Genomic DNA, 57,671 nt, shown 5'->3' with positions numbered 1-57,671 from the left:
GAGCGGTATTTGCTGCTGGAGGAAGTGTAACTGCTGGAAACTCATCGCAAATGAGTGATGGTGCTGCCTTTGTTATGGTTATGAGTGAGGATATGGTTAAAGAATTAGGTTTAGAACCCATTGCGCGTTTAGTAAACTATGCTGCTGCTGGTGTTGAGCCTCGTATTATGGGTATTGGTCCTGTAAAAGCTATTCCAAAAGCATTAAAACAAGCTGGTTTACAACAGTCAGATTTGGAGCTCATAGAATTGAATGAAGCCTTTGCTTCTCAATCATTAGCCGTAATTAGAGAATTAGACTTAAATCCAGATATCATTAATGTAAATGGAGGCGCCATTGCTTTAGGTCATCCACTAGGTTGTACTGGTGCCAAATTATCAGTTCAGTTATTTGATGAAATGCGCAAACGCAACATGGCCGGTAAATATGGCGCTGTAACCATGTGCGTAGGAACAGGACAAGGTGCTTGTGGAATTTTTGAATTCCTGAAATAAACACGTTATAAAACCCAGTCTAAAAAATTAGACGTAACCAGAAATTAAATCAACAAAATACAGTTTAGAATTTAGTTACTAGCTGTTTAGAATCAACAAAAAAATGGAAGCAAAAAAAGATAAAGACATCCTAAGAGGTGGCCAATTTCTTGTAAAAGAAACGAATTGCGAAGATGTGTTCACACCTGAAGATTTTTCAGAAGAACAAACAATGATGAAAGAATCGGTTAAAGAATTTAATGACCGAGAAATTATTCCTCATAAAAACCGCTTTGAAGCAAAAGATTTTGCCTTAACGGAAGAGGTTATGAAAAAAGCTGGTGATATGGGCTTTTTAAGTGTAGCTGTTCCCGAAGAATACGGTGGAATGGGTATGGGCTTTGTATCTACTGTTTTAACTTGCGACTATATTTCAAGTGGAACCGGATCTTTTAGTACCGCATTTGGCGCACATACTGGAATTGGAACAATGCCAATTACACTTTACGGAACTGAAGAACAAAAACAAAAATACGTACCAAAATTAGCCTCGGGTGAATGGTTTGGTGCCTATTGCTTAACAGAACCAGGTGCTGGATCGGATGCCAATTCTGGAAAAACAACCGCTACCCTATCTAATGATGGAAAATCGTATAAAATTAACGGTCAGAAAATGTGGATTTCAAACGCAGGCTTTTGTCACTTAATGATTGTTTTTGCCCGAATAGAGGATGATAAAAATATTACAGGTTTCATTGTAGAATATGACAAAGAAAACCCAAATGGCATTACTCTAGGTGAAGAAGAACATAAATTAGGAATTCGCGCCAGTTCTACACGTCAAGTTTTCTTTAGTGATACAGTTGTATCAGCTGAAAATATGTTAGCAGGTCGTGGTGAAGGTTTCAAAATTGCTATGAATGCTCTTAACGTTGGTCGTATAAAATTAGCGGCTGCTTGTTTAGATTCGCAACGTCGAATTTTAACAACGGCTGTAAATTATGCCAATGAACGTAAACAATTCAATACACGCATTTCAGATTTTGGTGCTATTAAAGTAAAACTAGCTGAAATGGCTGCAAGCGCTTATGCTGGAGAATCGGCAACATATAGAGCGTCTAAAAACATTGAAGATCGTATTGCTTTGCGTCAAGCCGCTGGAAATTCGCATCAAGAAGCAGAATTAAAAGGTGTTGAAGAGTATGCTATTGAATGTTCTATTTTAAAAGTAGCTGTTTCTGAAGATGTTCAGAATGCTGCTGATGAAGGCATTCAAATTTTTGGTGGTATGGGATTCTCGGAAGAGACACCTATGGAAGCCGCCTGGAGAGATGCACGTATTGCTCGTATTTACGAAGGTACAAACGAAATCAACCGGATGTTAGCTGTTGGTATGCTTGTTAAAAAAGCCATGAAAGGTCATGTTGATTTATTAGGCCCTGCTCAAAAGGTACAGGATGAATTAATGGGAATTCCTTCATTTGATACACCAGATTATTCTGAATTATTTTCTGAAGAAAAAGAAATGATTAAGAAACTGAAGAAAACATTCTTAATGGTTGCTGGTGGAGCTGTTCAAAAATTTGGTCCAGATTTAGAAGCACATCAACAATTATTAATTGCTGCTGCTGATATTTTAATCGAAATTTATATGGCAGAATCGGCTATTTTAAGAACCGAAAAGAATGCGAAACGCTTTGGTGAAGACGCCCAATCTGCGCAAATTGCTATGGCCAAATTATATTTATATCACGCCGTGGATATCGTAGAAGAAAAAGGAAAAGAAAGTATTATTTCTTTTGCTGAAGGTGATGAACAACGTATGATGCTTATGGGCTTAAAACGTTTTACTAAATATGCAAATTATCCAGATATTGTAGATTTACGTAAAGAAATTGCTGAAAAAGTAAAAGAAGAAGAGAAATATTGTTTTTAAGTATAGATTAAGTTTAGTTAGAAGCGAAAAGCCGTTCCGAAATTCGGAACGGCTTTTCTTTTTATGTATTTTTATTGAAAATTTTTCATAATGAAAACATCCATATACTTTTTAGCCATAGTATTAATCCCATTTACATTATTCAGTCAAGGTTTACTCCAAGAAAAAAACACCTTTACGCATCAAGACACGCTTCGTGGTTCCATTACACCAGAACGCGAATGGTGGGATTTAACCTATTATCATTTAGATATTTCTGTAGATCCAGACACCAAATTTATTAAAGGAAAAAACACGGTTAAATACACCGTTTTAAAACCGTATGCCGTTATTCAAATCGATTTACAAGAACCTTTATATATAACCAAGGTCACACAAAATGGTAAAGAATTGAAAGCATCACGTGATGGCAATGCCTATTTTATCGGATTGATTGATAAACAAATTCTTGGTTCCAACAATGCTATTGAAATACACTACGAAGGCCATCCGAAAGAAGCCATTCGTGCACCGTGGGATGGTGGTTTTTCATGGAAAAAAGATACTAACGGCAATCATTTTGTAGCCACATCTTGTCAAGGTCTAGGCGCTAGTATTTGGTGGCCGAACAAGGACCACATGTATGACGAGGTGGATAGCATGGATATTAGTGTAACTGTACCAAAAGGACTAATGAATGTCTCTAACGGTCGTTTACAGAGTATTGTTCAAAATAAATCAACTACAACATATAATTGGGCTGTAAAAAATCCGATTAATAATTATGGTGTGAATGTAAATATTGGTGATTATGTACATTTTTCCGAAGTTTATTCAGGTGAAAATGGGCCTTTGGATATGGATTATTATGTACTCCGTGATAATTTAGAAAAAGCAAAAACACATTTTAAAGATGCACCACGCATGATGGAAGCCTTTGAACATTGGTTTGGACCATATCCATTTTATGAGGATGGTTTTAAATTAGTGGAAGTTCCGTATTTAGGCATGGAGCACCAAAGTTCTGTAACCTATGGGAATCACTATAAAATGGGTTATTTAGGAAACGATTTATCGGAATCCGGTTGGGGCTTAAAATTCGATTTTATCATTATTCATGAGGCTGGACACGAATGGTTCGCTAATAATATCACGAATAAAGATATTGCTGATATGTGGATTCACGAGGGGTTTACCTCCTATTCTGAAAATTTATTTGTCGATTATTTTTATGGCAAAGAAGCCTCTGCCGATTATGTTATTGGTACCCGAAAACGTATTCAAAATGATAGACCTTTAATTGGAACTTACAATATAAATAAAGAAGGCTCTGGTGATATGTATTACAAAGGAGCCAATATGTTGCACACCTTGCGACAATTAGTTGCTGATGACGAAAAATGGCGCCATATTTTACGTGGATTAAACAAAACGTTTTACCATCAAACCGTTACTACAAAACAGATTGAAGATTATATTTCAGAACAATCTGGAATAGATTTAACTGCATTTTTTAATCAATATTTACGTCAGTCACATATTCCTAACTTGGAATATAGTATTAGCAATGGTAGTTTAAAATACCGATGGAACCATGTTGTTGCTGATTTTGATATGCCTATCCAAGTAACTTTTAATAATAAAGATCAGTGGCTTTATCCAACTACCGAATGGAAAACAACGCCTATTTCAGATGAAAAATTGATAGTTGATAACGATTTTTACGTGCAAGTTTCTAAATTATAGAATTTTGTTGAATTTGCGTTAACATAGCTTTAAGAGAAAGAAGCAAACAATAACTTATTTTCGCATGTCCCATAACTGCTAAACTTGAAAGAAAAACGTAAAAAATTAGCAAAACAATCACGATGGTATCGTAAAATGCACCGCTTTATTGCTATGCCTTTGGTTGTATTTATGTTTATTCTTGGAGCTACAGGCCTACTCCTTACTTGGAAAGATGAGTTACAACTAAAACCAAAGTCTCAAAAAGCTATTAATCAACAATTGGAATTGATTAGTTTGGATAGTATTCAAGCTATTGCCATCAATTATGTAAACTTACAGAACTTACCATCTGAAATAAACCGGATTGATTACAGACCCTCTAAAGGCATTGCCAAAATACGCTTTGAAACCCATTTCACTGAAATTCAAATTGATTGTTATTCGGGTGCTATTCTTTCAGACAAAACTCGAACGGCTGATATTATTGAAATGATTCATGATGGTTCCATTCTTGATTATCTTTTTGGAAATCAGTCCAAACCTATAAAATTATTTTATTCAACCATTAGCTCATTTGGCTTGATGTTATTAGCTTTTACGGGATTTTGGTTGTGGCTAAAACCGAAACAGATTAAAATGAAAAAACGATCAAATTGACCGCTTTTTCATTTTAGTATAATTGCTATGTTTATAAATCACTAATGAAACTACCATAGGGATCTTTAAACTGTAGTCCTTCTGTAAAGCGGTATTTGCTCAATAATTTATGTTCCACTAAAGCCCAAAGCACAAATTCTTTCACGAAATAACTTTCTTTTTTGGAAAGTTTTGGTTGGTGTTCACCTAATAAATCATCTAAAGGCGATACGGATTCTAATAATGATTTATACGCCTTATCCCGTAAATCGTCTAGCAATTCAAATTCATCCGTGTTATTAAAAAACCAAGATACAATAGGATCATACGGGCTTTCTTCATTTTGTTTTCGGAGTTTTTCTATCTTCGGAAAAAACTCGGGAAATAAACTTTTAACGGCGTCACCAATTAAATTATAAGCCACTTGGGCTGCGCCTTCCTGTTCGCCTTCGTAAACCAATTCTACTTTTCCTGTAATGGCAGGAATAATGCCAAGAAAATCAGATAAACGTACCGTTGTTTTAGCATCGCCTGCTTTCAAGGCACGCAATTCGGCAGTACTCAATAAATTCTCAAAAGCGGTGATGCTTAATCTGGCACTTACGCCACTTTTTTCATCAATAAAATCGCTTTCACGGGCTTCAAAAACTATTTGTTCTAATAAATCTTTAGCCAATTCTGGTACATGAATATTTTCTTTTTGGCGATAATCGGATTTAGCTTCTTGCTGTGTAATCCGTTTAGCCGTTTCAATATCATCTGGATAGTGTGTTAATATTTGAGAACCAATTCTATCTTTCAATGGTGTAATAATGCTACCCCGATTGGTATAATCTTCAGGATTTGCGGTAAAAACGAACTGCATATCTAAAGGTAATCGCAATTTAAATCCACGAATTTGAATATCGCCTTCCTGCAAAATATTAAATAAGGCTACTTGTATTCTAGCTTGTAAATCTGGCAACTCATTAATAACAAAAATACAGCGATTTGCACGTGGAATCATCCCATAATGAATGACACGATCATCAGCATAACTCAACTTTAAATTGGCTGCTTTTATAGGATCTACATCACCAATAATATCGGCTACCGTAACATCAGGTGTCGCTAATTTTTCGGCAAAACGCTCACTTCTATGCATCCAAGAAATTGGGGTGTTATCACCTTTTTCATTAATTAATTCTTTGGCGTATCGGGAAATTGGATTCAACGGATCATCATTTATTTCAGAACCTTCAACAACGGGAATATATTCATCTAACAAAGTGAGCATTAAACGCGCTAAACGGGTTTTTGCTTGTCCACGGAGTCCTAATAGGTTAATATTGTGTCGTGATAAAATAGCACGTTGTAATTCGGGGATAACTGTATTTTCATACCCATGAATTCCTGTAAAAATGGGCTTCTTACGTTTAATTTTTTCAATTAAATTGTCTCGTAATTCATCTTTTATGGATCGCGATGTATAACCTGATTTTTTTAATGCGCCTAATGTACTTATGTTTTCTATTTTCATATTTCTTTGTTTAGATTAGAGAAAGAAGACACTATTTAAATTTAATAATGCTTTCTCTTTTCGTTTTTTGTCTTTTAATTATCCCTTAATTCGTTTCTTTCTATTACTTTCATAATCTTCAAAAATCATTTCGCCTAAACCTTTTAAGCCTGTATAAAATGCTTTCCCTTGATTTGCTTTTGTAAATTCTTCAACAAACTGCATTAAATAGGGATCTTGAGCAATCATAAACGTAGTAATGGGAATATGTAATTTTCTGGCTTGTTGCGCCATAGCATAACATTTATTAGTAATGTGTGGATTTAAACCATTACTATCTTTATAATAAGTGCCATCTGGTAACTTTAAGCAACTGGGTTTGCCGTCTGTAATCATAAATATTTGCTTGTTCGTATTTCGTTTTCGTCGTAATAAATCCATAGCCAATTGCAATCCTGCCACTGTATTGGTATGATAAGGTCCCACAGTTAAATACGGTAAATCCTTAATTTTAATTGGCCACGCATCGTTTCCAAAAACCAAAATATCAAGTGTATCTTTTGGATAGCGTGTGGTAATTAATTCTGCCAATGCCATGGCAACTTTTTTGGCTGGCGTAATCCGATCCTCACCATACAGAATCATACTATGGCTAATGTCTATCATTAAAATAGTACTCATTTGCGATTTATGTGTGGTTTCTTCAACCACTAAATCTTCTTCTGTTAAATTAAAATTTCCTAACCCATTATTAATTTGGGCATTCCGAAGACTTTCCGTAATATTCACTTTATCCACGCCATCACCAAACTGGTAATTTCTAAAATCTCCTGTATGCTCATCTCCTATTCCAAGACCTTTACTTTTATGATTACCGCTTCCACTCTTTTTTAAATTACCAAAAATTTGGGCTAAAGCAGATTGCCGAATGGCGCGTTCCGTTTTTGCGGTAATGGCAGTCCCTTTTTTACCATCCGGACGAATTTCCTCACGAATGTAGCCTTTCGCTTTTAAATCTTCAATAAAGTCTTCAATGGTGTAATCGGGCGTTGTTAACTTGTATTCTTCATCCAATTGTTTTAACCAATCTATTGCTTCATCAAAATCACCCGATGTATGGGTAATCAGCTCTTTAAAAATATCAAAAAGTTTCTCAAACGGACTTTGTGAAGGCGATTCATATTGTGTAAATACGAAGCCTTTTCTGTGTGTATTTTCTTTTTTCATGCATCATAAAATTACGACAATTTTCACTCAAAAATTAGGGCCTTAACATCTATTTAAGTTTTCTTGCTTAACTTTAAGGCAAACTAAACCACCACTTATGAAAAAACGATTTCTTCTATTATTCCTATTTATATCAATTTCAGGGTTTACGCAAGATTTCAACCTCGATTTAGTAAAAAACATGAAACCCAGAAATATTGGTCCTGGTGGCATGTCTGGCCGTGTAACTGCTATTGATGTTGTTCATTCCAATCCAAACATAATGTTTGTTGGTACGGCCTCCGGCGGTTTATGGAAATCGACTTCAGGTGGCATAAAGTGGGATCCTATTTTCGATCATGAAGTTACAGCATCTATTGGTGCGGTTGCTATTCAGCAATCAAACCCGAGTGTTATTTGGGTTGGTACTGGTGAAGGGAATCCTAGAAACAGTTTAAATGGTGGGTATGGAATTTACAAATCTTTGGATGGTGGCAAAAACTGGCAAGCTATGGGTTTAGAGAAAACACGACATATTCATCGTGTGGTTATTGACCCAACAAATCCGAATGTGGTTTATGCCGCTGCCATTGGCTCACCTTGGGGTGAACATCCAGAACGCGGAGTTTATAAAACGACGGATGGTGGAAAAACATGGAAAAACATTCTCTTTGCCAATAATAAAACGGGTGCTGCCGATTTAATTATGGATCCAACCAATCCTAACAAATTAATTGCTGCCATGTGGGAACACAAACGCGATCCTTGGTTTTTTAATTCAGGAGGTGAAGGTTCGGGCATGCACATTACCTTTGATGGTGGTGATACGTGGAAAAAAATAACCGAAGATGAAGGATTTCCTTCCGGGAATTTAGGAAGGATAGGTGTTGCCATTGCGCCAAGTAAACCAGATGTTATTTATGCTTTGGTTGAGGCCAAAAAAAATGCACTTTACAAAAGTGAAGATGGCGGCTTTACATGGCGCAAAATTAATGACAAAAATGATATTGGCGATAGACCATTCTATTATTCTGAAATATATGTGGATCCGCAGAATGAAAATCGCGTGTATTCGGTTTTTACCTATGTAAATGTCAGTCAGGATGGTGGAAAAAGCTTTCAAAGACTCATGCCTACGTATGGTGTAGATAATGGAGTTCATCCAGATCATCATGCTTGGTGGATGCACCCTGAAGATGGTAGTTTTATGATTGATGGTAACGACGGTGGCTTGAATATTACCCATGATGGTGGTGACACTTGGCGTTTTATAGGAAATCTTCCCGTTGCTCAATTTTATCATATAAATGTTGATAATGATTTTCCTTATAACGTATATGGAGGGATGCAAGACAATGGTTCTTGGCGTGGACCAGCTTATGTTTGGCGTGCACAAGGCATTAGAAATAGTTATTGGCAAGAAATTAGTTTTGGTGATGGTTTTGATGTGGTGCCAGACAAAGACGATTCGCGTTACGGTTGGACTATGAGTCAAGAAGGTTCCGTAAGTCGGTATGATTGGGAAACTGGAAGTAATTACACGGTAAAACCCATCCATCCAGATCCGAATGTAAAATTACGTTTCAATTGGAATTCAGCAATTAACATAGATCCCTTTAATAATAGCACCATTTATTTTGGCAGTCAATTTGTCCATAAATCAACTGACAAAGGCGAAACTTGGACTATTATTTCAGACGATTTAACAACCAACGATCCTGAAAAACTCAAACAAAATGAAAGTGGTGGTTTAACCATGGATGCTACTGGAGCTGAAAACCATTGTACCATTTTGGTAATAGAACCCTCACCTATTGAAAGCAACATGCTTTGGGTTAGCACCGATGATGGTCGTGTTCACATAACCCAAAATGGTGGCGAAACCTGGTCTGACGTATCCAAAAACATCAAAGGGTTACCAGCTGGTAGCTGGATTCCACAAATTAAAGCATCGAATAAGAATAAAGGTGAAGCGTTATTGATTGCGAATGATTACAGACGTTTTAACTATGAGCCTTATGCTTATAGAACTACTAATTACGGGAAAACGTGGACGCGTATTGTTAATGCAGACGATGTAGAAAGCTACACACTGTCAATTATTGAAGATTTAGAAGAACCCAATTTACTATTTTTAGGAACAGATGATGGTTTATATATATCTATAGACGCTGGAAACAAATGGACAAAATGGACCGAAGGTTTCCCAACAGTATCGGTTAAGGATTTAGTGATTCAACCAAGAGAACACGATTTAGTAATTGGTACCTTTGGTCGTGCAGCATGGGTTTTGGATGATATTAGACCCTTACGAGCCATGGCAAAAAACAAGCAAATGCTCAACGCAGATTTAGAATTGTTTAGTCCTCCAATTGCCTATCAAGCCACTTACCAACAACCAACCGGAAGTCGTTTTGGAGCAGATGCTACGTATCATGGTGTAAATCGCAGTTATGGTGCTGAACTCTCCTATTTCGTGAAAGTAGATTCAATTAAAGCGAAAGAACATAAAGAACAAAAACTAAAAGAATCATCTGAAGCAGAAGATCAGACAGAAGTTACACTTGATGACGAAGATACTTCAGAAGTCGAAGAGAAATCTATGGCCACCAAGGACACCATCACCTTACAGTTATATGATGGTGACAGGCTGATTAGAACCTTAAAACGTAAAACACCTAAAGAAACAGGAGTTCATAAATGGACGTGGTATATGGATGAAGCTGGTGTTCCGCGTGCATCCAGATCCATTAGAAAACAAACAAGCGAATCGGGTGGTGTTTCGGTTAAGCCTGGAACATACCGTGTGGTCATGACTTATGGAACGGAAACGTCTGAAAAAAATATTGAAGTTAAATCAGATCCGCGATTAAATGCAACACAAGCTAATATAGATGCCATTTATAATACAGCCAAACGTTTAGAAGTGCTCCAAGAGAAAATGGCAAATGCTGTAAAACAGCTTGTTGAAAGCAAGCAGATTGCCGATAAATATGCATCAGATTTAAAAAAATTAAATAAAGAAAAATACAAGGATGCCATAAAAGAGTCTAAAGAGGTTTCTGAACAGGCAGATGAACTTATTAACCTATATTTAGGAAAACCAGATAAGCGTCAAGGTATTACGAATTCAGATGATATTCCCGTAAGTAGTAGATTAGGAACAGCAGGTTGGTATTCTAGATCTCGTAAAAATGGGATAACAACTACTGAAGACACCTTGATAAAACACGCAGAAGATGCCTTTAACGAAGCTATTAATAAAACAAATGCTTTCTATAAAGAATCTTGGAGAACCTATCAATCTGAAATGGAAAAACTACAACTCAATCCTTTTAAACCTGTTAAAATGTTTTAAAGAAATTAATATAATGAAGGTAAGAATGCTAAAAATGCTTTAATCTAAAACGATTGAAGCATTTTTTTAATCCACACGTTTTAAGCCTTCAATATCTGTAATCGTTATATGTTTACCAGATGTGGCAATCAATTTTTCCTTTTTAAACTGTGATAAAATTCGAATGGCAGATTCCGTTGCTGTACCTACAATACTAGCATAATCTTCACGTGATAATATAACATTTAATGCTCCAGACGAATCCACACCAAAAACATGTTGAATATAAATTAATGTTTCCGCCATACGTTGCTTCACGGATTTTTGAGCCATATTAATTAGGTCGTCTTCTGCACTTCGCAAATCTTTTGCTAAATTCTGCAATACATCAAATGAAAAATTTTGATTTTCGTGTAAAGGCGTAATTATTTGATCTTTCGGCACAAAACACAGTTCAATATCATTTAAAGCCACAGCACTTAAATTGGTCCGCTCATCACTAATAATAGAACGTTGCCCTAGAAGTTCCCCTTTTCCGAGTAGTTTTACGGTATGATCTTTACCATTAGCACTTAATTTGGTTAGCTTGCAAACACCACTACGAACACAATAAACGCCATGAAGGGATTCGCCTTCATCAAAAATAATATCACCTTTTTTGTAAAAACGTGTTGTTTTACAAGCTGATACTTTTCGCAATTCTTCAGTAGTCATAGCATTTAAAGAATTTAATTGTTTTGCAATACAGGATTCACATTTACTCATATCAGCCTAAAATAAGTTAACATCAAAAATACACAATACATGACAAAAATCATATTAAATCAATGCTTATATTTTACCTTTGCAAAAGGTATAAATGGGCAAATTTTATGGAACAACACAAATGTTTCCACTGTGGTGATATATGCGATTCAGAACAAATCACTTACGACGAAAAATTATTTTGTTGTAATGGCTGTAAAACGGTTTATGAAATTTTTTCAGAAAACGACTTAACCTGTTATTACGACTTACAAGCATCACCAGGTTCTGCACCGAAAGAAATTCAGGGCAAATATGACTTTTTATCAAAAGAAAACATTATTGAAAAACTCACGGAATTTAATGATGGACGTATTCAAATTGTCACCTTGTATATTCCGCATATACATTGTAGTTCGTGTATTTGGATATTAGAAAACCTAAACAAACTCAATAATAACATTACAGCTTCTCAAGTTAATTTTGGCAAAAAGAATGTTCGTATAACATATAATACCGAAAATTTTTCTTTAAAAGAGGTGGTTTTGCTTTTAAGTGCTATTGGGTACGAACCCTATATTTCCTTAAATGATTTCAAAACGGGTAAGGAAAATATTAATCGTTCGCTAATTTACAAGCTCGGTATTGCGGGGTTTTCTTTTGGAAACGTTATGTTTTTATCATTTCCAGAGTATTTTGAAGTGGGCGAATTTTGGCTAGAGCAATATAAACACGTTTTTAGGTGGCTTATGTTTGCGTTTTCATTGCCTGTTGTTTTTTATGCTGGGCGCGATTATTTTACATCAGCTTATAAAGGACTGCGCTCTGTACTTTTAAATATTGATGTTCCCATAGCACTAGGTCTGGCGGTATTATTCATAAGAAGTACCGTTGAAATTATATTAGATATCGGTTCTGGATTTTTTGACAGCTTAACAGGATTGGTATTTTTCCTATTGCTAGGCCGGTTTTTTCAACAAAAAACTTATTCATTTCTTTCTTTTGAAAGAGATTACAAATCCTATTTTCCTATTGCAATTACAAAAATTTTGGATGGTATAGAAACACCAATTCAAGTTTATGATATTGAGAAAGGAGATCGCCTTCTTATTAGGAATCAAGAATTAATTCCGGTTGATGGCATTTTAATAAATGGCAAAGCAAAAATTGATTATAGTTTTGTTACAGGAGAGTCTGATGCCATAACTAAAAATTCTGGCGATAAACTTTTCGCTGGAGGGAAACAAACCACTGGTGTTATTGAAATGGAAGCTTTAAAATCTGTGGAGCAAAGTTATTTAACACAGTTATGGAGTAATGATGTTTTTAATAAAAATAAACAAGACAGCTTTACAAACTTAACTAATACTATTAGTAAGCGTTTTACAATTGCAGTTTTAAGTATTGCATTTATAGCAACCACCTATTGGTTACTTGTAGATTCATCCAAAGCCATGAATGTCTTTACAGCTGTTTTAATTATTGCTTGTCCATGTGCTATTGCCCTTTCCGCGCCTTTTACCTTAGGAAATTTATTACGGATTTTTGGCAAGTTGAAATTCTACCTCAAAAACGCATCTGTTATTGAACAATTAGTAGCTATAAATACCATTATTTTCGATAAAACAGGAACTATTACTTCCAATAAGCAAAGTTCCGCCACCTATGATGGTGATGCATTATCCACGTCAGAGGAAATCCTTTTAAAGAATACCTTGCGAGGTTCAAACCATCCGTTGAGCCGTACACTTTATGATATTTTAGATGAGCATGATATCATAACATTAAACCATTTTGAAGAACATTTAGGTCAAGGTATTGAAAGTACACATCAAAATGATACGATGAAAATTGGTTCCGCCAGTTTTGTTGGCTTCAAACAAGATAAATCCATACTGAATACCACAGTTCATATTAACAGTAACAACCAATACAAAGGAAAATACACCTTTTATAATAGTTATAGAAAAGGATTATCCAAATTGTTTAATAGCTTAAAACATGAGTATGATTTAGTTATCCTTTCGGGGGATAATGCCGGTGAATTGGAAAACTTAAAAAAATTATTACCCACTAAAACTAAATTGATATTTAATCAAAAACCAGATGATAAATTGGATTATATTAAATATCATCAATCTGAAGGCGCTAAAGTGCTCATGATTGGCGACGGGTTAAATGATGCTGGTGCATTGGCACAAAGCGAAGTTGGCATAGCTATTTCAGAGAATGTGAATGTCTTTTCGCCTGCTTGTGACGCCATTTTAGACGCATCCAAATTCAATCAATTACACCAATATATAAAAGCATCCAAACAAGCTATAAAAATTATTAAGTGGAGTTTTGCCCTCTCATTTGTATATAATATAATAGGGTTGTACTTTGCGGTTACTGGACAATTAGAGCCTGTTATTGCCGCTATTTTAATGCCATTAAGTTCTATAAGTATTGTGGTTTTTACTACGGTTGCAACCAATGTTATTGGTAGGAAATTAGAATGATTAAAAATAAACAAATATGATTTTTATCATATTTTTGAGTATATTAAGACAGTATTTTTGAACCATAACTTCTATCAGGTATGAGTGTTATATACATATTATTGAGTATCAGCATCGTAGTGGCCATTGGCTTTTTTATTGCTTTTGTTTTGGCAGTAAGAAGCGGTCAATTTGATGATGATTATACACCATCTGTCAGAATGCTATTTGAAGATGAACTCGTAAAAGAAAACCAAAAACAAACTATTAAAACCAAAAAGACTAATTAAAAATTATGGAAGTACAACAATTCTATTACGACAACAAGGTCGTTAAAAATTTCCTCTATGCCACCATGTTTTGGGGAGTTGTAGGTATGCTTGTAGGCTTACTTTTAGCATTTATGTTTTTATTTCCCAACTTAACCGATGGAATTTCGTGGTTAAGTTTTGGTAGATTAAGACCGTTACACACCAATGCAGTAATTTTCGCTTTTGTTGGTAATGCCATTTTTGCCGGTGTTTACTACTCAACACAACGACTTTTAAAAGCGAGAATGTATAGCGATGTTTTAAGTAAAATTAACTTTTGGGGTTGGCAACTTATTATTGTTGGTGCGGCCATAACATTACCATTAGGCTTTTCAACATCTAAAGAATATGCCGAGCTTGAATGGCCCTTTGATATTGCCATTGCTGTAGTTTGGGTTGTGTTTGGTGCCAATTTAATTGGAACTATGATTAAGCGTAGACAACGACATTTATATGTTGCTATTTGGTTTTATATAGCGACGTTTGTAACAGTTGCCGTACTTCATATTTTTAACAGTTTAGAAGTGCCTGTTAGTGCTTTTAAAAGTTACTCTGTATACGCAGGTGTTCAGGATGCATTGGTGCAATGGTGGTATGGACATAATGCTGTAGCATTTTTCTTGACAACACCATTTTTAGGTTTAATGTATTATTTTGTTCCTAAAGCGGCTAACAGACCTGTATATTCTTATCGTTTGTCCATTATTCACTTCTGGTCATTAATTTTTATATATATCTGGGCTGGACCCCACCACTTATTATACACAGCACTTCCAGAATGGGCACAAAATTTAGGTGTGGCGTTTTCTGTTATGTTATTAATGCCATCTTGGGGTGGAATGATTAACGGACTATTAACGCTTCGTGGTGCTTGGGATAAAGTACGTACAGATCCTGTTTTAAAATTTATGGTGGTGGCTATTACGGGTTACGGTATGGCAACTTTTGAAGGCCCCATGCTGTCTTTAAAAAATGTAAACGCCATTGGCCATTTTACCGACTGGATTATTGCGCACGTTCACGTAGGCGCATTAGCTTGGAACGGATTCTTGGCTTTCGGTATGATTTATTGGTTAATACCTCGCTTATTTAAAACAAAATTACACTCCATTGGTTTAGCTAATTTCCATTTCTGGATTGGTACTTTAGGTATCATTATGTATGCCTTACCATTATATGTTGCTGGATTTACACAAGCAAGTATGTGGAAGCAATTTAACCCAGATGGGACTTTAGTTTATGGTAACTTTTTAGAAACCGTTACTGAAATAATGCCTATGTATTGGATGCGTGCCATTGGAGGTACACTTTACCTAACAGGTATGTTAGTATTAGTCTATAACGTTATTATTACTGCTAAAAATGGTAGTAAAGTTACGGATGAATTAGCTGAAGCTCCAGCTTTGCAAAATGTTTCTAAAAGCCGTGTGGGTGGCGAAGGATGGCACTCTTGGTTAGAAAGAAAACCAGTTAGATTAACAATTTATGCAACCATTGCTATATTAATTGGTGGTATTGTCCAAATAGTACCGACCATTATGGTTAAATCCAATATACCTACAATTAGTAGCGTGAAACCATATACTCCTTTGGAATTAGAAGGTCGTGATATATACATCCGTGAAGGTTGTGTAGGTTGTCACTCTCAAATGGTAAGACCATTTAGAAGTGAAGTAGAACGCTATGGTGACTACTCCAAAGCTGGAGAGTTTGTTTATGACCACCCATTCCTATGGGGAAGTAAGCGTACAGGTCCAGATTTACATCGAATAGGTGGAAAATATTCAGACAATTGGCATTTTAATCACTTCTATGATCCGCAAAGTACCTCTTCCGGTTCTATTATGCCATCATACAAATGGTTTATTACCAATAAATTAGACAAGTCCATTACAGAAAATAAAATGGAAGCCATGGTTACTTTAGGTGTACCATATACAGAAGAGGACATTGCCAACGCACAAGAAAACATGTTGGAGCAAGGAACAAAAATTGAACAGAATTTATATGCTGATCCTGATTTCGCAGCCACGTATGAGGCTGAAAAAGCTGCAGGTGGCGAAGATTTTGTTGAAATGCGTAATCGTGAAATTGTAGCCGTAATTGCATACATGCAACGATTAGGAACAGATATTAATGTAACTGATTTCGAAGAATAATCTAATAAAATAAACGATGTTAAAGTTTGTAAAAAATCACATGGACAGTATGGAGGGAATCGAGATTTACCCGATTATCTCTTTGCTAATATTTTTCATCTTTTTTGTAGTCTTATTTTGGTGGGTTGTAACCGCAAAAAAAGATTACATAGAAACTGTCAGCAATATACCATTAGATAACAACCAAAACCACGAAGAACTATGAGACAATCAATTCCAGCTTGGATAAGGATACCTATTATATTTTTCTTAATTGCTGGACTAGCAGAATTCTTTATAGAATCTGGTAGCCAACCAGCCTTTATTGAACAACCACTAGTTATGCTATTTTTAATATTTGTATTAATATTATTAATAGGGATTGAAGCTATTGTGAGCTCAATGGGTAATATTTTATACCAGAGTTTAGACGAAGCGGCAAAAGCACGATATGATGCTAAAAAAGAAAGTACATCTAAATTTGTTATATGGTTTAAAAAACTATACACCAAATCACTAGATTCCAAACCAATGGAAGAGGAACATGACATTATATTAGATCATAATTATGATGGCATTAGAGAGTTGGATAACAACTTACCGCCTTGGTGGATTTATAGTTTTTATGCTTCTATTGTATTTGCAGCGGTTTATTTAGTGAGATATCATGTTTTTGATGGTGAAAACCAGTACGATGAATTGAATTCTGAATATGCCCAAGCAGCTATTGATATTGAAGAATATAAACGAACCGCAAAAAATTTAGTCGATGCTAATACAGTAGAAGTCTTAACAGGTGCAGCCGATTTAAGCGCTGGACAAGCCCTATTTGAAGTTAACTGTGTGGCCTGCCACATGGCTGATGGTGGTGGTGGTATTGGACCAAACCTGACTGATGAACACTGGATTTTAGGCGGCGGTATTAAAAATGTATTTAAAACGGTTGCAGAAGGTGGTCGAGCCGGAAAAGGAATGATTGCATGGAAGCAGAGTTTATCTCCTCTTGAAATGGCACAAGTATCAAGTTATGTGTTAACATTTCAAGGTACAACAGCAGCTAACCCAAAAGAAGCTGAAGGGGATATTTGGAAAGACGATGCAGCAGAATAATACAATTAACAGAAATCATGGAACTAAAATAGTTTGGTGATTTCTGTTATCTATAAAAACAATAACCTAAAATAAACAACAGTGGAAAGCCCAGAAAACGAATCGTTTAGAGATACTATTGGCACATTAGATGACCAAGGTAAACGCGCATGGGTTTATCCAAAAAAACCTAGTGGTCGGTATTACGAATGGCGTAAAATAGTAAGTTATGCTTTGTTGGCCTTTCTATTTGCTGCTCCTTTTATAAAAATAAATGGAAATCAGTTTTTATTGTTTAACATTTTAGAACGTCGTTTTAATATTTTTGGATTTCCTTTTTGGCCACAGGATTTCTACCTATTTGTAATATCTATGTTAATAGGTGTTATTTTTATTGCCCTATTTACCGTAGGTTTTGGTCGTATTTTTTGTGGATGGATTTGTCCACAAACCATTTTTATGGAAATGGTTTTTAGACGAATTGAATATTGGATAGATGGCGATAGAAACAAACAACGCAAATTAGATAAACAGCCTTGGAATGCTGAAAAAATAAAAAAACGTTTACTTAAGTGGTTCATATTTTTAATTATTTCATTTTTAATTGCAAACATATTTTTAGCTTATTTAATAGGTAGTGATAAGCTTTTAAGATATATAGCAGATGGACCATCCGAACATTTAGGAACCTTATTTCCATTATTAATCTTTACAGCTGTTTTCTATTTTGTTTTTGCCTGGTTCAGAGAACAAGTTTGTATTATTGCTTGTCCTTACGGTCGCCTGCAAGGTGTGTTGCTAGATAATAAATCCATAGTTGTTGCTTATGACCATAAACGTGGTGAAGCTGAAAATGGTAGAAAGAAATTCCGAAAAAATGAAGATCGTGAAGCATTAGGTTATGGTGATTGTATTGATTGTTTACAATGTGTGCATGTCTGCCCAACAGGTATCGATATTAGAAACGGTACACAGCTAGAGTGCGTTAACTGTACAGCATGTATTGATGAATGCGATCATATTATGGAAAGTATTAACCTTCCTAAAGGTTTAATTCGCTATGCTAGTGAAGATGAAATTGAGAAAAAAGAAAAATTTAAATTAACACCAAGATTAAAAGGTTATATAGCTGTTTTAACAATTCTAGTTGGACTTTTGTCTGGTATGCTATTGCTGCGTAACGAAGTTGAAGCCAATATATTACGACTTCCAGGTCAATTATATGAACATAAAGAAGGCACTATTATTAGTAATGTTTTTACTTATAAGCTAGTAAATAAAACAACGAGAGAAATTGAAAATATTCACTTTAAATTAAGAAAATTTGAAGGCACGATTAAAGTTGTCTCTAATTCGGATACCTTTAATGTTCCACCTCAAGGTTTAGTGCAAGGAACTTTGTTTATTGAAATCGATCAGAAAGATTTAAGTGGCGATAAAAACCGTTTAATGATCGAAGTATATAGCAACGATGACCTTATTGAAACTGAAACGGTGAACTTTCTAGGTCCACGAAGTTATAATTAAACGTGTAGCTTGCAATTAATATTAAAAAAACCGTTTTACGGAGTCTATTATGAAAATAAATTGGGGTACTGGTATGGTGTTAGCATTGATAGGGTTTATTGCCTTTATCATGTTTTTTGTAATTAAAATGAGTGTAGATGATACCTATCAACACGATTTAGTAACCGAAGATTACTACCAACAAGAATTAAAGGTTGAAGGTAATATGGCGCGTGAGCAAAAGGGCAATAAATTAGCCCAAAATGTACGTGTAACACAAAGTGAAGAAGGTATTCTTATAAGCTTCCCAGATTCTTTAAATGCTTCAGAGATATCAGGAAATGTAATTTTATACAGACCATCCAATAAGAAGTTTGATTTTGAGGTACCCATTTCTTTAACGACTCAAAACATGCTTATTCCGGAAGATAAATTATTAGGTGGACGTTGGAATTTAATTATTGATTGGGAATATAACGGAAATGCATATCGCTTCAAGAAAGAAATAAGATACTAGCATGTTATGGTCAGCACTTATATTGGGCTTACTAGGTAGTTTTCACTGCGTTGGTATGTGTGGACCTATTGCCTTTATGCTACCCGTAGACCGCAGTAATTCCACTCGAAAAGTTACGCAAATTACTCTATATCATTTTGGGCGTATTCTGGCTTATAGTTTAATTGGACTTGTTTTTGGCCTTATTGGCAAAAGCTTATATATTTTTGGACTCCAACAACAACTCTCTATTATTATAGGAGTTTTAATGATTGTTGCCATTCTTATTCCTTATAAGACATTCAATAAATACAACTTTTCGAAACCGCTACATAAAGTCATTTCAAAAATTAAATCTGGTTTGGGAGCTGCCCTTAAAAAGAAAACAGCCGATACGTTTTTAACTATTGGTTTTCTTAACGGTTTTCTTCCTTGTGGTTTAGTTTATATGGCCGTTTTTGGCTCTTTAGCTAGTGCGAATGCCTTTCAAGGCGCACTTTATATGTCCTTATTTGGAATTGGAACTGTTCCATTAATGACCACCGCTATCTATTTAGGAAAATTTTTAAATGCAACCATTAAACAGCGTATTCAAAAAGCCATTCCGATTTTCGTTGTAATTATTGGGTTGTTATTTATTCTTCGTGGTTTAGGGTTGGGCATACCTTACCTCTCGCCTGCTCCAATTGTTGAAAATGTGTCAAGTGAAATAGATTGTCATTAAAAAAGCTTCCAATATACATTGAAAGCTTTTACTTTGTTTCACCATTATCTAGTATATTCCTTTAAAACACATACGACACATTTGCATAGAAATTTCGACCTTGACGTGGAATCTTATTCCAGTCCGCGTAAGTTGAATAATTAGCATCTAATATGTTTTCTACGCCATACTTGAAAATCATTTTATTATTCTTCACATATAAAATATTACCTAAATTAAGGTTTAAAACAGCATAAGCTGATGTATTGTCCTCTCCATAATAACTACTATAACGACTTTGATCACCATTTCCTTCCAACTGTAAGGCTACATTAAACGTTGTAAGATTATAGGCTATTTCCGCTACATATGAAAAAGGCTTGATAAGTGGTAAATTTTCACCATTACTGCCAGAACCATAATTGTAGCCTAAGGTTGCATTTCCCGATAGTTTATCGGTAAAATCATAACTAGCATTTATAAATACATCAAAGATAGACGCATAAGATAACGCATTATAAACGCGTACACCATCTGCACCAATAGTCATAGCACTTAAGTTTGGGTCTATTTCGCCAATAATGTAATCCATAATGTAGAAATAAGATGCCTCGACACCTATTTGAAAGCGTTTTTTATAATAATTTGCTTTAGCATTAACTTCCATAGCCTTTTCATTATTTAATGTTGGATTTCCTATATAATCATAATTGTCAAAGCTGTTAAAGAGGAAAAAACCATAACCTTCGCTAACCGAAGGTGCGCGTTCACCATAACCAAGACCAAAACTAGCATCGTAGGTTTTAGTTTTTAGCTTATAATCAGCAGAAATACTCATTAAAAACCGATTTTTACTATCCGTTAAATCTGGATAGAAAATTTGTAAACTTTCTAATCCTACTTGCTCTGCAATGGTATTATTATGAAAACCAAATCTAGCGGAAGCTGTCAATGTTGATTTATCACTTAATGTAATAGCATCTTTGGCAAAAACTCCTGAATATAACGTTCTAATATCGGGCCACGTGTACATAAACATAGCTGGTTGATTGGGGTCATTTGGATACATGGTCATTTCGGCAACAGAACGATTATAAAACCCGTTTAAATTGATTAAGAAATCGTGTTTGTTTTCTTTAAATCCTACTTTACTGTAAAACCCATAGGTGTCACTCCAGCCTGGCATATCCATTCTAATTGGAACATCTGGACGTTTGGAATCGTCCATAATATGCGTTATGGTATTATAATATAGTTTAGATTCCCAAGATTTCACAAATGTAGAATCGTTTTTATACGTGTGCGTTAAAGAAGTAATTAAAGCTTCGGCTAAAGACACATCCATAGGTAATGCTGGATATCCAACATCTGTTGCTTTATCGTAAATAAGATTAGCATCTATAGTATGCTTTTCATTTAATTTATAACCACTTTGAACCGAAACATTGTATTTTTCAAATTGCGAGTACAAAACTTCTTGATTATTTCCGGCAGCATAATTATCAGATTTTCGATAAATACCATCTGCATTAATATAAAATTTATTTCCTGAGTACTCTAAATCTAAACCAGCTGTTCGGTAATTTCCGTTGGTTTCATAGCCTAAATCCGCACTACCTTTAAAACCAAAATCATAATATTTAGATTGCGGTAACTGTAAGTCGATGCCACCACCAATAACATGACCATTTTCTGTTCCTTCTTGCCCAGATCCTATGTTTACTTTTTCTAAATTAGACACATCAACGTAGGATGTTATTGGGTCCATTTTATCTGTACAGGCACCAAAAATTTGCATCCCATCAATAGTAACGTTCAAACGTTCGCTAGTCATGTTGTTCATGGTAGGCTCCCAGGCATAATTTCCACGTTTAATCATGGTAATTTTATTCGATTTCTCTAAATAATCATCCACACTGGACAACGTTTTCTCTTGTCGATAATTACTTAATTTGCGCTGTCCAATCAAAATAACCTCTTGGAGTTGCGTGGTATCCTTTTCTACGGTAGTTTCTACTTCTTGTGCATACATAAAAGCACTAAACATGAAACCTATGCCGTATATAATATACTTTTTCATAGCTAAATAGTGTTTTGGGAAACCTATAGATAGCATAGCCAAAAGCAGGCTATCTATAGGTTTTAAATAAGATTTGAATTAAAATTCAAGTTCCAAATAAAGGCTGCTTTGAATGTTGTCCTCCGTTACATTTTCACCTTTAAGAATTTCACCTTGACCATCCATAAGTTTTAGGTTTAACACCCAATACCCTGTCATAGTTAAGGTTAAATTGGCATGATACAGATTGTCAGAAGAATTGTATGTTAAGTTCGTGTTATTTGGTGAACTATGATTACCCATTCCTGGCATTCTTGGATCTAATGATAGACTGTAATTTTGAACCGCTGGGAAAGACATCATGTTTTCCATTTCATAAACACCCAATACCAACTCATTATTTCCAATAATGGGGTTTGTTGGCGCCACCATGGCAACTACATAACGTTTATCATCACTACCCACAAAACTAGACACATTTTGATCTTCATTTTGCATAACTGTAATGTCTGAAGTAGCTGAATAATCCACGTTATCAATGGTGTAGTTTACCGTTAATGACCAACCTGTTCCATCCGTAAAAGCCATTTGATAAATGATATTTCCTTTGTAAACGGTGTTTTTACCTGGTTCTTTAGTCGGGTTAGCTTTCGGGCAAGAATGTTGCATAGTTGGCATCTGCATTACAGGCATCCAGCTTATAGATGCATTTTCAACATAGTCATTTGTGGTATTATCTTTAATACGAACGCTAATGGCATTATATCCTGTATAAAAACGGCCAGAAGCATTAAATAATTCAATAGTATGTGTGCTATTTGTAAGTTCTTGAACTTTATTAAGGCCTTCCACTTCATTTACAATTGGCGTATCGAAATTCGTGTCATCTTCAGAACATGCCGTTGTGAATAAAGCGATGAATAGTACAGGTAATATATATTTTAATTTCATTTTATATTGTGTTTTGAGTTATGTTTAGCATAGAAATTACCAATACAGATAGTGTAAATAGCTGTCCATGGATTAGAAAAATATGCTAAAATTTGATTATGAAAACTGTGCCTACACCATAATACATGGGTAGAAACAGAAAAACTAGTTGTTTTTTAACACTAAAAAATTAACTAAAATCTGGAGGAGGTGTTTCCACGGATAATGACTGATTGTCAAGCCTTGGTGTGTATGAATAATTAGAAACCGCCACACGATTTACAGTTTCCAATTGATCTGAAATAACATTAATTTCTGAAACGAAGAAGACATCTAAAGTTTGACGTTTAACCGTATTTTGAGCTGGCGATTTACCATCCGTTCCAGTTTCATTTTTAGCTAATTCAGTTTTCAGTTGACACTTTCCGTTACAACCTTGTTGATCATCTTTTTGAATACAAAGGGTTTTTGCAATGAAGTCTTGATTTAAAACAAAATCTGTAACAATAACCAACGAATTAATGTTGTGTGCTAACAAAATTAGAGCAAGCACATGTGCGGTTATTATATGTGAAACTGTTTTAATCATAGGACAAATTTAAGAATTCATCTATTATAATTACATGATAAAAATCACATTTAACTATAAATTAAAATGTTTAAAATACGCCTGAATCAAGTCTTCTAGATTAGTTAAAGACGTTTTAGCCATAATCAAATTATTACTTTCTCGTAACACGCTAATTTCGTCTAACATAGGTACTAACACCACATGTAACTGATCATGTGACGCACCGGTCATGGTACAATTTTTAATAACATAACTGGTTTGTTTGGAAAGTTTATTACCTAATTCTTTATAATTTTCAGATTTCTCAGCTTTGAATTCATTAATGACAGCCTCCATGTTTTTAACACCTTCATGTGTTTCAGCATTCACAAGCCATTTATCTCCATTGTTAAAGGTTAACTGTAAGGTATCTGTTATGGATATTTTATGGCCAATTTCATCCATGTTAGTTGATTTGTTTTCGCTTTTGCAACTTGTAAAAAGCACGACGCATGCCAGTAAAATAAAGAGAATAGGTTTCATATTAAAAGTCTTTTTTCTTGGATTTTTGAACAATACGTAAAACAGGTAAAAGCACCCAAACTACGAGCATGGTAAAGGATACTATTAAGCCGAAACTCGTTCCAAAAAATTGTTTAAAAACGGCTCCCGTGTAACCAAGTAAAGCCGAAATATCAAGTTTTAACAAAATGAGTGTTCGTGATAAATCTACCGGATTTAAAACGGTTCCGATTAATGATAATTTATCAAGAGGGTAATCTTCAAAAAACAATAATGACATTAAGAATAACCCATCATAAATAACGGCAAGAAATAGCCACATCAAGATAGCATAACCAAAGCCTTTAATTTTATTTTCGTTAGAAAGGGCTATATTAAAGGCTAAAGCAGTAAAAATAAGTGTTAAAAACACACCTGTTATGAGCAAGAGACTAAAATCCCAAATGGCATTGGACATAAACAAACCGTAGAATACAAACGGTATTCCGAGTCCTAAAATTAAACTCATAGACAGGGAAATAGCTACACCCAAATATTGTCCTAAAAATATAGATGATCGTTTTAAAGGTTGTGCTAATAGAAGCTCTGTAAATTCTTTAGAATTATAATAATACATAACACCAAAAATAGTCCCAATAAGTGGCACTAAAATAATGATGACATTCATTAGGGTTATAACTGCTTTTGAAAGGTCATTATTAAGAAATAACAACACGATACCTAATAATAAATAAAAAGCAAAATACACGTAACTCCAACGGCTACGCATAAGGTCGTAAAAACTATATTTTAATATTTTAAACATGATTTGTAGTTAAGATGGATGCAATTGCGTGTTCTAAATCTGGTTGATTGGTTTGTGCTTTTAGCGCCGGAATACTGCCTTTAAAATAGATTTTCCCTTCTAAAAGGAAAACGATTTCATCAGAGATTTCTTCCACAAAACTCATAATATGCGATGTAATTAACACCGTTTTACCTTTGGCTTTCTCCGCTTTAATTAGCTCTTTTAATCGGATTAGAGCTATAGGATCTAAACCAGTTGTTGGCTCATCTAAAATAACCAATGGACTATCAAACATAAAAGTTAATAGAATATTTACTTTCTGTTTGGTTCCTCCAGATAGCTGACCGAGTTTTTTATCAATAAAAGGTTCTAATTTAAACATTTGGATTAGAGCCTCTTCGTTGGTTGAATTACCTCTTAAGTCCTTAATCATTTTAATAAGTTCTTTTACCTTTAGGTTACTTGGAAAATTAGCAATTTGAGGTAAATAATCTATTTGCTTTCTGTAATTAGAATCCTTTTTAATAGATTTTCCATGAATAGAAATAGTTCCTTGATCTGGAATAACCATACCTAATATGGATTTAATGAGTGTGGTTTTCCCAGAACCATTAGGTCCTAATACGGCAAAAATACCACCTTCATTAATATCTAAATCTAGACCAATTAGAACGTTATTTTTGCCAAATTTTTTATGTAAATTTTCAACACTTACCATGTTATTTTTTTAATTTTAGGGTTATTATCCAGTAAGTTATCTGGTGTAAATACAGGTGATACTTTTTCAGAGAAATCAATAATATCAATAAATAAACTACGTAGTAAAATAATAGTCTCTGGCGTCCGGTTTACAATATATGAAAAGAGTTTAACAGGTCTGTATGGTACATCACCGACACCATCTTTATCCAAATCATAACCCGTATAATTACTCCAATAATTACCATCAAATTCATTGTCATGCACTTTGCTATTATAGGCCATATCAAAGGAGTTATATAAAAAGTTATTGCCCTTAAACGTGTTTGAATAGCAAGCGCCAAGAACTTTTATAGCCCAGCCGTTACTTATAAAGTTGTTGTTTTCATAGCGGATGCGGTTGGAACCTTCTGTATTAATACCAATAGTGTTTTGTTCAAATGTATTGTACATAATTTCGGCATCATTTATTTCTTTAAGCAATAAACCATAAGACGCCGTTCCCCAATTTTCTCTAAAAATATTGTTATACATTTTTATTTTTTTAGAAAACATAACGGCTACGCCTGCCCCATTTTTTTCAAACAGATTATCTTGATAAATATCATCATTCGAAAACATAAAATGCAATCCGTAACGCACGTTATGAGAACTCACATTATTTTTTATGGTGCAATCATCTGAAAATTCTAAATAAATACCATCACGAACACGCTGCACAATATTATTTTCTATATCAATATTGTGGCTATACCATAATTGAATACCATTTCCAGAGTTATATTCTTCTTTTGCATCGCCAATTATTTTGTTATTACTAATTTTTCCGTTTTTAGATTTTTCAACATAAATTCCAAAAAATAATTTTTCTAATACCAGATTTTTGACAACAAAATTTTCAACACGTTTCAAGCGTATAGCTGCATAATCTGACGTATAACTTGTTCCTACGTTCTTTATAAATAAACCGTCCACTGTAACACTATCCGAAGTAATGGTAATAATTTCGCCTTTCATTTCCCCGTCAATAACGGGATAATCCTTGCCAATAATGGTTAGTGGTTTATTAACGAGTACGTCAATTTCTTTGTAGATTCCTTTTTCAATAATAATAGTATCATTTGCTTGTGCAGCATCAATACCGCCTTGTAGGGTTTTGATATCACAGGTTTTGCAAACTCTAATATTTTGAGAGAAGACTGAATTTCCCACTAGTAATATGAGAATAGCAGCTACTATATGGTGCTTTTTTAATGGCATCATAACATGTTTTAGTGTTTAAATATGTTCGAAATTACTCTTATAGGTGCTCCAATAAAGCATCCCATGTATAAATGTCGCCACCTTGTTCTGCCTGCACTGTTTCCGCTTCTTGTTTGGTTTTAAATGCTGTTAAGAAGGCACCCATAGGACTTGGAACGTTTTTACTAATTAAAAACGTAGCCGTAGTTGCATCAATAAGCGTTTCAGGTTCATTAAAGTGGTTGGTTAAATATAGCTTAATTTCTTCGGTATCAAAATCATCCATAAAATTAACCATGCACTCGGAGGCATCGAATTTGTAAACTTTGCCTTTGTGCGTGACAACCTCGGCTCCGTGTACTTTATCTACTATTGTCATTTTACAGAAATGACATGCATCTTGACCGTAGTTTATAGGTTCTGGTTTTACCGTACACGACGTAATAGTAACGCCAAGAAGTAGTATTAAAATTAATTGTTTCATTAGTGTTTAGTGTTTAATGTTTTTTTCAAATTGTTTACTGGGTCGTTTCCTTTAATGTTGCTTTTCTTCCTAACCAAAAAGCAACAAGGGTTAAAGACATGCCTATAAACATTAAGTATCCTCCAATATGAGGCCATGAATCTACATCAAAATTCAGTAATTTTTGATATCCAATTAAAGGTGGCTTGTAAGACATTGGAGTACCATCTGGGTTTGTAACCTTAATAATGGCATGAGGATCTAAATTACTCCCATAATCAATTAACCAATTATTGAAATCATACATTCCTAATACGCCTAAAATAGACATTAATAAAAACCATCCTAAAAAGAATTTATAGTTTACTTTTTCTAAAAACCCAAGAAATCCAATAACTACACCAAGAATTACCATACCAGTAATAACTTTAGGGAATACTGAAAACTCCCACATCTCTTCAGGTTTCGGTATGGTTTTCATACCAATGTAATGGTTTAAACCATCAATATTTTGAAGATCGAATTCTGTTATACCTTTAATACCATCAATATAAATATCCATGCCTAAAGGTTCCGGATATTGAGGTGCTCCTAGCATAATATTCCAAAGCGGAAATTTAAAAAGTCCCAATAACAACAACGATCCTATTATCATTATAATGCCAGCCTTTTTCATAATATAAAGTTTTTATAATTAACCATTTAGTTAATAGTGATTTAAAAAGAAAGGCGAGAGCGAATCATCTACTCTCGCCTTATTAGGAAAATAAACACTAAAACAAAATTCTCCTATTCTTTAATTTAATTTATTCACCGAGTGACCAAGACAATTCTATATCAGAATCGGCCGGTGATACACGCACGTAACCTTGCATTTCTTGGTGTAATGCTGAACAGAAATCTGTACAATAGAAAGGCCATACACCAACTTGCTGTGGCTCCCATGTTAAGGTTCTTGTTTGACCTGGCATAATTAATAATTCAGCATTATTAGCACCAATCATAGCAAAACCATGTGGTACATCAAAATCCTGCTCCAGGTTGGTTATGTGGAAGAATACTTTATCTCCTACTTTAACGCCTTCAATATTATCTGGTGAGAAGTGGCTACGAATCATGGTCATGTAAACATGTACATTTTTACCATCACGAACTACTTTAGCTTCCCCATCACTTAAGGTTTTACGTGGGTGTTCATTTTCAGATAATTTAAAGAACTTTTCAGATTGGTTCTTAATTATTTCTGCTGGCATTGCTGCAGCGTAGTGCGGCTCACCGTGTGTTGGGAAATCATATAAAAGTTCCATTTTATCGCCTGAAATATCATATAATTGGGCAGAGTGCTCCATTTCAGGTCCCGTTGGTAAATAACGATCTTTTGTAATTTTGTTCATAGCGAACATATACTTACCAAATGGTTTTCTAGAGTTTCCTCCAGGAATTGTTAAGTGACCAACAGAGTAATACGTAGGTTTTCTATCTAACACTTCCCAAGTACCTAATTTCCATTTTACAACTTCAGAAGAAATAAAGAAGGTTGTATAAGCATTTCCTTGTCCATCAAATTCTGTATGTAATGGTCCTAAACCTGGCTGCTCAACTGAACCAGCTAAAACATCTTCAAAATTTAAAATTGGAATTCCATAAGCTTCACCATCAAATTTTTCCTTCTCAATCGCATCAAGCATTTTTGTAAATGAATGCACGGTTAAGTTAGCTGATAATTTACCGTTACCTACAATATATTCTCCAGAAGGATCTACGTCACAACCATGCGGTGATTTAGGTGTTGGTAAAAAGTATACCGCACCTGGAACCTCTGCTGGATTTACAACGCGAACTTCTTTTTTCATAGTTGATGTTGCTGTATGCGTAACATCACTATGTAAATTATGCGCATAATTTGCTGGCATCATTGTACCACCGCCATTATTTACATATTCTTCAATTTTTTTCCAGTTAATGGCTGCAATAAAATCTTTATCGTTTTGAGATGCATTCACCTCTAATAAAGAGTTTGCTTCCTCTGTATTATAAGTTGTGAAGAAAAACCATCCATGAGATTTCCCACGACCAGGGTGCGATAAGTCATAGTTAAAACCTGGCATTAATATTTGGAATTTAATATCCATATGACCATGTTCTGGATCTACACTAATGAAGGTTAAGGCTCCTTTAAAGTTTCCTTTATAATCTTTTATTGACATATCACGCTGTGGTACTGGAACAGAAAAACGCGTTCCTGCAACTACATACTCCGTGTTTTCAGTAATAAAAGACGAACTGTGGTTACCTGCACTATTTGGAACTTCAATAATTTCTTCAGTTTCAAATGTTTTTAAACTAATTCTGGCAATACGTGGCGTATTATTTCCATTAATAAAAATCCAACGGCCATCTAATTCACCATTTGTTTGTGAAATATCTGGGTGATGCGAATCATCCCAAGGAATAAAACCATAAGATGTTTCTAGCATTGGTTTGGTTTCTTCAGAATAACCATAACCGTTGGTTGGAAACTGCGAGAAAACTGGAATTTCCTTAAACATACGTCCAGAAGGTAATCCATAAACTGTTAAGTTTCCACTATAACCTCCCGACATGAAAGCATAATGCGAATCATGCTCACCAGGAGCTACGTACACCTTTTCAGCCGCACTAGAGCCTAATGCCCCTTTGTTTGATGTTTGCGTTGAATTATTACAACTTGTAAAGGCAAGTGCCGCAACCATCAATCCTATTGATAATTTAAATTTATTTTTCATCATTTATTTAGTTTTAAGTGTTTTCTAATTATTCTGTTGGTGGCAACAATACTTTGTCAATTACATGAACAATACCATTTCCTGCTGGAATGCTTGCTAATATTTTAGCGCCTCCAATCATAGGTTCACCGTCAATAACTTCTACTGTCAAACTTTGATTGTTTGCTTGACCCAGTTTTTTGAACTTGGTTAAAAATTCTTTAGAATAGTTACCTGGGGTTACATGGTACTTCAAAATATTTGCTAAAGCATCCTTGTTTTCAGGTTTCAACAAATCTTCAACAGTTCCTGCTGGCAAAGCTGCAAACGCTTCATTTGTTGGTGCAAAAACCATTAAAGGTCCTGCATTAACAAGTGCATTTTCTAATTGTGCAGCTTGAACCGCAGCAACTAGTGTTGTATGGTCTGGGGAACCTATTGCTATTTGTAATACATTTGGAGTTGATCCATCATCTTCAATAAAAGCTTGACCAGTTCGTTCTGTTGTTTCTGTAGCTGCTGGTTTGTCAGCTTCAACCGAAGTCCCTTCAGCGTTTTCATTCTTACAGCCTAAAAAAAGTGATAAGCAAAAGGCCGAAAGCATTAGTTTTTTAATTGGCTTCATAGTTTTTGGTTATTATAAGGTTCTAAAATATTCTAATACAGCTCTAGCCTCCTCTTCCGTAAGGTTCTGATTAGCCATTGGAGACCCATTAAATTCCATTAATAATTCTTTAGATAATGGATCTTCTTTAACCATTTGTTCAGGATTCAAAATCATGTTCATAACCCATTCTGGCGTTCTGCGCTCCAAAATACCTGTTGGTGCAGGTCCAATAAATTTCTTGTCAACCCTATGGCAAGCGGTACACATTTTTTGGTAAATGTCAGCACCTTTATCAGCCATGGCCTGATCTATATTAGCATCCAAAGTTAGCGAGGTAATTGGCCCAACACCTTTACTAGTTAAGTCAACGCGTTTAGAAGGCGGTACTACCGCTTCTTTTGGTGTTGTAGTTGTTGTTTCTGTTTTAGGAGCTTTTTTGTCATAAGAAAAAGTTTCTTTTTTCTTCTCTTCCTTTCCGCCGCAACCAATTAAAGCGATTGCGAATAATAATGTCATTAGTTTTAGTGATGTTCTCATAGTGTATTTAAAATTTATAGGTCAAAAGTAAGATTAAAGTCTTTTAAAAAATATGATAAAAATCATATTTCGGATATATTTATCCTATTTGTATATCAACCTGATTTATACATTTATAAGATAGCTAAAAAAACAAAAAGAGCCAAATTTTACGTTTGGCTCTTTCTGTGACTAAAAAAATATTATGAAATTACTATGAAAATTAAATTTTAAATGTCATAACAGGTAATGTTGAGTGATTGGCAACATCCTCGGAAATACTTCCTTCGAAAAAATGGGCAATACCTTTTCTTCCATGCGTTGCTACAGCAACCAAATCAGCACCAATAAGATTAGCGAAGTTTGAGATCCCTTGCTCAACTGTATAATCACTAACATAAGTTACTTTTGAAAGGCTCTCTAAATCGCCTTCCGCCTTTTTAAGGAAGGTTACAATCTTACCTTCCATTTCTGCGGTGCTTTTAAAGTTTTCTCCAGGTAAATTAACATAAACCAAATTCATATTGGCCTGTAAGGTGTTGCACATTTCTTTAGCTTTCAAGTAAGCAGAAACAGAATCGTCTGAAAAATCCGATGCAAAAACAATAGTTTCAAATTCGGTTAAAATAGGATTATGCTTAATAACCAAAACAGGTATATCTGAATAGCGAACTACCTTTTCGGTATTAGAACCCACAAAATATTCCTTAATTCCACTGCTACCTTGAGATCCCATGATAATTAAATCTGCTTGGTTTGCTTTAGCAACCTCATTCACTTCTCTAAATACTTTAAAGTGCTTTACAATTGGTGTAACTTTTACACCTTCTAAATAAGATTTATCTAAAAATTCTGTGAAACGTTTTTCCGCTAGTTTTATAAAAAACACGGACTCCATTTGGCCATCAGAGCCTTTGGTTAAAATAGCATCGGACATTTCAAGCATGTGTAATGCTAAAATTTCAGCATTATTTTTTTTGGCTAAAATGGCTGCTGTTTCTAATGCGTATTCCGAATATTCTGAAAAATCTATCGGTACAATTATTTTTTTCATGATGTGGTAATTTTTTTAAAAACGAAAACAAATTGTTAAAACGTTTTTGGGTTGATTATGATTTAATTGATATCGTTTAATTTCAAATGGTCATTGAAAATAATTGTGATTCAGGTTGTTTTCTCTGAAGCAACAAGTCGAAAGCCATACATACATTTCTAACATAAGGCTTTCCTTTTTCTTTGACCGTAATTGAATCCGTATTTATAAGTATTAAACCATCTGTTTCCAATTCTTTTAATTGAACTAAAACATCTGGTAACTCTTTAAAATAATTTGAATTTAAGCTCCATTTGGTTTCAAAATGGCACATGAGGTTTAAAATATGACGTCTAATTATTAAGTCCTCTGAGTTTAAAATATGACCTCTAAACACCGGAATAACATCGGTATCTAAACGCTTGTAATAATCTTCAATTTTCTTTTCATTTTGTGCAAAACCATACCAACTATCGCTAATAGCCGAAACGCCTAAACCTACCATAATTTGCGTCTTACTAGCAGTATAGCCCATAAAATTTCGATGTAGTTTTTTGGTCTCTGTAGCTTGATATAAACTATCCGTTTTTAAGGCGAAATGATCCATACCAATTTCCACATACCCACAAGCATCTAATTCTTCCTTTCCTAATTCATATTGCTTACGTTTGCTTTCTGCTGAAGGCAAATCGCTATCCTTAAAACCGCGCTGTCCATTTCCTTTTATCCATGGCACATGCGCATAACTATAAAAAGCAATGCGGTCTGGCATTAATGCTTTGGTTTTACTAATTGTTTCAGCAACATGAGCTTCTGTTTGAAACGGTAACCCAAAAATAATATCATGACTTACTGATGTATAACCTATTTCACGGGCTTCTTCTGTAACACGTTTCACGTTTTCAAAAGGTTGAATTCTATGAATAGCTTTCTGCACTGTTTCATTATAGTCTTGAACACCGTAACTCACCCGGCGAAAACCTAAATTATATAATGTTTGTAAATGTGCTTTCGTTGTATTATTTGGATGACCTTCAAAACTGAATTCGTAATTCTCTGCTTTTTTAGCCATGGCAAAAATGCCATTAATGAGTCGTTCTAAATTTTTAGGCGAAAAAAAAGTGGGTGTTCCACCACCTAAATGCAACTCTTTAATTTGAGGTGTGTTTCCTAATAATTCCACATAGAGTCGCCATTCCTTTAACACATAATTTATGTAAGGAGATTCTACTTCATGTCTAGTAGTAATGCGTTTGTTACATCCACAGAAGGTGCATAAACTTTCACAAAACGGTAAATGTATATACAGGCTAATACCTTCACTTTCATTACTTTCATTAAAGGATTTTTTTAAGCTATTTTCCCATTTGCCAATGGAAAAGGTAGCATCATCCCAATATGGAACCGTTGGATAGCTAGTGTATCTCGGACCCGCTACATTATATTTGTTTACTAGTACCTTTGTCATACCTCTCTAAATAATAAGCAAAACTAAAATCTTTTACACGATTAAAATATGATAATTATCATACAATAAAGTCCGTGTATTTCATTTTAAGTAAAAAAATATGTAACTTTCGGATAAACACAAAAACAAATAAATCAGATGAAAAAATTAAGCCTTTTAGCGCTTGTAGTTACTTTAGCTTTTGCTACAAGCTGTAAAAATGATAAAAAAGAAAATACAGAAATGGAAAACACAGAAACCGAAGTGGTTACTGAAACCATGACTGAAGAAGCCGTTGTAACTGCTAAAAAAGTAACGGCTGAGTTAAACGCAAAAAGCGGTAGTAATGTTACTGGAAATGTGGTTTTTAAAGAAGAAAATGGAACGGTTTCCATGACAGCTATTGTAAGTGGATTAGAGCCTGGTATGCATGCTATTCATTTACACGAAACAGCAGATTGTTCATCAGATGATGGAACCTCATCAGGAGGCCATTGGAATCCAACAGGCGAACCTCACGGAAAATGGGGTGATGCAGCAGGCTATCATAAAGGAGATATTGGTAACCTAGAAGCGGATGAAAAAGGAAATGCTACTATTTCAATGAGCACAGACGAATGGTGTATTGGCTGTGGCGATCCAGCCAAAGATATTATTGGAAAAGCAGTAATTGTGCATAAAGGTGTAGATGATTTTACAACACAACCTACTGGAGATGCTGGAGCACGTGTTAGTTGTGCTGGTATTATTGAATAAAACAATACTAAAATAATAATTAAAAGGCTGCCTTGTGCAGCTTTTTTTATTGCTAATTATTTCCTAATTTGGACACTTAATACAAACTATATGCAGTTAGAAACTTTGGTTTCACAATTTCAAGACAAAAACGAAAAAGCATTTGAAACGCTTTACAATATGTATAGCGAAAGTATGCATGGTGTTATTTATAATATTGTTCGTGATAATGACCTTGCAGAAGAAGTCATGCAAGATGTCTTTATTAAGGCTTGGAACAATTCAGCTTCATATTCTTCAAAAAAAGGACGTTTTTTTACTTGGATTCTCAATATCGCTAGAAATGCCGCTATTGATAAAACACGATCTAAAACCTTTAAGAATTCGAAAAAAAACCTTCAAGCCGATTTTTTCGTAGATATATTAGAAGATCAGGATAGCTTAAATGATAAAACAAATGCTATCGGTATTAAAAAATTTGTAGACAAATTAGCAAAAAAGTGTATTGAGGTAATCGAGTTATTATACTTTAAAGGCTATACACAAAAAGAAGCTTCTGAAACTTTAGATATGCCCATTGGCACGATTAAAACCAGAAACAGAAATTGCATCAATGAGCTACGAATTATGTTAGACGTAAATTAATGACAAATCAAGAATACATAGAATCTGGAATTTTAGAGCTGTATATAGCTGGTAGTCTTTCTGATGAAGAAAACGAAGCAGTTTATAACCAACTCCTTGAAAATCCTGACTTATTAGACGAGGTTTTAAAAATTGAAGCTGCCGTTATGCAACTTACTGCAGCTGTTTCTCCTTCGGACTCCAAACACTTATTTAAGGCTGTTAAAGAAAAATTAGGCTTGGATACGGATGCGGATTCTAAAGTGATTCCGCTACATCAACCTAAAACAAATTACTTGGCATATTCTGGCTGGGCAGCATCTGTGTTGCTAGCTGTAGGTTTAATGTACTTCTTTAATCAAAATAACACATTAAAATCTGATATTCAAGTTGTTGAAACAGAATTACAAAAACAAACTATTGATAATACCTTATTAGAAGAGCGTATAACTAAAACCACCGCAAACTTAACGGAAGCTCAAAAATTATTATCGGTTATACGGGATAAAGATATTCTTTCTATTCCGCTTGCAGGTCAAGCTGTTTCGCCAGAATCTTATGCTAATGTATATTGGGATAAAGAGGGCAACACGGTTTATTTAGATGTGCAAGGTTTACCTGAACCTCCGGCTGGAAAAGTATACCAAGTATGGTCCTTAACCTTAAATCCACTTGCTCCTACTAGTCTAGGAACAATAGACAACTTTACCAGCAATACCAACAAAATATTTACCATAGAAAATGCCAATCAATCGGAAGCATTTGGAATTACATTAGAGCCTGCGGGCGGCAGTCCAACGCCAACTATGGAACAATTGTATACGCTTGGTGCTGTTACTTCAGAATCTTAATATTCATAAATGAAAATTAAACTTTTACTATTCTTAATACTTCCATTTTTTAGTTTTTCGCAAAAAACCTATCGCTTTGATTATATGCTGACTTATGAGTTGGCTATTTTTAAAAAAGACACTATTAAGAAACAAGTTATGTATCTAACAAACTCTAAAGATAATAGCTATTTTGTAGAGATTGCGGTTGACGAAAAAAAACAATATAATATTCTTTTTAAAGTGCATGATTCTTTTGCCGCAGATGTTATAACCACTATTGCCGAATTTAACAAAGCTGAATTTATAAATATACCTTGCGAGTATTTAAGGGATTACAGTAATTCAAAAAAAAATGTTGCGGACATGTATGATTATAATATTTTGAATGACACCTTAATGGAAGGCCAAAATCATCAAAATTATCGCTTCAGAAGTACTTATAGTTCAAAAAAACGTTTAAGAAAACGTGCTGGTTTCAATGTGTATATTATAGATTCTTCGCTGGGCGAACATGCACCCATTTTAACACACCCTACTGCTTATCACAAATGGAAAACGCATAACATTAATTTGCCTCAAGGCATCTACATAAAAAAGCTTTTTTATAACGAATATGATGTTTTAACTGAAGTGTTGAGTTTAACTTCTAGTTTTAAGATTGATAAAAAAATTGTTATTACTGGCACTTGCCACTTTTAATAGCTATTAGGTCTAGCGTATTTTACATCTAGCAAAATCTATAAAACAAAAAGCGCCTGTATAAAACAGACGCCCACAAACTAACAAAAACACTAAACAAACTGCTCAAAAAAACAAGCAGTTTGCTAGCAATTCTTATCATCAACAAACACTTAAAACTTGTAACTCACAATTCCTTTAATAAAAAACGGTGTACCAGGTGTAAAGGTAATTTCTTCCACAGGATCAATTTCATTTTGTAATCGCGTTTCTGTCGCAAATTGTGTTTCGTTCCATTCCGTATCAAATAGATTTTCAATGGCTACACCAACACTAATATTTTTATTGAAGGCGTAATTCATATTTAAATCGGTTACAAAATAACCTGTAGCAACAATTGAGTTATCCTCATTAGCTGGCCTATCATCAATATATCGGTAACGAATTCCTGCAGAAAAACCATTTAAATCATTAATGGATAAACCCCCTGTTAGTGTAAAATCTGGTGCTAATGGAATATAGTCCGCACCACTTGGTTCATCCACACTTCTGGCATGGGTTAAAGTTGCGTCTGTATCAAAATACAACCAATTTGTAAATTGGTAACGAAGTCCTAAATCTAACCCATAACGTTCTGATTTTCCACTAGGCTCTACAACGCCTGCATCTCCTACATATACAAACTCTTGCTCTGAAAACAAATACCACAATGCTGTATTAACCACCATTTTTGGGAATGGTTTCCAAATAGCGCCTAAATCGGCACCGTAAGCTCTTGGTAAAATTTCTTCACCATTTTGCGCAACAACTACGCGCGCATCATTGGAATGGAAGCCTATTCCTGATTTTAAAAATATTTGTAAGTTTTCATTTTGATTATAAAAGAAATTCAATTTTGGACTTACTGTTGTTTTTGTTTCAGATAGTGTTTCATATTCTGCCACCAATGCATCGTTATACATAAATTTAAAATAGTCCAAACGTAAAGCTGGTGCTATAATAAATTTGTTCAGCTTAAATTCAGCATTAACATATCCAAACATATTGGTTTCGTTTACATTTCCTAAGGCTAAATAATTGAGTGTTTCGTTTCGGTTTAAGGTATGAGAAAGCTCTACATCATTAACCATATCATAACGCATACCAAAACCAGATGTAATTTTGGTATCTACTTCACCTACATGTGTGTCCTTTATGAAAGCGGTATTAAACCCGAAAACATCACGACTTTCAAATTGCTTAATCTGATCGCCATTAATAGGGTCTTCTAAAAAGAAGGTGAAATTGGAATACAACTCAAAACCATATTTAGAGTAAAATACATTGGATTTAAATTGCAAGTCGTTATCTAAAATAGATTCATAAGCAACATTCACATTACTTCTTGAGGTGTTTCCACCTTCGGTATCATCAATAGAACCGAATCGTGAAATTAGCCCACTATCTACAGCGCGTTGTGGGATTTGCCCGGAAGCATCCCAACGACTTGTAAAATGTGAAACCGTTAGGGACAATTTATCATTACCTTTTAAATAGGAACTGAATTTTCCAAATAAATTTAAACGATTGAAATTTTGAGGCGAATCATAAGGACCATCAAACTCAATATATTCCAATGCCACATAAGCATTAGAGCGTTTGTTGTTTTTCAATAAATCAAACATACCTAATGTTCTTATTGAGTTAAATTGCCCGAAACTTAAACTAACTTCACTTCCATTAATATTATCTTTCGTGTTAAAATCTACATATCCCGCAGTTGCAAAATCACCTTTATTAGCATAATATGGTCCTTTACCAAAATTAATATTATTGATGGTTTCCGGAATTACAAAATGTAAATCGCTATACCCTTGACCATGTGCGTGAGACACCATATTTACTGGCATTCCGTCTACAGACAAACTTATATCAGTTCCGTGATCTATATCAAAACCACGTAAAAATATTTGCTCGGCTTTTCCACCTCCGGCATGTTGACCAATAATTAATCCTGGTACTTTACGTAATATTTCTTGTGATGAGTTTACAGGATTGGTTTCCAAATCTACTCTGGCAATACTGTTCATGGCATTTACCTGTTCGGTAATAACTAATTCATTTAAAAGAATTGTTTTACTCTTTAAAACAACTTGAACACCATTTTTTATATGATCTTGATTGAGAATAACAGACATTTTTTCATAACCTAATAAACCGATGGTTAAAGAATCGCCTTGATTATTATTTTCTATGATAAACGTTCCGTTTGATAATGTGTGCGCGTGACTAGAGGTGTTAACATTATATACATAAGCGTTTTCAATAGGTTGTCCTTCATCATCATGTACAACACCTTTTACCGTTTGAGCATGAGCTATTTGAGTCATGATAAACACGGCAAATAAATATTTAATTACTGTTTTAGTTAGCATAATTGGTTTGGTCTAATAGGTTAGATTCTTGAAATTTCTTGAGATAAAACAGGTCCTAATTCATACGAACTAGACTCCAATTCGGGTTTTAGTTTTTGCGCTTTTTCAGTTAATCCATTTGCCTTATAAATTAGGGCTAAATGATAAATGGCAAGAGGTTCAAAAGTATTACCAATAACGAACTCTTCCATAATACTTAACGCTTTTTTAACATTTCCGTTTTTATAATAACTCCATGCTAATAAATCATAGGACATAGCCGTTGGACGGTTTTGAATTTCTTTCTTTGCCAATTGTAAAGCAGCTTCATGTTGATCTTCAAAGTCCACAAAAAGTTCAATATTATACGCATTATACATATCTCCATAAGAGTCATTTGAAACCAAGGCTAAATACATATCAATATTACCTTCTTTGGCTTGTTTGTTTTTCATGAAATCCGCAATTTCAGCTTTCAATAAATACAAATCTGGCACTTGGTAATTTTGCGTTAAGGTGTTTAAAATACGTGTGGCTTCTTCTGGATTTCTTTCATAGGAATACACAATCCAAGCAATTCCTTTTTTAGCATAAGCATCATTTGGATTAATGGCAAGTGCTTTTAAATAATAATTATAAGAATCCTTTATTTTTCCAGCATGCCCATAAAAGTCGGCCAAATTGGTGTAAGCCCATTCTTTAGAGCTATTAATATTAGCACTTTCTGCCATAGCTGTGGCTTGTTCCATATACTTTATGGCTGAATCCAAATCGCCTTGATGATCGCTCCATTTTGACAAGCGAATTAAATAATCAAAATCACTAAAATCTTTTATACGTTCCAAATACGTTTTTGCTGCAGCTACATTACCAAGTTCTAACTCTACATCAAAAAGCATTTTATACGTAGCTTCTATGTTTTCACCATTAGTTTTAGCTTTTTCCAGCATTGTTTTTGCTTCACGAAAACGGTGTTGAGAAATATAATTTCGCGATAGTGAACGCAAATAACCTACGTTATTATAATTGGTGTGTTCATTTACTGCTTTTAAATTTTTTTCGGCTAAAATTAAATGTTCAACCTTTCCTGTTATGGTAAATAATCGAGAATGAGACGCTGCAATTTTAGCTACATAAGGATATTGCGATGGTTCTTTTTCTAGCTTTTTTTCCCAAAATAAAAGGTCCTTTTCAGCTTTTTGCAACGCATCATTCTCGACTAATTCTAAATAACTATTGTAATCTGTTTTTTCGGTTATTGCTTTGGGTTGGTTGTCACAACTTGTAACAATAAGCATGCAAACAAATAATCCGATATATTGTTTTAAAGTTTTCATGTGTTGATGTTGTTAGTTTTGTTTGTTTGTTTTGTAATAAAAAAAACAGGGCATGCCCTCACATGCCCTGATTTAGAATCTCTACCAAGCGCTAGCTAAATATGGAAATTCATTTAAAAAGTCTTTGTCATTTGCATCTACATTATCATTTGATAATCCTGGAAATTCTGGAGCTGTTAAGCCTGTTTCACCACCAAAAATCAATATCAATTCTACTGTAATAACATCATCCGTTAAATTTCGTCCTGTTAAAACGTTCGTTCCATCGTAAAATGTTGTCGGTCCATCTAAAGAAACATTAAGAACGTCTGTTGCTAATAAGCCTGTAAATTCTGCTGATGTTAACCCTAAAGCATTTGTATCTTCCGGATTGGCATAAGCAGGACTTAAACCTTCCAAATTGGTTTGGAACATGCTTTGAAATGCCGCATTTTGTTGCGTTGGGATTGTTTTATTAAACATGTTTTTACTATCCCCAGAAACGAATACAGTATTCACTGCTGGTCTTCCCATTTGATCTTGTTGTGCAAATACCCCAGAGAAATCAGGAGCAGCTGGACCTCCTTGTGCTGGTGTAAAGTCGTCGTCACTTGAACAACTAATTGTTAATGCTGCAATGGCAACAATACTTAATATGTATTTTAAATTTTTCATAATATCTGTGTTTTAAATTTGTTAGTTTATTATTGTTTACGTTTAGATTCTACCCACGTATTTATAGTTCCAGTACTACCAACAAGGTTTTTTGGAACTTCTACCACTATGGACATTACGTTGGATCCAGCAAACGTATCTGATCCTGGATTAGCAAATTCCGTCTCGTTTCCTGCTATAATATCACCATAACGTGCGAAATCCATAAAAAATGGATCATCTCTAGGTCCTGCAAAAAACTTCATTTGATTCGCGTTTTCAATAATGGCAGATTCTCCATATTGCGAAATATCTACACTTCCTTTAGCATTTTCTATAAGGATTGTACTATTAAGTACTGTTGTAGAAGGCGCCGATGGCCCGAAGAAATACATTTTACCATTTCTTGGAATAGCTTGAATTACTAAATCTTCAATATTGTCTTGATCGGTATCAATATTAAATTCTATTAAAACGTTTTCGTCAAATGCTGCATCACTAGTATTTGCTGGACTTATCAACCCTTGAACGTTGGCGACAAAAACTAAATTGTCTGTGTTTTGCCCTTGAAAGGCGTAAAAATCAGTGATATCACTTGTACCACCTGCTACTGCTGGCGCATCGATATGATCGGCTGCTACCAAAAAGAAACCTGCTACGACTGCAACACCGATTCCTAAATAAATTTTCATGTTTTTCATAATTTTGAGTTTTTGTTAATTATTATTGACTCTCACACATACCTACGCAATAACTTTAAAGTCGGTTTTGTTAAAATTTTGTTAACATGATTTTTAAGGACTTTTTAGATTAATACTCTATCTTTACACCCTCAAATAAACGAACATGAATCCATCAGCAAATGGCTGGATAAATAAATTATTACTCGTAGAAAATATTAGTACCAATCTTTCTACCCTATCTACAAACACCTTTTATAGAGAGCTTCGTCAAAACGGATTTATTTATGGAAGTAACGTAGGTGTATTTAATGACTATATCTCTAATTCCGATTTTACAAGTGAAGAGATATGTAAAGTAAATTTAATTACGGCGTTTAATTATATTCATAGCACATCAGGCACTACAAGTAATTTTGTTGATAGTATTCTAGACTTTTACACACTTATAAACGCTTACAAGGCATCCTTCTTTTCCGAACTTTTAGGCGGCAAGAAAAATGTATCTACCCTTGAGAAAATCATTCATAAACGAGTTCAAATTGATGATAACATAATTGAAAGAAGTTTCAATTACTTTATTACCAATGCCTTATTGTTTACGGATGTACTAGCCTATAAAACGTTTTTAAAAACAGAACATATATCAGAAGTCTACCTTCAAAATTTAGAAGCGGCAATTGAAACGGTCGTCATTCACACCTTAAATTCTAAAATTCTGAAAAGTGATTATGACGAAAGTTTAATAAATTTATTTGAACAGTCACGGAGATATCATGACTCAAAAAAAATGAGTTATAATGAAGCACTCTCCCATATTTCGGGGGATTTAGAAAAATATTATATTTTAGATATTGCATGTATGGCAGCCTGGGGCGATACGATAATTGATAAGAAGGAATATGATTTTTTAAATAAATTATCAACCGACTTACAATTAGAAGGCGCTAATATGGATGAAGCCACACGTGCCATTAATGTGTTTTACGAAACACATAAAGATAAAATAGCCTTATTAAGCTCCAAGAATGTTGTAAAAACATTTTACAATAATTCTAGCGAGATGGTAAATAAATTAATTTCTAGAAATAGTAAGCGTTTATTAAAGGAGCTTCAGGAAAGTAAGGATTTAATGAAGCTTTTAACGCAATCTACCATAAGAGAATTAAATGAAGACGAACAAAAACGCGTACACAATCAGTTATTAGATATTTTTAAATCTATACCAAGTTTAGCCATATTTTTATTACCTGGTGGAGCCTTGTTATTACCAATTGTAATAAAATTTATACCAAAATTATTGCCTTCGGCTTTTGATGATAACCGGGTGGAAGATTAAGAAGCCCAAGTAACTATTTAATTTTAAGACGTTTTTTATTATTCCAACCAATTCTTAAAGTCCTTAACTCGCTCACGAGCAACTATTACCTCTTGTTCGTTAAAGTTATTTAGTTTTATTTCTAAACGTGAATTGGTATAACTCACCATATCTTTTATTGCATGGATATTAATAAAGAATTTTCTACTAATTCTAAAAAACTGTTTTGGATTTAATTCGTTATCTAATTGCTCTAAAGTGGTATCCAAAAGATAGCTTCTACCTTGATTGGTATGCAAGTATGTACCTTTATTTTCACTATAAAAACATTCTATTTCGTCAATTGTAAACAGCTTTAAATGCTGCCCAACTTTTACTGAAAAACGTTTCTTGTATTCTGGTTCCGATGCATTAACCAACAGATTTTTTATAGCATTAAAATCCAAAGCTACCTGTTGCTCTTTAAATTGATGTTCCTTAAACTTCTCTAATGCTTCTGCCAATTCATCGGTATCAATAGGCTTTAACAAATAATCAATACTATTTAATTTAAAAGCTTGCAGCGCGTATTCATCATAGGCTGTTGTGAAAATAATAGCAGATTTAACTTTTACGGCATCAAAAATTTCAAAAGATAAACCGTCACTTAATTGAATATCTAAAAAAATAAGATCGGGATGTGGGTTGTTATCAAACCAATTTATTGATTCTTCAACCGAATGCAGCATAGTTTCAGCTTGGACTCCTAATTTATCTAACATCCGTTGTAATCGTCTTGCTGATGGTTTTTCGTCTTCTATTATTATGACATTCATAGTGTTTTAGCTGGTTAAGATTGGTTTTATTTCTTATTATGGCGTTCCATATATTCCTTAATTTTACGTTCTTCCCAGTTTTTCCCTAAAACCCAATTTGGTAAAAAAACCGATAAACCATGGACTAACAATCCAAATCCCCAAAATGTAAGTGTAAAAAAATTCTTAAATTGAAAGTAACTTTCTCCAGGCTCCAATTCTTGTACATTTATTACCACAATCATTAAATTGATAACAACATATACCAATAAATGCGAATAAAAACCCTTTAATTTTTTTACTTCCGCTTTTGCCCGATCCAAGCGGTCTTGCGCTTCAAAATTAAAATTATTACTCATTAGTTCCATTTTTTTTGATTATTTTCTTTGTTTAAAATCTCTTGTATTTTGCGTTCTTCCCATGTTTTACCATAACCAAACACGGCAAAAGCATGAAACACTATACCCATACCCCAACCTAGCATTGGAAACCAAAACCATTGAAAACCCCAAGATGTTTTATAATTTAAAAAAATTAAAAAGGGAATAACGAGACAGTAAGATATCAGGTTTCCATAAAACCCTTTTATTTCTTCTACCTGCTTTTTAGCTCGATAATAAGCTTCTTCTTTATTTGTAATTTCTTGTGGCTCCATAATTGTTATTTGTTTTGTAAGCATGGGTATTGAGACCTTGAACACCGATGACTCTTGATTAATAAATACTTTTTTAGTTGTTAAAAGCGAATAGCGTTCCGTTATATTACTCAACCCTACTCCACTACTCTTTTTTAATACTTGTTTTGTTTGTAAATTATTTTCGATTACCAAATTACCTTCGCGTTCATAAATTTTAATATGTAAAGGTTTGCTAGAAGTTACCATATTATGTTTTACGGCATTTTCCAAGAGCAACTGAAGTGCTAATGGCACCACTTTGCTGTCCGGATTGGAAGCTTGATTTGGAATATCAAAAATAATACTGTCCTCAAAGCGCATTTTTAATAGCAGCATATACGTTCTAGCAAATTCTAATTCCGCATCAACAGATACTAAATCTTTGTTTTTTTGTTCTAAAACATAGCGATATATTTTTGATAAAGACGTTGTAAATTGTTGGGCGTTTTCTGGATTTTCTTCAATTAAACTAGATAGTACATTTAAACTATTAAACAGAAAATGCGGATCTAACTGGTTTTTAAGCGCATCAAATTTTGCGGTCTGGGTTTGTGCAACGATTTGAGATTCTTTAACCTTTTTTTCTTGAGATTGCTTATAAAAATAAACCGCATGAAACGTAATTACAATGGTTAAGGTAATCCATAAACCAAAGGTATAACTCCTGTACGATTCATTGGCAATAAAGGTTTCAAAGCTTTTACCCTCTAGTGCCAAGGCTTCAAACATATGCAAGAGAAATAAGCCAAAAAGCGTAATTATAACTGAACCAACAACACCTACCAGTATTCGTTTTAAACTCTCATCATCTTTCCAGTTACGCTTGCCTAAATATCCAAAAAAATACATGTTAGAAAATCCTAAAATAAAAGCATACAACTGATAAAACATAAGGTTTACAAGCAGATCATTAAAGCTATCAAACTCAAAACCACGAGATAATGCATTGCCAATCAAAAAAACCAAAACACCTATACCAACAGTGAGTAGTATATTTTTCATTAGTCTATTCATGATGTCGTGGGTTATTGTTGTTTAATATTATTTACAATTAGCCAATACTTGTTCGGCACGTTCTTTCCCCCAACTTGGGTGAAAATCTGAAGCGGGTTTAAAGGTAACAAAAAGTTCTATGGCTCCAGCAATGTCTTCGCAGTACGGCTTGGTATCTTTACCAAAAAATTTGGCGCTACCCATTTCCCATTCTGCTTTATTAAGAACCACTCTTGGGTTTTTTGGATCTAGTTTATACGCTTGCTTATAAAGCTCATTTATTAAGGCGCTGTATTTCATGCCATACGTAGCACCATCAAAGGCCACCCAATTGGTATAAATTTGGGCTTGCATAACTAAAATTTCGGCATTATTTGGATTTATAGCTTTAGCCAAATCTATATAGTTTTGAGCTTTCTCTAATTGAGAAGTCAATACACTAACATCCTTTTCTGTCCAACTTTTTAAACTGTTAATTTGAGCAATATAATAAGCAGGAAGCCATTCATCTGGTTCCGCATCTGCAATGCGCTCAAAAAGTTGTTCAGCCCCATTCATATTATCAGACTGCCACAAAGAAAAAGCCTTTGTCATGCCTTTTTCAAAATTAGTTTGACCTTGTGTTGCTAAGCCTAATAAAAGCGTGCACGTGATTATAAGTGATTTCATAAGATTGTGTTTTTATTTGATAGAGCAAATATGCGCCAGAAATAAGATTTTACAAAAATCAACCTTCTCAACTGTCAGTTTTTGTGGATGAATTGTTATTAAACCCCAAACCAGTTACAAAACCCAATAAAACCAAAAAAACCGTATTAATGGTTCCTTGGATCCCTTTAATACGGCTGTAAAAACGATAACCGACCAATACAATTATTCAATTTTAAAATTTATCGGAATACTATATGGCACTTTTACAGGTTTTCCGCGTTGTTTTCCTGGTTGCATAATTGGCAATAAACCTATTATGCGTTCCGCTTCTTTCTCTAATTGCGGATCTGGACCACGCGATCTAATATTACTTACTCGTCCTTGGGAATCAATAATAAACATGACATACACCTTCCCATGAATTCCTAAATCTAGAGCTGATTCTGGATATTTGAAATGCTTTTGGATATGCTCGGTTATTTTCGCACTAAAACAATTACGCAACGCCACGTTATTTCCAGAACAACCAGGAAAAACAGGCACATCTTCAACAACGGAAAAAGGTACTGAAACCTCTTCTTCAATCTCTTCTACGATTACTTCGTCTACAGTTATTTCGCGCTCTTCAATACGATCTTCCTGACCAGATTCCGAGCTTTCTATTATTGTTTCTTCAATCTCTTCGGTATCTTCTACTATGGTAATAACTTCAGGAATTGCAGCAGATGCAGGAGGTGGTGGCGGAGGCGTTGCTTCAAGATTAGTAATAGGAATATCGTCTTCAATCTCTTCTGTGAATATCAAGAGTTCTTGATTAATGTCTGGTTGGTCGTACGTGCGATACTCCAATCCACGCCAAGTAAAAAACAGCATGATATTAAGACCTACAGCAAAATAGATAGCGCTGTTGCGACCAATTTCTAAATTTGGATTTTTTTTGAGTTCCATAATTTCTAAAGTTTAACTGAAATTAAATTACTCCAAATACCTGTAAAAAACTATGATTTAAATCATGTTTTACACTGTATGCCAAATAGTTAAATAATAATTGTTTACAAATTATTTAATTGATTATCTGTTCCTTTTTCACTAATTGTCCAGAAAAACCCAATAAAGAAAAACTGATCTGCGGCCGGTTTTAATGCACGACTTGCAAAGTTTCCAGTAACATCTGGTGAGTTGGCATACTGATATCCGTTAATATTATTAAAACCCAATGCATTATTAACAGATACATATAGTATTTTTTGTGGTGTTACTAAATACGCCCAATTCAAACTTAAACTGTTATAACTTTTTGTTTTTTGATTTAAAAACCCGTCTAAATTTGGATTGGTATAAGTCCGTCCAGAAGCAAAATTATAGCTTAAACCAATCTGACTTTTCCAGTTTTCAACCCAATATTTGCCTATTATGGAAAGATTATGAGTGTTTGCAAAATTTGGTGTAGCAGGTTCTGGGTAATTTAAATAGTCGCGCTCGCTATCTAAAAAACTATAACTTACCCAATAGTCGATATTTTTTAAGCTTTTGTTATCACGCCAAAATAAATCGATCCCTTTAGCAGAAGCAAAACCCTGATTATTAAAATCACTATTAAAACCCGCAAATTCCGTGTTATATTTTATTAGGTTCTTATAATCCTTATAAAAAGCCTCAGCCCTAAAAATTTGACCATCACGATTTAATTGATAATTCAATATATAATGCGTTGTTTTTTGAGCTTGCAAATCCTGTTCAAACTTTAAAATACTACTATCCGGATTCTGATAAAAATTACCATAAGCCCAAGATATTTGACTGTTTTTAGATGTTTTATAAGCCAATGACAAACGAGGCGATATTGTAACTTCATTAAACAACCCACTGTATTCTAATCTTAACCCACCTTTTAAAGCGAATTTTTTTGAAAATATAACATCCGCTTCTGTAAAGGCTGCCGAAATATTATTTTTAAATCCATAGGATAATTTAGCCGTTACAGGACTTTCATATTTCTAATTGAAGTCTGTGGAAAAATATTCAGCACCTACATGAAGTTTAAAACGATTGCTAAATCGGCGTTTCAATTTAAATTTAGCATGAACGGCATTTTCAGTATCATTAATATCATCTAAAAAAACTTGAATATCATTATGAGCATACGTATAACTTAACCCTCCAAAAATTGTCCAATTATCAGAAAGTACGCCTCGGTACGAACCATTAAAATAAAGGTTGTTATTTTTTAGTTTGTAGTAAACACCTTCTGGAACATTGATGTCTTCTTGTGTTAGCGCAAAACCACCTGATTCAAATGCGGTATATAATTTCAGTATACCTGAATTGAACGGACGTCTAAAAACAGCTTCACCGGAACCACCATTAAATGGTTTATCCCATTCATTTCTATCGGGAAATACAGCAGTATAAGGCGCCAAGTTAATATAGGAACCATTAACACTTAAGGAACTCTTTTCCCATTTTTTAGTATGACCTAAAGAGCCACCAACACTCATGATTCCTATATCTGTTTTATTTTGCTCTGGTTCATTAATCGTGTTTAAGAGAAGTACACTTGATAATGCTTGGCCATATTCGGCAGAGTAACCACCTGTTGAAAAGGTGATTCCATCAAAAAGAAACGGTGAATATCTACCGCGTGTGGGAATATTATTTGTAGTTGGTGTATAGGGTGTAAATACCCGAATGCCATCAATAAATATTTGCATTTCATTGGCATCACCTCCGCGCACAAATAAGCGGCCATCTTCTGCAACTGTAGTCGTTCCTGGTAATGTTTGCAATGCGCCAACAAAGTCACCCACTGCACTAGCCGTTGTAACTACATCCAAGGGTTTTAAAACGGATACTTTACTATTATCGCCAGCTTCAAACGTACCCGCTGAAATAACCACCGTATCCAAAGCATTAACATCTTCACGTAATTTAATGGTAATAGTTGTAAACATCGAAACGTCTGCTTCTAATTTATAAGTCTCATAAGAAAGAAAGGACACAATTAATGTTTGTAGTCCAGTTTCTGAAGTTTGAAAATGAAATTCACCCATAGCGTTGGATGTTGTGCCATCATAGCTCCCTTCAATATATACGTTAGCACCTTCTATAGGAATATTTTTAGAATCTAGAACGGTTCCACTTATTTCAACTTGCGAAAAGGCTGAATAGGATATTAAGGATAGTAGAATGATGTAAACAGTTTTCATATTCGTTGGCTTTCATGTTTGATACAACAAATATGAATCTACCCATAACATTTTAAAAAATATTTGGACTCAATTGTAAATTTTAATAGCTGAAATGTAAAATGCCACTGATACTAATAATAAAATGCTATTTTAGTGCATATCATTAACCGCCCATGAGATTATTACTACAAACATCAAGCAGAACGAAGCTATTCTCATACTTATTAACCCTATTTATTTTATTCATCCCTAACAAGAATAGCGGACAAACCGTACAAGGAGATATAATAGGTATTGGTGTTTCACACACTATTCAGTCAGCCATACTAAATGAAGAACGAACAATTTGGGTTCACGTTCCCGAAACACGTTCAGACTCAAATGAAGCCTTTCCCGTAGTTTATTTGCTTGATGGCGACTCCCATTTTACATCTGTAGTAGGCACCATTCAAGAGTTAAGCGCGAGAGGCAATTCCATTTTACCAAAAATGATTGTTGTTGGCATACTTAATACGGATAGATTGCGGGATTTAACGCCCAAACATGGAAATAGCGAAAATGGTCCAAATACTTCAGGTGGCGGTGAAGCTTTCATGGATTTTATTCAAAAAGAACTAATTTCATTTGTTGGCAAAACATACAAAACAAAGCCCTACCGTCTGTACATTGGTCACTCATTGGGAGGTTTGACAGTGATAAATACTATGCTAAAGCGCCCAGAACTTTTTAATAGTTATATAGCTTTAGACCCCAGTTTATGGTGGTCTGATTCCGTCATGTTAGAAGAAGTAAAAATGATTTTAAATAATAAAAACCTTTCCAATGAAACTTTGTTTGTAGGAATTGCTAATTCCATGCCATCTGGAGTAACACTAGCAACAGTAGAACAGGACACCTCCAAACAGACGCAGCATATTCGGGATATTTTGGAATTTACCAATAAAGTTGTTCCACACTCATCATCGCAAATTAAGTTCAATTCGAACTATTACCCGAACGAAAGTCATGGTAGCTTGCCTTTAATTGCAACTTATGACGCCCTACGGTTTATTTTTTCATGGTATAATTTGAACCAAAACATTATATCCTTAATTATTAATCCAAATGTTACAGCCAGTACAGTAATCAAAACACTTAAAAATCATTATGAAATAGTATCTTACAAAATGAACTATACCATTCTACCCCCAGAATCATTGGTAAATCAATTTGGCTATGCATGTTTAAGACGAAAACTATATGATAAAGCTGAAGCCTTCTTTAAATTAAATGTTAAAAATTATCCAAATAACTCAAATGTTTACGACTCTTTAGGCGATTATTATGCGGAAGTGAATGAAAAAGACAAAGCAGTTTCTATGTATCAAAAAGCATTAAAGACAGGCAAGGGTAATAACTATTCAAGAAATAAGCTTAACACGCTACTGTTAAAAGAGGAGCGTTCACATTAAAAATTTTACAACTTTAAAAACCTCTAATTTAAAATTTAAATTATCTGCTATATGAAATTAACCAAATTTGAAAAATCATTTATCATCCTTTTTTGTTTCATATTGATAGCGGAAATTCAAACGGGAATGTCCTATCCACTCTTACATTATTTTGCAAAGCCCGCCTTACTAGTTTCAATAATTATATTTTATTACAAACAAAATACTTCCATCGCCAATAAGATAAAACAGCTTACTTTTGGTGCTTTAATCTTCTCTTTATTGGGTGATATTCTATTGATGTTTGCAGACAAATTTGATCACTTTTTCACGCTTGGATTGGTCGCTTTTTTAACCGCTCATATTCTCTATATTTTGGTGTTTTTAAAACGAAGAAATACCGATAAAAAACCCTATCTTTTTAGTGTTATTTTACTCGTATATGGCGGACTACTTTTTTACTTTTTGAAGGATAATTTAGGCGATATGTTAATACCTGTTATTGTATATATGCTAGTTATTTTAACCATGGGAACAACAGCGTATTTGCGAAAAGGAGAAGTGCCAAATGTTAGTTATATATTGGTTTTTGTAGGCGCTATTTTATTTATGATTTCTGACAGTTTACTCGCTTTAAATAAATTTTATGAACCCTTGCCATTTTCAAATATAAGTATTATGTTTACATACGCCTTTGCACAACTTTGTATTATTTTTGGACTCCTAAAAGAGTGATAGATTTTCCTTATAATAGATATTTAAAACACTAATATCCAAATTATTAAAAACACTTTATTAAACTATTTATTTAATTTATTGAATGGTCTAATAATTAAGCGTGCTGCCTTGTCAAAATTGATATAATTATAGGTCCAATTGAAGAAAACTACCACTCTATTTCTAAAGCCTACTAACGCCATCAGGTGAATAAACATCCAAACAAACCAAGCTGAAAATCCAGAAAATTTTAAAGAACCTAAATCCACAACCGCTTTATTTCTTCCTATAGTTGCCATGGAACCTTTGTCATTATATTTGAATTTCTTCATAGGTTTATTCCCTATTAATTTTATTATATTTTTAGCAAATAATTGGCCTTGCTGGATGGCAGGTTGCGCCACTTGAGGATGTCCTTTTGGATAGGCTTCCGTTTCCATATAAGCAATGTCTCCAAGCGCAAAAATATGAGGGTAATTTTCTACCTGATTATACCCATTTACCCGGTACCGATTTAACTTTTCAAAAAGCGCATCAGAAGCTAAACCTTTCACTGGATTTCCAGTAACACCTGCCGCCCAAATTAAGGTTTCAGATTCTAATTCTAAATCTGTATTTGTTTCTACTTTTTTTCCATCGTAATTTTTAACAAACGTATTACAATGAATTGTAACACCTAATTTATTAAGAAATTCAGCGGCCTTTTTGGATGCATGTTTACTCATTGGCGGCAATAATCTATCACCTCCCTCCAAAAGATGAATTTGCATATCGTGTGCATTCAAATCATGATAATCTTTTGGGACAATGTTATTTTTTAATTCAGCAATAGCGCCAGCTAATTCCACACCTGTTGGCCCACCTCCTACAATTACAAAATTCAAAAAGGCATGGCGTTCCCCAACCGTTTTTGCAATAGTTGCTTTTTCTAAATTCTGAAGTATTAAACTTCTAATATTTAAGGCCTGCGCAACCGTTTTCATAGGCATGCTATAGGTTTCTACATCCTTATTGCCAAAATAATTAGTTTTCGTTCCCGTAGCCAACACCAAATAATCAAAGGACAAATTACCTATTGATGTTTGTATGGTATGCGCTTCCGCATCTATTGTTTGGACTTCCGCTAACCTAAAAAAGATATTTTGGGACGATTTGATAATTTTGCGAAGTGGATATGCTATGGAGTCAGGCTCCAAACCTGAACTTGATACTTGGTATAATAGCGGCTGAAAAGTATGATAGTTTCTTTTGTCTATTAAAACAACTTGAACCGGTTTATTTTTCAAGGATTTCACCAGATTAACACCGGCAAATCCACCGCCAACAATCACTAACCTTGGAAGTTTAGATTCAGGAATATTCATAAATAAAATGGATACGTTTCAGATATACAAATATAAACCTTAACAATTTAATTGGCTATTTTTGAATAATATTTGTATTCCCTGTAACTTTTTAATATTTATGCTACTTATACAGTACTAAACCATCAATTTGAGCCAATCATTAGAACATAGTTTTGTTGAACAGCTTGAGGCAAATCAAAATATTGTGCATAAAGTGTGTAGACTCTACACCAATAACCAAGATGCTCATAATGATTTGTTTCAAGAAATTACCATACAACTTTGGAAAGCTTTTCCAAAATTCCGTGGTGACTCAAAATTCAGTACTTGGATGTATCGTGTAGCACTGAATACCGCTATAACACTATATAGAAAGAAAAAGCGCAGAATAAAGACACAAGAGTTTGAAAGCATTGAATTCAAAATAAAAGCAGAGGAATATGATGATACCGAAGAGCAACAATTAAAATTACTTTACAATGCTGTTAAAGAACTGAATGATATTGAAAAAGCATTGGTGTTTTTATATTTAGAAGAAAAAAATTACAAAGAAATAAGTGAAACAATGGGAATTAGCGAAGTAAATGCACGTGTAAAAATGAATCGTATAAAAACGAAGCTTAAAACCATTTTAAATCCGTAACCTTATGGATGAATTAGAATTATTAAAAAAAGACTGGAAAAAGGATAACAATACCTATCCTAAGGTGTCCTATAATGATATTTATAAGATGATTTTAAAAAGGTCGTCGTCCATTGTAAAGTGGATATTTATCATTAGTCTATTAGAATTTATTTTCTGGCTTGTTATATCCTTTGCATTAAAAGATAGCAAAAGCATGGAACGTTACAATAGTTATGATGCAGATTATGTTATTATACCGCTTACCGTATTTGGCTATATTATTCTAGCGTATTTTTTCGTCATGTTTTTTAAAAACTACCGAACTATTTCTGTTACGGATAGTGCAAAAAAACTTATGGAAAACATTTTAAAAACACGTCAGACGGTAAAACGCTACGTAGCTTTTAATCTCCTTTACTTAATATTATCCGTTGTTATTGTACTATTTGTAGAGTTTGACCAAGATCAAGAACTTATTAATCTGGCAAACAGTGCAGCAGCAAGTGGAGAAACATTTAAGTTCTACACCATTTTTACTTTAACCGTGTTAGTGCTTTTAGTTGCTGTTATACTTACCTTACTCCTCTTTTATTGGTTAGTTTACGGTATTTTACTGCGAAGTTTAAATAAGAATTACAAGGAACTAAAAAAATTAGACTTATAAATTTACGGATTATTAGGACGCCATTTTCGCATTTCATTTAAAGCTTCTTCAGCTTCTAAAACATCTTGTGGAATTACCTTTAAAAAGGAAGGATGTTGCTCTATAGCAAATTCAATTTTTTCAACTATTTCAGCTATGGAATCATTTTCGTAATCAATCTGTAATGGCTCTTTAATTTCTAATGTTTGCAGAATATTCTTCTTCTTAACACGAAGCCCTTTTTTATCAAACGAACGCCTAAAACCATCAATAACGATAGGTACAACAACTGGCTTGTAATGCTTAATAATATGCGCTGTTCCTTTTCTAATAGGTTTAAAAGGTGTTGTAGTACCTTGTGGAAAGGTAATAACCCAACCATCATCTAAAGCAGTTTTGATAGCTGAAATATCGCTCATTTTTACTTGGCGATTTACATCTTCTCCTTTTGCGCGCCAGGTGCGCTCAATGCTAATAGAACCAGCATAAGCCATTATTTTAGGAAGCAAACCTGATTTCATGGTTTCTTTAGCAGCTACATAATAAATGTTCATTTTTGGATTCCATAAATATCCTACGTTTTTTATAGAATCGTCTCGGTCACTTAAACTCGCATTAAAAACATGGAACATAGCCACCACATCAGCAAAATAGGTTTGATGGTTAGATATGAACAACACATTATTATCTGGCAGATTTCTAATAATTTCAGATCCTTCAATTTTAAGTTCATTAAAGCCTCTAAATCGCCTATGAGTAAGCGCGCCTAGAATTCTAATAACCCATTTTTTTAAAATGAGATAATGACCAAAAGGATTTTGTTTAAACAATCCCATACGTATAATTTAAAACTGATTTAAGATTACAAATGTAATAAAACTGTCCGTTTACAGCAGTTCTTTTAACAAGTCTTTTATTTCGCTCAACATCATAGCTGTTGCTCCCCAGACAATATGATTGTTTAAATGAAATGCTGGCACATCCACCTCAACACTATAGGAAGTTGATACCGTTTTAGTTACCACACTGGATTCACTAATAAAATCTTGTAAAGTCACCTCAATAATGTCTTCAACTTCCGTATCCTGTTTAACAAATTTAGGCGTACATCGAGAAATTCCTATAAACGGGTAAACAAAAAAATTACTTGGTGGAATATAAACCTTGGTCATGGCGCATAAAATTTCTACTTCACTCTGTGGCACGCCTACTTCTTCCCACGTTTCTCGAATGGCAGCATCTTTTATTGAGGCATCCGTTTTTTCAACTTTTCCACCAGGAAAGCCTACTTGGGCAGAATGCACACCTTTATAGGTTTTCCGAAGAATTAACACCAATTTAGTTTCATGTTCTTGATCCGGATAAAACAAGGCAACAACTCCAGCATTTTTAGCATTTTTAATGGCATTTTTTTGCTGCGCTTGGAGCTGCTCTCTAAAAGGTGGCGACATTTTAAATTGTGAAGATTCGGCTGGCAGTGGTATATTTTCTATTTTTGATACCGATTGTAAAAATTCATCAAATTTCATCTATGATTCGTATTCTTATGTTAGTCGCTTTTATATTTTTTCTTGGTTGTGAAGATAAACAATCAAAACCAAAAGAAACGACTCCTAAAACGACAAAAACTGTTAAAAAACCGACCAAAGAATTAGATAGCTCCAAAATAAAAACACCTGAATTCCCTTTCCTAACGGATGAAAATGCCATGGAATTCTTTTTAGAGTATGAAAAAAACAATCCGGAAAACAAAGTGCGAATTACCACCAAATTTGGCAACATTGATATCTTATTATATGACAAAATTAAGTTTCATCGTGCAAATTTCGTATACTTAACCAAACGCGGTTATTTTGATGGCACACAATTTTACCGAGTAATAGATAACTTCATCATCCAAGCTGGAAATACAGACGATCCAAAAATAAAACGAAAACGAGGAGATATTGGTCGCTATCTCCTTCCCCCAGACACCAAACGAGGTTTTAAACACCATAGAGGTATTGTGAGCATGCCAAGTAGCGAGATTGAAGATGCCTATAAATTAGCATCGCCATTTGAGTTTTTTATAGTCCAAAACAAAGATGGTGCCTATCATTTGGATGGCGATTACACCATTTTTGGTGAAGTTATTTCAGGTATGGATGTGGTTGATGAAATTGCCGCTCAAAAAACCGACGATGGCGATTGGCCTTTAAGAAACGTATATATTAAGAAAGTGGAAATCATTGAGTAATGCAGCTACTATTTATAGAGCGTTGGCAAACTGACTTTAAACCGGACAGCTAGTAGTCTGATGATAATAACTACTAAACCGGCAATAATAAAAACAACGTTATTATCTATAGGCAGCTTTCGGACTAGAAAATAAGTTAAACCTCCCAAAATACATGCTGTTGCATAAATTTCTTTTCTAAAAATTACAGGAATTTCATTACATAAAATATCACGAATTACCCCACCAAAGCAGGCCGACATTGTACCCAAAGCAATACATATTATAGGGTCTAAGCCTGCTGAAATGCCTTTTTCTACACCAACAACCGTGTACAAACCTATTCCAATTGTGTCAAAAAGAAATAGGGATTTCCGAAGGTAATCAATTTTGTTTTTAAAAATAATAGTCAATACCGTACTAGCTAAAATAACATAGATATAATTTAAATTAAGCATCCAACTCACTGGCGTTTCACCAATTAAAACATCACGAAGTGTTCCACCACCAACAGCTGTAACCGTAGCAATAATTAAAATTCCAAATACGTCCATGCGCTTACTTAAAGCGACTAGCACACCTGAAATAGCAAATGCTATGGTTCCTAAAATATCTATTGCGTAAAACATGACTGTTACCTATTAGTTTAAAATGCAAGCAAAGGTATAGAATGATAGCTATTTAGTGAAACGGAATACCTACTATTTTTTAGGCATATTTTGCATACTAATAAAGTCCGTTATTTTGCAAAAATCAACTTTATTTTAATTAATACAACGGATTCAAAATACTAACATGAAATACCGTTTTGAAAACGTCCAGAACATTTCACACAATTATATTCTTGATAATTTATTTAGGCATTAGCTCAATAAAATAGACACCATTTTAAAACGGTGTAAGCGATTCATACAATTTCTTTGCAAGAAGTGGGTTCTCTGCTTACATATTTTGAGTGTAATAGTTATAATCCTTTAAAATGGTGTCAATAAACTCTTTGTCAAACATATCTGATTCTATTTGCAGCAAGCCACAAATTTTATTTCGTATAATTGTTAAGGTCTTGAAATCATTATTCCGTTTGGAAATCATAAAGGCTTCTTTAATAATCCGAACGTCCTTGTCACTTAACAATGTTACATTATTAAATACAGGTTCATAATCGTCAGTTATTTCTTCCAGAATAGTACTGGTTATTTTATGTTTTTGTTTCACACTAATAACAACAGTGCCTGCTGCTGAATCACCAACACGTTGCTTTTTATCGGACAATAAAATACTCATTACACCAATTGAAGCAAAA

54 protein-coding genes and 1 pseudogene (2 of these 55 only partly in view) are annotated in these 57,671 nt (G+C 34.1%); 23 read left to right on the top strand and 32 right to left on the bottom strand.

Annotated features, from left to right (window positions below):
- The 4 genes from ACFPH8_RS10005 to ACFPH8_RS09990 all read left to right on the top strand — a co-directional run.
- A protein-coding gene (locus ACFPH8_RS10005; protein ID WP_248400482.1) for an acetyl-CoA C-acyltransferase crosses the window boundary here: on the top strand, positions 1 to 494 show its 3' portion. 697 nt of this gene lie to the left of the window's left edge; the window shows 494 of its 1,191 coding nt (coding positions 698–1,191); its start codon lies beyond the left edge, outside the window; it ends in the stop codon at positions 492 to 494.
- Between the two features lie 103 nt (positions 495 to 597).
- Complete coding sequence (locus tag ACFPH8_RS10000) at positions 598 to 2,409, top strand: acyl-CoA dehydrogenase family protein (RefSeq protein ID WP_376860589.1); 1,812 nt, start codon at positions 598 to 600, stop codon at positions 2,407 to 2,409.
- A 90-nt stretch (positions 2,410 to 2,499) separates the two neighbouring features.
- Positions 2,500 to 4,134: a M1 family metallopeptidase gene (locus ACFPH8_RS09995; RefSeq protein WP_376860587.1), complete on the top strand. Its 1,635-nt coding sequence runs from the start codon at positions 2,500 to 2,502 to the stop codon at positions 4,132 to 4,134.
- A gap of 84 nt (positions 4,135 to 4,218) precedes the next feature.
- Positions 4,219 to 4,773, top strand: coding sequence for a PepSY domain-containing protein (locus tag ACFPH8_RS09990; RefSeq protein WP_376860585.1), 555 nt, complete (start codon positions 4,219 to 4,221; stop codon positions 4,771 to 4,773).
- Between the two features lie 31 nt (positions 4,774 to 4,804).
- Here the strand turns inward: ACFPH8_RS09990 and ACFPH8_RS09985 are convergent, their stop codons facing one another.
- Together ACFPH8_RS09985 and ACFPH8_RS09980 are read right to left on the bottom strand one after the other, a co-directional pair.
- Positions 4,805 to 6,271, bottom strand: coding sequence for a MoxR family ATPase (locus ACFPH8_RS09985; RefSeq protein WP_376860583.1), 1,467 nt, complete (start codon positions 6,269 to 6,271; stop codon positions 4,805 to 4,807).
- 78 nt (positions 6,272 to 6,349) lie between these two features.
- Complete coding sequence (locus ACFPH8_RS09980) at positions 6,350 to 7,477, bottom strand: vWA domain-containing protein (protein ID WP_376860581.1); 1,128 nt, start codon at positions 7,475 to 7,477, stop codon at positions 6,350 to 6,352.
- 97 nt (positions 7,478 to 7,574) lie between these two features.
- Here ACFPH8_RS09980 and ACFPH8_RS09975 point away from each other — a divergent pair, with 97 nt between their 5' ends.
- Complete coding sequence (locus ACFPH8_RS09975) at positions 7,575 to 10,814, top strand: WD40/YVTN/BNR-like repeat-containing protein (protein ID WP_376860579.1); 3,240 nt, start codon at positions 7,575 to 7,577, stop codon at positions 10,812 to 10,814.
- A 66-nt stretch (positions 10,815 to 10,880) separates the two neighbouring features.
- Here ACFPH8_RS09975 and ACFPH8_RS09970 read toward each other — a convergent pair whose 3' ends face one another.
- Positions 10,881 to 11,558 carry a Crp/Fnr family transcriptional regulator gene (locus ACFPH8_RS09970; protein ID WP_248400495.1) on the bottom strand — a complete coding sequence of 226 codons (678 nt, stop codon included), beginning with the start codon at positions 11,556 to 11,558 and terminating at the stop codon, positions 10,881 to 10,883.
- A gap of 107 nt (positions 11,559 to 11,665) precedes the next feature.
- Here ACFPH8_RS09970 and ACFPH8_RS09965 point away from each other — a divergent pair, with 107 nt between their 5' ends.
- The 8 genes from ACFPH8_RS09965 (at position 11,666) to ACFPH8_RS09930 (ending at position 20,281) form a co-directional block, all read left to right on the top strand.
- On the top strand, positions 11,666 to 14,038 hold the full coding sequence (locus ACFPH8_RS09965; RefSeq protein ID WP_376860576.1) for a heavy metal translocating P-type ATPase: 2,373 nt from the start codon (positions 11,666 to 11,668) through the stop codon (positions 14,036 to 14,038).
- An 80-nt stretch (positions 14,039 to 14,118) separates the two neighbouring features.
- Positions 14,119 to 14,307 carry a cbb3-type cytochrome oxidase assembly protein CcoS gene (ccoS, locus tag ACFPH8_RS09960; protein WP_066252177.1) on the top strand — a complete coding sequence of 63 codons (189 nt, stop codon included), beginning with the start codon at positions 14,119 to 14,121 and terminating at the stop codon, positions 14,305 to 14,307.
- Between the two features lie 5 nt (positions 14,308 to 14,312).
- Positions 14,313 to 16,487: a cytochrome-c oxidase, cbb3-type subunit I gene (gene ccoN / locus ACFPH8_RS09955; protein WP_376860574.1), complete on the top strand. Its 2,175-nt coding sequence runs from the start codon at positions 14,313 to 14,315 to the stop codon at positions 16,485 to 16,487.
- Between the two features lie 16 nt (positions 16,488 to 16,503).
- Positions 16,504 to 16,692 (top strand): cytochrome C oxidase subunit IV, encoded by a 189-nt coding sequence (locus ACFPH8_RS09950; protein WP_066252170.1) that lies wholly within the window; start codon positions 16,504 to 16,506, stop codon positions 16,690 to 16,692.
- A complete protein-coding gene (locus tag ACFPH8_RS09945) occupies positions 16,689 to 17,576 on the top strand; it encodes a cbb3-type cytochrome c oxidase N-terminal domain-containing protein (protein WP_376860572.1) in 888 nt (295 codons plus the stop codon). Before ACFPH8_RS09950 ends, ACFPH8_RS09945 begins: the two co-directional genes overlap by 4 nt.
- Before the next feature lie 81 nt (positions 17,577 to 17,657).
- The gene (ccoG, locus tag ACFPH8_RS09940) at positions 17,658 to 19,082 is read left to right on the top strand and encodes a cytochrome c oxidase accessory protein CcoG (protein WP_376860570.1); all 1,425 of its coding nucleotides are present in this window, start codon (positions 17,658 to 17,660) and stop codon (positions 19,080 to 19,082) included.
- 49 nt (positions 19,083 to 19,131) lie between these two features.
- Positions 19,132 to 19,578 (top strand): FixH family protein, encoded by a 447-nt coding sequence (locus ACFPH8_RS09935; RefSeq protein ID WP_376860568.1) that lies wholly within the window; start codon positions 19,132 to 19,134, stop codon positions 19,576 to 19,578.
- A 1-nt stretch (position 19,579) separates the two neighbouring features.
- Positions 19,580 to 20,281, top strand: a complete 702-nt coding sequence (locus ACFPH8_RS09930; protein WP_248400505.1) for a sulfite exporter TauE/SafE family protein — start codon at positions 19,580 to 19,582, stop codon at positions 20,279 to 20,281.
- 61 nt (positions 20,282 to 20,342) lie between these two features.
- Here the strand turns inward: ACFPH8_RS09930 and ACFPH8_RS09925 are convergent, their stop codons facing one another.
- The 14 genes from ACFPH8_RS09925 to hemN all read right to left on the bottom strand — a co-directional run bounded on the left by ACFPH8_RS09925 (position 20,343) and on the right by hemN (position 33,880).
- Positions 20,343 to 22,340, bottom strand: coding sequence for a TonB-copper family protein (locus ACFPH8_RS09925; protein WP_376860566.1), 1,998 nt, complete (start codon positions 22,338 to 22,340; stop codon positions 20,343 to 20,345).
- A gap of 78 nt (positions 22,341 to 22,418) precedes the next feature.
- Positions 22,419 to 23,270, bottom strand: coding sequence for a hypothetical protein (locus ACFPH8_RS09920; RefSeq protein WP_376860564.1), 852 nt, complete (start codon positions 23,268 to 23,270; stop codon positions 22,419 to 22,421).
- Between the two features lie 169 nt (positions 23,271 to 23,439).
- Entirely contained in the window at positions 23,440 to 23,838 is a 399-nt protein-coding gene (locus ACFPH8_RS09915; RefSeq protein ID WP_376860562.1) for a hypothetical protein, read from the bottom strand.
- Positions 23,839 to 23,892: 54 nt separating this feature from the next.
- Positions 23,893 to 24,342 carry a hypothetical protein gene (locus ACFPH8_RS09910; RefSeq protein WP_376860560.1) on the bottom strand — a complete coding sequence of 150 codons (450 nt, stop codon included), beginning with the start codon at positions 24,340 to 24,342 and terminating at the stop codon, positions 23,893 to 23,895.
- Between the two features lies 1 nt (position 24,343).
- Positions 24,344 to 25,126 (bottom strand): ABC transporter permease, encoded by a 783-nt coding sequence (locus tag ACFPH8_RS09905; protein WP_248400515.1) that lies wholly within the window; start codon positions 25,124 to 25,126, stop codon positions 24,344 to 24,346.
- Positions 25,119 to 25,826 carry an ABC transporter ATP-binding protein gene (locus ACFPH8_RS09900; RefSeq protein WP_248400517.1) on the bottom strand — a complete coding sequence of 236 codons (708 nt, stop codon included), beginning with the start codon at positions 25,824 to 25,826 and terminating at the stop codon, positions 25,119 to 25,121. Before ACFPH8_RS09900 ends, ACFPH8_RS09905 begins: the two co-directional genes overlap by 8 nt.
- Positions 25,820 to 27,067, bottom strand: a complete 1,248-nt coding sequence (locus ACFPH8_RS09895; RefSeq protein ID WP_376860798.1) for a nitrous oxide reductase family maturation protein NosD — start codon at positions 27,065 to 27,067, stop codon at positions 25,820 to 25,822. The genes ACFPH8_RS09900 and ACFPH8_RS09895 overlap by 7 nt, the downstream gene beginning before the upstream one ends.
- A 40-nt stretch (positions 27,068 to 27,107) precedes the next feature.
- A complete protein-coding gene (locus ACFPH8_RS09890) occupies positions 27,108 to 27,533 on the bottom strand; it encodes a nitrous oxide reductase accessory protein NosL (RefSeq protein WP_248400519.1) in 426 nt (141 codons plus the stop codon).
- A gap of 34 nt (positions 27,534 to 27,567) precedes the next feature.
- Positions 27,568 to 28,188, bottom strand: a complete 621-nt coding sequence (locus ACFPH8_RS09885) for a hypothetical protein (protein WP_376860557.1) — start codon at positions 28,186 to 28,188, stop codon at positions 27,568 to 27,570.
- Positions 28,189 to 28,318: 130 nt separating this feature from the next.
- Positions 28,319 to 30,277 (bottom strand): Sec-dependent nitrous-oxide reductase, encoded by a 1,959-nt coding sequence (gene nosZ / locus ACFPH8_RS09880; RefSeq protein ID WP_376860796.1) that lies wholly within the window; start codon positions 30,275 to 30,277, stop codon positions 28,319 to 28,321.
- A 28-nt stretch (positions 30,278 to 30,305) separates the two neighbouring features.
- Positions 30,306 to 30,881, bottom strand: a complete 576-nt coding sequence (locus ACFPH8_RS09875; RefSeq protein WP_248400523.1) for a fasciclin domain-containing protein — start codon at positions 30,879 to 30,881, stop codon at positions 30,306 to 30,308.
- A 12-nt stretch (positions 30,882 to 30,893) separates the two neighbouring features.
- On the bottom strand, positions 30,894 to 31,400 hold the full coding sequence (locus tag ACFPH8_RS09870; protein ID WP_376860555.1) for a c-type cytochrome: 507 nt from the start codon (positions 31,398 to 31,400) through the stop codon (positions 30,894 to 30,896).
- Positions 31,401 to 31,602: 202 nt separating this feature from the next.
- On the bottom strand, positions 31,603 to 32,433 hold the full coding sequence (locus tag ACFPH8_RS09865) for a universal stress protein (RefSeq protein ID WP_376860553.1): 831 nt from the start codon (positions 32,431 to 32,433) through the stop codon (positions 31,603 to 31,605).
- Positions 32,434 to 32,515: 82 nt separating this feature from the next.
- Positions 32,516 to 33,880: an oxygen-independent coproporphyrinogen III oxidase gene (hemN, locus tag ACFPH8_RS09860; protein WP_376860551.1), complete on the bottom strand. Its 1,365-nt coding sequence runs from the start codon at positions 33,878 to 33,880 to the stop codon at positions 32,516 to 32,518.
- Positions 33,881 to 34,018: 138 nt separating this feature from the next.
- Here hemN and ACFPH8_RS09855 point away from each other — a divergent pair, with 138 nt between their 5' ends.
- The 4 genes from ACFPH8_RS09855 to ACFPH8_RS09840 all read left to right on the top strand — a co-directional run bounded on the left by ACFPH8_RS09855 (position 34,019) and on the right by ACFPH8_RS09840 (position 36,750).
- Positions 34,019 to 34,615 carry a superoxide dismutase family protein gene (locus tag ACFPH8_RS09855; RefSeq protein WP_248400530.1) on the top strand — a complete coding sequence of 199 codons (597 nt, stop codon included), beginning with the start codon at positions 34,019 to 34,021 and terminating at the stop codon, positions 34,613 to 34,615.
- A gap of 90 nt (positions 34,616 to 34,705) precedes the next feature.
- On the top strand, positions 34,706 to 35,239 hold the full coding sequence (locus ACFPH8_RS09850) for an RNA polymerase sigma factor (protein WP_248400532.1): 534 nt from the start codon (positions 34,706 to 34,708) through the stop codon (positions 35,237 to 35,239).
- Complete coding sequence (locus ACFPH8_RS09845) at positions 35,239 to 36,069, top strand: anti-sigma factor (RefSeq protein WP_376860548.1); 831 nt, start codon at positions 35,239 to 35,241, stop codon at positions 36,067 to 36,069. Before ACFPH8_RS09850 ends, ACFPH8_RS09845 begins: the two co-directional genes overlap by 1 nt.
- Positions 36,070 to 36,078: 9 nt before the next feature.
- The gene (locus ACFPH8_RS09840) at positions 36,079 to 36,750 is read left to right on the top strand and encodes a hypothetical protein (RefSeq protein ID WP_376860546.1); all 672 of its coding nucleotides are present in this window, start codon (positions 36,079 to 36,081) and stop codon (positions 36,748 to 36,750) included.
- A 152-nt stretch (positions 36,751 to 36,902) separates the two neighbouring features.
- On the opposite strand, the gene ACFPH8_RS09835 is transcribed toward ACFPH8_RS09840, so the two are convergent.
- The 4 genes from ACFPH8_RS09835 to ACFPH8_RS09820 all read right to left on the bottom strand — a co-directional run bounded on the left by ACFPH8_RS09835 (position 36,903) and on the right by ACFPH8_RS09820 (position 41,793).
- Positions 36,903 to 39,143, bottom strand: coding sequence for a TonB-dependent receptor (locus ACFPH8_RS09835; RefSeq protein WP_376860544.1), 2,241 nt, complete (start codon positions 39,141 to 39,143; stop codon positions 36,903 to 36,905).
- 20 nt (positions 39,144 to 39,163) lie between these two features.
- Positions 39,164 to 40,459 carry a tetratricopeptide repeat protein gene (locus ACFPH8_RS09830; RefSeq protein ID WP_376860542.1) on the bottom strand — a complete coding sequence of 432 codons (1,296 nt, stop codon included), beginning with the start codon at positions 40,457 to 40,459 and terminating at the stop codon, positions 39,164 to 39,166.
- Positions 40,460 to 40,540: 81 nt separating this feature from the next.
- A complete protein-coding gene (locus ACFPH8_RS09825) occupies positions 40,541 to 41,113 on the bottom strand; it encodes a DUF4331 family protein (RefSeq protein ID WP_376860540.1) in 573 nt (190 codons plus the stop codon).
- A 29-nt stretch (positions 41,114 to 41,142) separates the two neighbouring features.
- Positions 41,143 to 41,793 (bottom strand): DUF4331 family protein, encoded by a 651-nt coding sequence (locus ACFPH8_RS09820; RefSeq protein ID WP_376860538.1) that lies wholly within the window; start codon positions 41,791 to 41,793, stop codon positions 41,143 to 41,145.
- Between the two features lie 145 nt (positions 41,794 to 41,938).
- Between ACFPH8_RS09820 and ACFPH8_RS09815 the strand changes: the two genes are divergently transcribed.
- Complete coding sequence (locus tag ACFPH8_RS09815; protein WP_376860536.1) at positions 41,939 to 43,111, top strand: LETM1-related biofilm-associated protein; 1,173 nt, start codon at positions 41,939 to 41,941, stop codon at positions 43,109 to 43,111.
- A 38-nt stretch (positions 43,112 to 43,149) separates the two neighbouring features.
- Here the strand turns inward: ACFPH8_RS09815 and ACFPH8_RS09810 are convergent, their stop codons facing one another.
- The 6 genes and pseudogenes from ACFPH8_RS09810 to ACFPH8_RS09785 all read right to left on the bottom strand — a co-directional run bounded on the left by ACFPH8_RS09810 (position 43,150) and on the right by ACFPH8_RS09785 (position 49,410).
- On the bottom strand, positions 43,150 to 43,905 hold the full coding sequence (locus ACFPH8_RS09810; protein ID WP_248400539.1) for a LytR/AlgR family response regulator transcription factor: 756 nt from the start codon (positions 43,903 to 43,905) through the stop codon (positions 43,150 to 43,152).
- Between the two features lie 26 nt (positions 43,906 to 43,931).
- Positions 43,932 to 44,243, bottom strand: coding sequence for a 2TM domain-containing protein (locus tag ACFPH8_RS09805; protein WP_376860533.1), 312 nt, complete (start codon positions 44,241 to 44,243; stop codon positions 43,932 to 43,934).
- Entirely contained in the window at positions 44,243 to 45,574 is a 1,332-nt protein-coding gene (locus tag ACFPH8_RS09800; RefSeq protein WP_376860531.1) for a 2TM domain-containing protein, read from the bottom strand. The genes ACFPH8_RS09805 and ACFPH8_RS09800 overlap by 1 nt, the downstream gene beginning before the upstream one ends.
- 27 nt (positions 45,575 to 45,601) lie before the next feature.
- On the bottom strand, positions 45,602 to 46,222 hold the full coding sequence (locus ACFPH8_RS09795; RefSeq protein ID WP_248400542.1) for a tetratricopeptide repeat protein: 621 nt from the start codon (positions 46,220 to 46,222) through the stop codon (positions 45,602 to 45,604).
- Positions 46,223 to 46,426: 204 nt separating this feature from the next.
- Positions 46,427 to 47,152: an energy transducer TonB gene (locus ACFPH8_RS09790; protein ID WP_376860529.1), complete on the bottom strand. Its 726-nt coding sequence runs from the start codon at positions 47,150 to 47,152 to the stop codon at positions 46,427 to 46,429.
- A 104-nt stretch (positions 47,153 to 47,256) separates the two neighbouring features.
- A pseudogene (locus ACFPH8_RS09785) lies at positions 47,257 to 49,410 on the bottom strand (TonB-dependent receptor).
- Between the two features lie 155 nt (positions 49,411 to 49,565).
- Here ACFPH8_RS09785 and ACFPH8_RS09780 point away from each other — a divergent pair.
- Entirely contained in the window at positions 49,566 to 50,843 is a 1,278-nt protein-coding gene (locus ACFPH8_RS09780; protein ID WP_376860527.1) for an alpha/beta hydrolase-fold protein, read from the top strand.
- A gap of 51 nt (positions 50,844 to 50,894) precedes the next feature.
- A complete protein-coding gene (locus ACFPH8_RS09775) occupies positions 50,895 to 51,557 on the top strand; it encodes a lysoplasmalogenase (protein ID WP_376860525.1) in 663 nt (220 codons plus the stop codon).
- Positions 51,558 to 51,622: 65 nt separating this feature from the next.
- Here ACFPH8_RS09775 and ACFPH8_RS09770 read toward each other — a convergent pair whose 3' ends face one another.
- A complete protein-coding gene (locus ACFPH8_RS09770) occupies positions 51,623 to 52,903 on the bottom strand; it encodes an NAD(P)/FAD-dependent oxidoreductase (protein WP_376860523.1) in 1,281 nt (426 codons plus the stop codon).
- 130 nt (positions 52,904 to 53,033) lie between these two features.
- On the opposite strand from ACFPH8_RS09770, the gene ACFPH8_RS09765 reads away from it, so the two are divergent.
- A complete protein-coding gene (locus ACFPH8_RS09765) occupies positions 53,034 to 53,528 on the top strand; it encodes an RNA polymerase sigma factor (protein WP_248400547.1) in 495 nt (164 codons plus the stop codon).
- A 4-nt stretch (positions 53,529 to 53,532) separates the two neighbouring features.
- A complete protein-coding gene (locus tag ACFPH8_RS09760) occupies positions 53,533 to 54,174 on the top strand; it encodes a hypothetical protein (protein WP_376860521.1) in 642 nt (213 codons plus the stop codon).
- A gap of 2 nt (positions 54,175 to 54,176) precedes the next feature.
- Here the strand turns inward: ACFPH8_RS09760 and ACFPH8_RS09755 are convergent, their stop codons facing one another.
- Positions 54,177 to 54,989 carry a lysophospholipid acyltransferase family protein gene (locus ACFPH8_RS09755; protein WP_248400549.1) on the bottom strand — a complete coding sequence of 271 codons (813 nt, stop codon included), beginning with the start codon at positions 54,987 to 54,989 and terminating at the stop codon, positions 54,177 to 54,179.
- 51 nt (positions 54,990 to 55,040) lie between these two features.
- The gene (locus ACFPH8_RS09750; RefSeq protein WP_248400550.1) at positions 55,041 to 55,682 is read right to left on the bottom strand and encodes an NUDIX hydrolase; all 642 of its coding nucleotides are present in this window, start codon (positions 55,680 to 55,682) and stop codon (positions 55,041 to 55,043) included.
- A gap of 2 nt (positions 55,683 to 55,684) precedes the next feature.
- Here ACFPH8_RS09750 and ACFPH8_RS09745 point away from each other — a divergent pair, with 2 nt between their 5' ends.
- Positions 55,685 to 56,389, top strand: a complete 705-nt coding sequence (locus tag ACFPH8_RS09745; RefSeq protein WP_376860518.1) for a peptidylprolyl isomerase — start codon at positions 55,685 to 55,687, stop codon at positions 56,387 to 56,389.
- Positions 56,390 to 56,397: 8 nt separating this feature from the next.
- Here the strand turns inward: ACFPH8_RS09745 and ACFPH8_RS09740 are convergent, their stop codons facing one another.
- Together ACFPH8_RS09740 and ACFPH8_RS09735 are read right to left on the bottom strand one after the other, a co-directional pair.
- Complete coding sequence (locus tag ACFPH8_RS09740) at positions 56,398 to 56,997, bottom strand: trimeric intracellular cation channel family protein (RefSeq protein WP_376860516.1); 600 nt, start codon at positions 56,995 to 56,997, stop codon at positions 56,398 to 56,400.
- A gap of 313 nt (positions 56,998 to 57,310) precedes the next feature.
- Positions 57,311 to 57,671, bottom strand: partial view of an RDD family protein gene (locus tag ACFPH8_RS09735; RefSeq protein WP_248400553.1) — the final stretch only. Its footprint extends 365 nt past the window's final position; only the last 361 of its 726 coding nucleotides appear in the window; the start codon falls outside the window, past its right edge — the gene reads right to left on this strand; the stop codon is at positions 57,311 to 57,313.

The organism is Bizionia hallyeonensis, assembly GCF_042657385.1.
In the GTDB taxonomy this organism is placed as follows: domain Bacteria; phylum Bacteroidota; class Bacteroidia; order Flavobacteriales; family Flavobacteriaceae; genus Algorimicrobium; species Algorimicrobium hallyeonense.
Note: the sequence above shows the minus strand (reverse complement) of the source record. Positions and strands in the feature narration are given on the sequence as shown.

Excerpts from the sequence above, each read along its gene's own strand:
- ACFPH8_RS09845 (WP_376860548.1), top strand. The coding sequence starts at position 35,239 with ATGACAAATCAAGAATACATAGAATCTGGAATTTTAGAGCTGTATATA.
- ACFPH8_RS09775 (WP_376860525.1), top strand. The coding sequence starts at position 50,895 with ATGAAATTAACCAAATTTGAAAAATCATTTATCATCCTTTTTTGTTTC.
- ACFPH8_RS09850 (WP_248400532.1), top strand. The coding sequence starts at position 34,706 with ATGCAGTTAGAAACTTTGGTTTCACAATTTCAAGACAAAAACGAAAAA.
- ACFPH8_RS09810 (WP_248400539.1), bottom strand. The coding sequence starts at position 43,905 with ATGAATGTCATAATAATAGAAGACGAAAAACCATCAGCAAGACGATTA.
- ACFPH8_RS09865 (WP_376860553.1), bottom strand. The coding sequence starts at position 32,433 with ATGAAAAAAATAATTGTACCGATAGATTTTTCAGAATATTCGGAATAC.
- ACFPH8_RS09800 (WP_376860531.1), bottom strand. The coding sequence starts at position 45,574 with ATGAATAGACTAATGAAAAATATACTACTCACTGTTGGTATAGGTGTT.
- ACFPH8_RS09830 (WP_376860542.1), bottom strand. The coding sequence starts at position 40,459 with ATGAAAACTTTAAAACAATATATCGGATTATTTGTTTGCATGCTTATT.
- ACFPH8_RS09945 (WP_376860572.1), top strand. The coding sequence starts at position 16,689 with ATGAGACAATCAATTCCAGCTTGGATAAGGATACCTATTATATTTTTC.
- ACFPH8_RS09805 (WP_376860533.1), bottom strand. The coding sequence starts at position 44,243 with ATGAGTAATAATTTTAATTTTGAAGCGCAAGACCGCTTGGATCGGGCA.
- ACFPH8_RS09855 (WP_248400530.1), top strand. The coding sequence starts at position 34,019 with ATGAAAAAATTAAGCCTTTTAGCGCTTGTAGTTACTTTAGCTTTTGCT.
- ACFPH8_RS09815 (WP_376860536.1), top strand. The coding sequence starts at position 41,939 with ATGAATCCATCAGCAAATGGCTGGATAAATAAATTATTACTCGTAGAA.
- ACFPH8_RS09825 (WP_376860540.1), bottom strand. The coding sequence starts at position 41,113 with ATGAAAAATTTAAAATACATATTAAGTATTGTTGCCATTGCAGCATTA.
- ACFPH8_RS10000 (WP_376860589.1), top strand. The coding sequence starts at position 598 with ATGGAAGCAAAAAAAGATAAAGACATCCTAAGAGGTGGCCAATTTCTT.
- ACFPH8_RS09950 (WP_066252170.1), top strand. The coding sequence starts at position 16,504 with ATGTTAAAGTTTGTAAAAAATCACATGGACAGTATGGAGGGAATCGAG.
- ACFPH8_RS09905 (WP_248400515.1), bottom strand. The coding sequence starts at position 25,126 with ATGTTTAAAATATTAAAATATAGTTTTTACGACCTTATGCGTAGCCGT.
- ACFPH8_RS09980 (WP_376860581.1), bottom strand. The coding sequence starts at position 7,477 with ATGAAAAAAGAAAATACACACAGAAAAGGCTTCGTATTTACACAATAT.
- ACFPH8_RS09925 (WP_376860566.1), bottom strand. The coding sequence starts at position 22,340 with ATGAAAAAGTATATTATATACGGCATAGGTTTCATGTTTAGTGCTTTT.
- nosZ (WP_376860796.1), bottom strand. The coding sequence starts at position 30,277 with ATGAAAAATAAATTTAAATTATCAATAGGATTGATGGTTGCGGCACTT.
- ACFPH8_RS09935 (WP_376860568.1), top strand. The coding sequence starts at position 19,132 with ATGAAAATAAATTGGGGTACTGGTATGGTGTTAGCATTGATAGGGTTT.
- ACFPH8_RS09915 (WP_376860562.1), bottom strand. The coding sequence starts at position 23,838 with ATGATTAAAACAGTTTCACATATAATAACCGCACATGTGCTTGCTCTA.
- ACFPH8_RS09930 (WP_248400505.1), top strand. The coding sequence starts at position 19,580 with ATGTTATGGTCAGCACTTATATTGGGCTTACTAGGTAGTTTTCACTGC.
- ACFPH8_RS09970 (WP_248400495.1), bottom strand. The coding sequence starts at position 11,558 with ATGAGTAAATGTGAATCCTGTATTGCAAAACAATTAAATTCTTTAAAT.
- ACFPH8_RS09890 (WP_248400519.1), bottom strand. The coding sequence starts at position 27,533 with ATGAAACAATTAATTTTAATACTACTTCTTGGCGTTACTATTACGTCG.
- ACFPH8_RS09870 (WP_376860555.1), bottom strand. The coding sequence starts at position 31,400 with ATGAGAACATCACTAAAACTAATGACATTATTATTCGCAATCGCTTTA.
- ACFPH8_RS09790 (WP_376860529.1), bottom strand. The coding sequence starts at position 47,152 with ATGGAACTCAAAAAAAATCCAAATTTAGAAATTGGTCGCAACAGCGCT.
- ACFPH8_RS09895 (WP_376860798.1), bottom strand. The coding sequence starts at position 27,067 with ATGCCATTAAAAAAGCACCATATAGTAGCTGCTATTCTCATATTACTA.
- ACFPH8_RS09760 (WP_376860521.1), top strand. The coding sequence starts at position 53,533 with ATGGATGAATTAGAATTATTAAAAAAAGACTGGAAAAAGGATAACAAT.
- ACFPH8_RS09750 (WP_248400550.1), bottom strand. The coding sequence starts at position 55,682 with ATGAAATTTGATGAATTTTTACAATCGGTATCAAAAATAGAAAATATA.
- ccoS (WP_066252177.1), top strand. The coding sequence starts at position 14,119 with ATGAGTGTTATATACATATTATTGAGTATCAGCATCGTAGTGGCCATT.
- ACFPH8_RS09920 (WP_376860564.1), bottom strand. The coding sequence starts at position 23,270 with ATGAAATTAAAATATATATTACCTGTACTATTCATCGCTTTATTCACA.
- ACFPH8_RS09840 (WP_376860546.1), top strand. The coding sequence starts at position 36,079 with ATGAAAATTAAACTTTTACTATTCTTAATACTTCCATTTTTTAGTTTT.
- ACFPH8_RS09875 (WP_248400523.1), bottom strand. The coding sequence starts at position 30,881 with ATGAAGCCAATTAAAAAACTAATGCTTTCGGCCTTTTGCTTATCACTT.
- ACFPH8_RS09900 (WP_248400517.1), bottom strand. The coding sequence starts at position 25,826 with ATGGTAAGTGTTGAAAATTTACATAAAAAATTTGGCAAAAATAACGTT.
- ACFPH8_RS09910 (WP_376860560.1), bottom strand. The coding sequence starts at position 24,342 with ATGAAACCTATTCTCTTTATTTTACTGGCATGCGTCGTGCTTTTTACA.
- ccoN (WP_376860574.1), top strand. The coding sequence starts at position 14,313 with ATGGAAGTACAACAATTCTATTACGACAACAAGGTCGTTAAAAATTTC.
- ACFPH8_RS09780 (WP_376860527.1), top strand. The coding sequence starts at position 49,566 with ATGAGATTATTACTACAAACATCAAGCAGAACGAAGCTATTCTCATAC.
- ACFPH8_RS09740 (WP_376860516.1), bottom strand. The coding sequence starts at position 56,997 with ATGTTTTACGCAATAGATATTTTAGGAACCATAGCATTTGCTATTTCA.
- ACFPH8_RS09995 (WP_376860587.1), top strand. The coding sequence starts at position 2,500 with ATGAAAACATCCATATACTTTTTAGCCATAGTATTAATCCCATTTACA.
- ACFPH8_RS09975 (WP_376860579.1), top strand. The coding sequence starts at position 7,575 with ATGAAAAAACGATTTCTTCTATTATTCCTATTTATATCAATTTCAGGG.
- ACFPH8_RS09965 (WP_376860576.1), top strand. The coding sequence starts at position 11,666 with ATGGAACAACACAAATGTTTCCACTGTGGTGATATATGCGATTCAGAA.
- ACFPH8_RS09885 (WP_376860557.1), bottom strand. The coding sequence starts at position 28,188 with ATGAAAAAGGCTGGCATTATAATGATAATAGGATCGTTGTTGTTATTG.
- ACFPH8_RS09770 (WP_376860523.1), bottom strand. The coding sequence starts at position 52,903 with ATGAATATTCCTGAATCTAAACTTCCAAGGTTAGTGATTGTTGGCGGT.
- ACFPH8_RS09795 (WP_248400542.1), bottom strand. The coding sequence starts at position 46,222 with ATGAAATCACTTATAATCACGTGCACGCTTTTATTAGGCTTAGCAACA.
- ACFPH8_RS09835 (WP_376860544.1), bottom strand. The coding sequence starts at position 39,143 with ATGCTAACTAAAACAGTAATTAAATATTTATTTGCCGTGTTTATCATG.
- ACFPH8_RS09985 (WP_376860583.1), bottom strand. The coding sequence starts at position 6,271 with ATGAAAATAGAAAACATAAGTACATTAGGCGCATTAAAAAAATCAGGT.
- ACFPH8_RS09820 (WP_376860538.1), bottom strand. The coding sequence starts at position 41,793 with ATGAAAAACATGAAAATTTATTTAGGAATCGGTGTTGCAGTCGTAGCA.
- ACFPH8_RS09755 (WP_248400549.1), bottom strand. The coding sequence starts at position 54,989 with ATGGGATTGTTTAAACAAAATCCTTTTGGTCATTATCTCATTTTAAAA.
- hemN (WP_376860551.1), bottom strand. The coding sequence starts at position 33,880 with ATGACAAAGGTACTAGTAAACAAATATAATGTAGCGGGTCCGAGATAC.
- ACFPH8_RS09745 (WP_376860518.1), top strand. The coding sequence starts at position 55,685 with ATGATTCGTATTCTTATGTTAGTCGCTTTTATATTTTTTCTTGGTTGT.